This is a genomic window from Micromonospora sp. CB01531 (assembly GCF_001905095.1).
In the GTDB taxonomy this organism is placed as follows: Bacteria; Actinomycetota; Actinomycetes; order Mycobacteriales; family Micromonosporaceae; genus Micromonospora.
Genome location: NZ_LWLS01000024.1, coordinates 110,540 through 168,210, shown reverse-complemented (window position 1 = coordinate 168,210; position 57,671 = coordinate 110,540). Strand labels below are relative to the sequence as shown.

37 protein-coding genes, 2 pseudogenes and 1 riboswitch (1 of these 40 cut by a window edge) are annotated in these 57,671 nt (G+C 71.4%); of the genes and pseudogenes, 23 read left to right on the top strand and 16 right to left on the bottom strand.

Features of this window, described 5'->3' with window-relative positions; genetic code table 11:
• Window positions 1-517: 517 nt before the first annotated feature.
• From A6A27_RS47100 to A6A27_RS42910, 9 genes and pseudogenes are all read right to left on the bottom strand, one after another.
• Window positions 518-771 (bottom strand): annotated as a pseudogene (locus A6A27_RS47100) (hypothetical protein).
• A 151-nt stretch (window positions 772-922) separates the two neighbouring features.
• A complete protein-coding gene (locus A6A27_RS05980; RefSeq protein ID WP_073833582.1) occupies window positions 923-1,177 on the bottom strand; it encodes a hypothetical protein in 255 nt (84 codons plus the stop codon).
• Window positions 1,178-1,329: 152 nt separating this feature from the next.
• Window positions 1,330-5,388 (bottom strand): ThuA domain-containing protein, encoded by a 4,059-nt coding sequence (locus tag A6A27_RS05975; RefSeq protein WP_083672457.1) that lies wholly within the window; start codon window positions 5,386-5,388, stop codon window positions 1,330-1,332.
• Between the two features lie 194 nt (window positions 5,389-5,582).
• Window positions 5,583-6,824 carry a multicopper oxidase domain-containing protein gene (locus A6A27_RS05970; RefSeq protein WP_073833528.1) on the bottom strand — a complete coding sequence of 414 codons (1,242 nt, stop codon included), beginning with the start codon at window positions 6,822-6,824 and terminating at the stop codon, window positions 5,583-5,585.
• Window positions 6,821-7,786: a sugar phosphate isomerase/epimerase family protein gene (locus A6A27_RS05965; protein WP_073833580.1), complete on the bottom strand. Its 966-nt coding sequence runs from the start codon at window positions 7,784-7,786 to the stop codon at window positions 6,821-6,823. The genes A6A27_RS05970 and A6A27_RS05965 overlap by 4 nt, the downstream gene beginning before the upstream one ends.
• A gap of 20 nt (window positions 7,787-7,806) precedes the next feature.
• Complete coding sequence (locus A6A27_RS44855) at window positions 7,807-12,075, bottom strand: OmpL47-type beta-barrel domain-containing protein (protein WP_443189948.1); 4,269 nt, start codon at window positions 12,073-12,075, stop codon at window positions 7,807-7,809.
• Between the two features lie 1,034 nt (window positions 12,076-13,109).
• Entirely contained in the window at window positions 13,110-13,571 is a 462-nt protein-coding gene (locus A6A27_RS05955) for a YbaB/EbfC family nucleoid-associated protein (RefSeq protein ID WP_073833526.1), read from the bottom strand.
• A 173-nt stretch (window positions 13,572-13,744) separates the two neighbouring features.
• Entirely contained in the window at window positions 13,745-14,398 is a 654-nt protein-coding gene (locus tag A6A27_RS05950) for a LysM peptidoglycan-binding domain-containing protein (RefSeq protein ID WP_073833525.1), read from the bottom strand.
• Window positions 14,397-14,571, bottom strand: a riboswitch (cyclic di-AMP (ydaO/yuaA leader). It overlaps the preceding gene by 2 nt.
• 143 nt (window positions 14,572-14,714) lie before the next feature.
• Window positions 14,715-15,062, bottom strand: coding sequence for a glycoside hydrolase family 3 C-terminal domain-containing protein (locus A6A27_RS42910; protein ID WP_158073950.1), 348 nt, complete (start codon window positions 15,060-15,062; stop codon window positions 14,715-14,717).
• A gap of 33 nt (window positions 15,063-15,095) precedes the next feature.
• On the opposite strand from A6A27_RS42910, the gene A6A27_RS05940 reads away from it, so the two are divergent.
• The 3 genes from A6A27_RS05940 (at window position 15,096) to A6A27_RS05930 (ending at window position 18,194) form a co-directional block, all read left to right on the top strand.
• Window positions 15,096-16,664, top strand: a complete 1,569-nt coding sequence (locus tag A6A27_RS05940) for an LLM class flavin-dependent oxidoreductase (RefSeq protein WP_073833524.1) — start codon at window positions 15,096-15,098, stop codon at window positions 16,662-16,664.
• Between the two features lie 110 nt (window positions 16,665-16,774).
• Window positions 16,775-17,794, top strand: coding sequence for a hypothetical protein (locus A6A27_RS05935; RefSeq protein WP_073833523.1), 1,020 nt, complete (start codon window positions 16,775-16,777; stop codon window positions 17,792-17,794).
• 40 nt (window positions 17,795-17,834) lie between these two features.
• Window positions 17,835-18,194 (top strand): hypothetical protein, encoded by a 360-nt coding sequence (locus A6A27_RS05930; RefSeq protein WP_073833522.1) that lies wholly within the window; start codon window positions 17,835-17,837, stop codon window positions 18,192-18,194.
• Between the two features lie 48 nt (window positions 18,195-18,242).
• Here A6A27_RS05930 and htpG read toward each other — a convergent pair whose 3' ends face one another.
• A complete protein-coding gene (htpG, locus tag A6A27_RS05925; RefSeq protein WP_073833521.1) occupies window positions 18,243-20,135 on the bottom strand; it encodes a molecular chaperone HtpG in 1,893 nt (630 codons plus the stop codon).
• A gap of 92 nt (window positions 20,136-20,227) precedes the next feature.
• Window positions 20,228-21,448 carry a DUF6236 family protein gene (locus tag A6A27_RS05920; RefSeq protein WP_143193902.1) on the bottom strand — a complete coding sequence of 407 codons (1,221 nt, stop codon included), beginning with the start codon at window positions 21,446-21,448 and terminating at the stop codon, window positions 20,228-20,230.
• 91 nt (window positions 21,449-21,539) lie between these two features.
• On the opposite strand from A6A27_RS05920, the gene A6A27_RS05915 reads away from it, so the two are divergent.
• The 3 genes from A6A27_RS05915 to A6A27_RS05905 are packed head-to-tail and all read left to right on the top strand — an operon-like array spanning window position 21,540 to window position 23,730.
• A complete protein-coding gene (locus A6A27_RS05915; RefSeq protein ID WP_073833519.1) occupies window positions 21,540-22,265 on the top strand; it encodes a FadR/GntR family transcriptional regulator in 726 nt (241 codons plus the stop codon).
• Window positions 22,262-23,089: a sterol desaturase family protein gene (locus A6A27_RS05910; protein WP_073833518.1), complete on the top strand. Its 828-nt coding sequence runs from the start codon at window positions 22,262-22,264 to the stop codon at window positions 23,087-23,089. The genes A6A27_RS05915 and A6A27_RS05910 overlap by 4 nt, the downstream gene beginning before the upstream one ends.
• Window positions 23,090-23,100: 11 nt before the next feature.
• On the top strand, window positions 23,101-23,730 hold the full coding sequence (locus A6A27_RS05905) for a lysoplasmalogenase (protein WP_241825093.1): 630 nt from the start codon (window positions 23,101-23,103) through the stop codon (window positions 23,728-23,730).
• Window positions 23,731-23,834: 104 nt separating this feature from the next.
• Here the strand turns inward: A6A27_RS05905 and A6A27_RS05900 are convergent, their stop codons facing one another.
• Entirely contained in the window at window positions 23,835-24,638 is an 804-nt protein-coding gene (locus A6A27_RS05900; protein ID WP_073833516.1) for a DUF4253 domain-containing protein, read from the bottom strand.
• A gap of 97 nt (window positions 24,639-24,735) precedes the next feature.
• Window positions 24,736-25,338, bottom strand: a complete 603-nt coding sequence (locus tag A6A27_RS05895; RefSeq protein ID WP_073833515.1) for a TetR/AcrR family transcriptional regulator — start codon at window positions 25,336-25,338, stop codon at window positions 24,736-24,738.
• A 66-nt stretch (window positions 25,339-25,404) separates the two neighbouring features.
• On the opposite strand from A6A27_RS05895, the gene A6A27_RS05890 reads away from it, so the two are divergent.
• Entirely contained in the window at window positions 25,405-25,938 is a 534-nt protein-coding gene (locus A6A27_RS05890) for a 2TM domain-containing protein (RefSeq protein ID WP_073833514.1), read from the top strand.
• 149 nt (window positions 25,939-26,087) lie between these two features.
• On the opposite strand, the gene A6A27_RS05885 is transcribed toward A6A27_RS05890, so the two are convergent.
• Complete coding sequence (locus tag A6A27_RS05885) at window positions 26,088-26,735, bottom strand: response regulator (RefSeq protein ID WP_073833513.1); 648 nt, start codon at window positions 26,733-26,735, stop codon at window positions 26,088-26,090.
• Entirely contained in the window at window positions 26,723-28,702 is a 1,980-nt protein-coding gene (locus A6A27_RS05880) for a sensor histidine kinase (protein WP_073833512.1), read from the bottom strand. The genes A6A27_RS05885 and A6A27_RS05880 overlap by 13 nt, the downstream gene beginning before the upstream one ends.
• Before the next feature lie 161 nt (window positions 28,703-28,863).
• Between A6A27_RS05880 and A6A27_RS05875 the strand changes: the two genes are divergently transcribed.
• The 4 genes from A6A27_RS05875 (at window position 28,864) to A6A27_RS05860 (ending at window position 31,086) form a co-directional block, all read left to right on the top strand.
• A complete protein-coding gene (locus A6A27_RS05875) occupies window positions 28,864-29,232 on the top strand; it encodes a hypothetical protein (protein WP_073833511.1) in 369 nt (122 codons plus the stop codon).
• Complete coding sequence (locus tag A6A27_RS05870) at window positions 29,229-29,906, top strand: hypothetical protein (protein ID WP_073833510.1); 678 nt, start codon at window positions 29,229-29,231, stop codon at window positions 29,904-29,906. The genes A6A27_RS05875 and A6A27_RS05870 overlap by 4 nt, the downstream gene beginning before the upstream one ends.
• Before the next feature lie 114 nt (window positions 29,907-30,020).
• Window positions 30,021-30,506 (top strand): SsrA-binding protein SmpB, encoded by a 486-nt coding sequence (smpB, locus tag A6A27_RS05865; protein ID WP_073833509.1) that lies wholly within the window; start codon window positions 30,021-30,023, stop codon window positions 30,504-30,506.
• A gap of 61 nt (window positions 30,507-30,567) precedes the next feature.
• Window positions 30,568-31,086, top strand: coding sequence for a hypothetical protein (locus A6A27_RS05860; protein ID WP_073833508.1), 519 nt, complete (start codon window positions 30,568-30,570; stop codon window positions 31,084-31,086).
• Between the two features lie 170 nt (window positions 31,087-31,256).
• Here the strand turns inward: A6A27_RS05860 and A6A27_RS05855 are convergent, their stop codons facing one another.
• The gene (locus A6A27_RS05855; protein WP_073833507.1) at window positions 31,257-40,922 is read right to left on the bottom strand and encodes a calcium-binding protein; all 9,666 of its coding nucleotides are present in this window, start codon (window positions 40,920-40,922) and stop codon (window positions 31,257-31,259) included.
• A gap of 223 nt (window positions 40,923-41,145) precedes the next feature.
• On the opposite strand from A6A27_RS05855, the pseudogene A6A27_RS47095 reads away from it, so the two are divergent.
• From A6A27_RS47095 to A6A27_RS05790, 12 genes and pseudogenes are all read left to right on the top strand, one after another.
• A pseudogene (locus A6A27_RS47095) lies at window positions 41,146-43,106 on the top strand (M14 family metallopeptidase).
• Between the two features lie 421 nt (window positions 43,107-43,527).
• Entirely contained in the window at window positions 43,528-44,760 is a 1,233-nt protein-coding gene (locus A6A27_RS05840) for a glycoside hydrolase family 16 protein (RefSeq protein WP_073833504.1), read from the top strand.
• 182 nt (window positions 44,761-44,942) lie between these two features.
• Window positions 44,943-46,175 carry an SLC13 family permease gene (locus tag A6A27_RS05835; RefSeq protein WP_073833503.1) on the top strand — a complete coding sequence of 411 codons (1,233 nt, stop codon included), beginning with the start codon at window positions 44,943-44,945 and terminating at the stop codon, window positions 46,173-46,175.
• Window positions 46,176-46,491: 316 nt separating this feature from the next.
• The gene (locus A6A27_RS05830) at window positions 46,492-47,796 is read left to right on the top strand and encodes a M14 family zinc carboxypeptidase (protein ID WP_073833502.1); all 1,305 of its coding nucleotides are present in this window, start codon (window positions 46,492-46,494) and stop codon (window positions 47,794-47,796) included.
• 811 nt (window positions 47,797-48,607) lie between these two features.
• Window positions 48,608-49,540, top strand: coding sequence for a glycosyltransferase family 2 protein (locus tag A6A27_RS05825; protein WP_073833501.1), 933 nt, complete (start codon window positions 48,608-48,610; stop codon window positions 49,538-49,540).
• Complete coding sequence (locus tag A6A27_RS44130; protein ID WP_158073949.1) at window positions 49,537-50,856, top strand: hypothetical protein; 1,320 nt, start codon at window positions 49,537-49,539, stop codon at window positions 50,854-50,856. The genes A6A27_RS05825 and A6A27_RS44130 overlap by 4 nt, the downstream gene beginning before the upstream one ends.
• Window positions 50,853-51,968 (top strand): lipid II:glycine glycyltransferase FemX, encoded by a 1,116-nt coding sequence (locus tag A6A27_RS05815; protein WP_073833500.1) that lies wholly within the window; start codon window positions 50,853-50,855, stop codon window positions 51,966-51,968. The genes A6A27_RS44130 and A6A27_RS05815 overlap by 4 nt, the downstream gene beginning before the upstream one ends.
• Window positions 51,965-53,287, top strand: coding sequence for a nucleotidyltransferase family protein (locus A6A27_RS05810; protein ID WP_083672453.1), 1,323 nt, complete (start codon window positions 51,965-51,967; stop codon window positions 53,285-53,287). Before A6A27_RS05815 ends, A6A27_RS05810 begins: the two co-directional genes overlap by 4 nt.
• Complete coding sequence (locus A6A27_RS05805; RefSeq protein ID WP_073833498.1) at window positions 53,284-54,327, top strand: phosphotransferase family protein; 1,044 nt, start codon at window positions 53,284-53,286, stop codon at window positions 54,325-54,327. Before A6A27_RS05810 ends, A6A27_RS05805 begins: the two co-directional genes overlap by 4 nt.
• The gene (locus tag A6A27_RS05800) at window positions 54,272-56,635 is read left to right on the top strand and encodes a glycosyltransferase (protein ID WP_083672451.1); all 2,364 of its coding nucleotides are present in this window, start codon (window positions 54,272-54,274) and stop codon (window positions 56,633-56,635) included. Before A6A27_RS05805 ends, A6A27_RS05800 begins: the two co-directional genes overlap by 56 nt.
• Window positions 56,632-57,447, top strand: coding sequence for a polysaccharide deacetylase family protein (locus A6A27_RS05795; protein ID WP_073833496.1), 816 nt, complete (start codon window positions 56,632-56,634; stop codon window positions 57,445-57,447). Before A6A27_RS05800 ends, A6A27_RS05795 begins: the two co-directional genes overlap by 4 nt.
• Window positions 57,448-57,488: 41 nt before the next feature.
• Window positions 57,489-57,671 carry the 5' end (the start) of a lipopolysaccharide biosynthesis protein gene (locus A6A27_RS05790; protein ID WP_083672449.1) on the top strand. Its footprint extends 1,161 nt past the window's final position, so only the first 183 of its 1,344 coding nucleotides appear in the window; the start codon lies at window positions 57,489-57,491; the stop codon falls past the right edge of the window.

Below are 57,671 nucleotides of genomic sequence, written 5' to 3'. Positions count from 1 at the left end.
GTCGCAGCCGAGTTTCGGAAGAAAAGCCGCGCAGAACGTGCCGACCAGACATGCCGAACGGTCAGTCAAGCCGCCCGCACAGACCTCGGCCGGATGACGCCGACGGCGCCCGCAGCTACGCCTCGAACACACTCACCCACGCCATCGGCAAGCCGCCGACCGGAAAGCCCGGCTCGGCAAGACAGGTGTCGATGTCGCCTCGGGCGCCTCTGCCGGCCTGCTCACCGGCCGACCACGCCTTGTCACCTGGGTAGACGTCGTCACCAGTGGTTGTCCTTGGTCGCTGATGATCGGCCTCCGACAGGGGCCTGGTGACGGCCTGGACCTGGTCCTTTTCGACCTGCCCCGTAGCCGGCGCGCCCCGGCCCTCTGACCCCTCGCTTGCAAGCTCTGCGCGCTTCGTCCGGCGGTCTCCGTCCGGGTCGCTGGCCTTGAGCGATCGTCCGTAAACCCCGGCCGTCGGTGCCGACCGGTGTTGTCCACTGCGTCTGGCACGGATCGGGCACGAGCTCGGCCTTCAGGCCATCGACAGTCGATCACGTATCTCACGCAGAACGGCCTCTAGCGCCCCAGGGTCGGTACGACCTCCGAAACGGGATCAAGCGACGACAGCTGCAGTCGTTCAAGGGCAGCCCCGCCACCGCGCTCGCAGATCTCCCGGATCAACTCGTCACAGGCCGTGCCAAAGACCTCGATGTGGTGAACCGTGATGTCCGTAACCGGGTGATCGCTCGGCCTTCCGTTTGGCATGACACCAATCGTGCCAGCCACCCGATGCGGTCGAGGAGGACCCGCCGCGGCGGCCGATGCCTGCCGACGGTCGCCTGCAGGCCGGCGCGTACGGGCTTACCACTTCATCCCGAACGAACTGCCCCTGCTGACCGACTGAACGGGCTCGCGTCGGGCGCCGTGAGGTGCGGGCCTACTGTTGCCGCCGGGTTGTGAGGTCGCGACGCAACAGCTCGAGGAAGTAGGTGCAAGCCTCGCCCTCTGTCCGGAAGACTCGGAGGCTGCCCTTCATCCCGCGTTCGGAGTAGTAGACCTCCAAGCCCGCTGGGCCGAGGTCGAGCACATAGCATTCGTTGGCTCCGATGCCGCCGTGCAGCCGGTAGCTGTCGGGCGCGAAGCCCTCACGTGGAAGGACGTTCTCCAAATCTGCTCGCGTCAGGTCGTCCACGAACTCATCATGCCCAATGGCCGACGGCTCTTGGCCCGCTGGCTGCCGTACAGCGCCCAGAAGCAGCAAGGCCACCTCCCGTTTCCGGGAAGTGGCCTGTGTCCTGCGAGGGCGCCGGGCACGGGTGGAACCCGTGCCCGGCGCCGATCGGATTACAGCGAGCGGACTCGCACGTCGCGGAACTCGATCAGGTCGTTCGTACCGTGGTTCTGCAACCCGACGAACCCGCTGAGGAACTGCCGCAGGTCGGTCGGCGGGTCACCGGCACGGGACGACGCCTTGCCGGGTGTGTTGTCGAACTCGTTGATCACGACGCCGTTCCGGATGATCGTGTAGTGCTGCCCGACCACCCGGACCTCGTAGTCGTTCCACTGGCCCTTCGGGGTCGCCCCGGCCATGTCCAGACCCTGCGGGTCGAAGTTGTAGATCGACCCGGTCTTCTGCACCTCGCCGGTGGGCCCGTCGTAGATCTGGATCTCATGGCCGCAGTAGATCGCCACCCAGGCCTGCGAGCTCCGGGCCGAGCCGACCGTGCCGCAACTGCCGGCCGGCCGCTGGTCCAGCGGGATCCGCGGGTCCGGGAACCGGGTGAAGACCCCGCTGTTGGCGTACGTGCTGCCGGCGGAGACGTCCCGGAACTTCAGCCGGAAGGAGAAGTCGGCGAACTCGTCCTTGGCGTACCAGAGCATGCCGAGCCCACCCGAGCTGCGGATGGTCCCGTCTTGCTGGAGGGTGAACGACCCGCTGGGCGCCTGCCGCCAGTCGGCGAGCGACGCCGCGGTGCCGTCGAAGAGCGTCTGGTACCCGGCGACCTTGCCGATCTTCGACTGGGCCGCGGAGGTTTGCAGCTTCTGCGCCTCCTTGTTGTCCACGATGCCACTGGCCCGCAGGTCGTTGACCACGTCGGCGACGTGGCTGACGAACTGGCCGTGGTTCGTCCAGTTCCGCTCGTCGTCGATCAGGTCGTTGATCGTGCAGCCGCCGCCGGCCACGTGGTTGGCCACGCCGGTGTCGGTGTCCAGCAGCTGTACCGTCTTGCGGTTATCCGGCGCGGGGCAGCCCGTGGTGACGGTGATCTTCGCGGTGGACACCTGGCCGTCGGCGTACGTCACCTTGAGGGTGGCCTCGTAGGTGCCGTATCCCGCGTAGGTGTGGGTCGGGTTGGCCTCCCGCGACGGCGCGCTGCCGTCACCGAAGTTCCACTCCCACGCCACGCCGCCGGCCCGAGCCGACGAGAACGCGATCGTCTTCGGCTGGCTCGGCGTGACCGCCCGCCAGGTGGCGTCGCTCGGCCGCGGCGTCGCCTCGCCACCGGCGTACGCGACCCGGATCAGCTTCTGGTTGGAGTGGAGGCTGAAGAAGCCACCGGCGTAGTCGAGCATGTACAGCGCCCCGTCCGGGCCGAACTTGGCGTCCATCCAGGACTGGAGCTGAGTGCCGCCGCTGCCGGAGCGGATGATCTGGCGCAGGTCCTCGGCGAACGCCGGCGGGCCGGCGCTGGCGACCTTGGCCGGGTCGACCGTGACGGCGATCCGGTTGTTGGCATTGGACTCGTCACCGATGAACCACTTGTTGTCCCAGTACGCCGGCCAGGCAACGCCGCTGTTGGTGTCGACCTTCGACCGGTGGTAGGTCGGTCCGTCCATGATGGCCTGACCGCCGCCCTTGAGGTACGGCTGGGTGAAGGTCTCCTCGCCCACCACGTACGAGGGCAGCCCGCTGCCGTCAGTCCGCTTCGGGTAGACCGGGCCACCGCCCTGCGGCGAGTACCAGATCATGTTGTCCCGGGCGGGCGGGATGTTGACCAGGCCGGTGTTGCGCGGCGACTCGTTCTTCAGGTTGTCGCAGTCGTACCAGCCGGCCAGCACATTGGCGTCGGTGTTGCTGCGGTCCCGGTAGGGCTGCCGGTTACCCATGCAGTACGGCCAGCCCTGGTTGCCCGCCGAGGTGATGATCGTGGCGGTCTCGTACTTCGCCGGGCCGAGGTCCGGGCTCGGGCCGCCGGCGTCCGGGCCGACCCAGGCCGCGGTCAGCCAGTGGTTGACCGGGTCCCAGGCGATCCGGGCGATGTTGCGCACGCCCATCACGTAGATCTCCGGGCGGGTCTTGCCGCCGCCCTCCTCCTTGCCGGTGAACAGGTTCCCGGCCGGAATGGTGTAGGTGCCGTCCGACTCCGGGTGGATCCGGATGATCTTGCCGTTGAGGTCGTTGGTGTTGCCCGAGGTACGCCGGGCGTCCTGGAACGAGGTGCCCTTGTAGTCCTGGGTCCAGTTGTTGCCGGAGTAGCCGCTGGAGCCGCCGGAGGAGTTGCTGTCACCGGAGCCGATGTAGAGGTTGCCGCTCTCGTCGAACGTCATCCCGCCACCGGCGTGGCAGCAGCTGTGGATCTGGGTGTCCCAGCTGAGCAGGTCCTTGCGGGTGCTCTGGTCGAGCGTCTGCTTCGCCGCGTCGTAGGTGAACCGGGAGACGGTCCGCTTGCCGATCCGCTTGTCCCGGTCGATGGACTCGTGCGGCATCCAGTAGACGTAGACCCAGCCGTTCTCGGCGAACTTCGGGTCCAGGGTGATGCCGACCAGCCCCTCCTCGTTCTTCACCAGCTCGCTGCCGCTACCCCGGTTGCCCATCACGGCGAGGGTGGTCAGCAGCTTGACCTGCTTGGTCTTCGGGTCCCACTGGTGAATGGTGCCGCAGCCCAGGCCGACCTTGGGGTCGTCCCAGTTCACGATCGGCCCGCTCGGGCAGGCGGCCTTGCCGATGTAGAAGACCTTGCCGTCGGGGGCGACGGTGAGGCCGTGCGGCTCACCGATCTGGTCGAGCTGCCCCGACTGGTTGGTGGTGGTGAGCCGCTCGATCCGGTAATTCGAGGCGATGGTGGCCTGGCAGTCGCCGCGGACCAGGCCCGCCGACCACTTGATGGCCCCGGCCAGGTGGCCCTGGAACTGCTTGTCGCTGGTCCAGCTCGCCTCGGTCCGGCCCATGCCGGTGTAGAACGACCGGCCACCCTCGAAGTCCTGACACCAGGAGATCGGGTGGAAGGCGCCGTTACCGCTCAGGCCCGGGTTGTAGGTGCCCTCCTCGACCTGGGCGATGGTGTGGACCTTGCCGATCGGGCTGGGGTCCCAGTTGATCCACTGGTCGGAGCGGGTCCAGGTCAGCGGCAGGTCCTTGTTGGCTGGGTGCTGCCGGTCGGTGAGGTCGATGGTGGCCTTCTGCACCGTGCTGTCCGGCGCGGGCCCGGCGTCCGGCCCGATCAGCCACAGCTCGGCCAGCTGCACCAGCGGCTCGCCGCTGTTCGCCGTGACGTTCAGCCGGTAGTGCTGGTAGGCCGTCGTGTTGGTGAAGCTGTACTGCTTGGTCTGGAACCGCTGCGGGAAGGTCTCGTTGCTGCGGCTGTCCAGATCGGTCCAGGAGCTGCCGTCGTTCGAGCCCTGCAGGGTCCAGTTCTTCGGGTCGCGGCCGGGGAAGTCGTTGGCCGAGGTGAGCGCGTACCGGCTCACCACCACCGGCTTGGCCAGCTTCGCGGCCAGCCAGCCGGTTGGGTTGAACGTCAGCCACTTGGTGCCGGTCGACCCGTCGATGGCCTTCGCGGCGGTCTCGTTCGGCGGGTTCTCCGCGCTCGCGGTGGCCGAGACCGGCTTCTCGGCGTTCGGCAGGCTGGCGGCCGGGCGGGTGCCGATCAGGCCGGTGAACCAGGAGGACTCCGGCTGGGCGCGCGCCGCGTCGTGGACGCCGACGAAACCGCCGCCACCCTTCACGTACGCCTGGAACGCGGCCTCCTGGGCCTCGTTGAGGGTGACGCCGTTGGCGGAGAGGAAGACCACCGCGCGGTAGCGGGCCAGGTTGCCGAAGGTGAACACCGCCGGGTCGGCGGAGTCGTCGACGCTGAAGCCCTGCTGCTCGCCCAGCTCACGGATGGTGGCGGTGGCCCGGGCGACCGGGTCGTCCTGCTTGTCCACCGGGCCATGGAAGACCAGCACCTTGACCGCCGCGGCGGCCTCGGCGGCGGCCGCCGCGGGGGTGACCGCCTGGGCGGGCAGGGCCAGCACCCCGAGCGCCAGGGCGGCGCTCGACGCCAGGGCGCCGATCCGGCGCCCGCGGGTGCGACGCACCGCGGCCGGGGTGAACGGTGTGGGTGTGGTGGTGGATCCCGTCGAGTCGGCGCGGGAGCGTCCGACCCATCGGGAGAACCGGAAATGGCGTATGTCGGCCATCTCGACTCCTCCTGGTTTGAGGGACAGGTTCTTCCGGGTCGTCCATCTGCCGGTGAGGTGAGGCGCTCACCGGAGCGTTGGGTGCGCGACCGCCGGCGCCACCCGGATCGGGCGGCCGGTGCGGCGGGTCGCTGGTGGTGGTGCCGGTCCGGGGGCTGCTGGCCAACCGACGGCGGTCAGCAGCCCCGGACCCGTCACTTGTGCTGGTGCTGGCCGCCCTCGGCGGGCGCCGCGGCGGTGCCGGCAGCGCCAGTGGCGCCGGTGGCGCCGGTGGCGCCGGCCGCGCCGTGCTGGTGGCCCATGCCGGGCGGCATGTTCCCGTTCTCGTCGAGGACGTGCAGCATCGTCGACATGCCGGCGTCGGAGTGGAACTGCATGTGGCAGTGCAGCATCCAGTGCCCAGGTCCGACCGAGTCGCCGGCCACCACCTGGACGCCGAAGGAGTCACCGGGGCCGAGCGTCTTGTTGTCGATGATCGGTATGGAGTCGACGAACGGCTGCCCGTTGTTGCTGATCACCCCGGTGCGGGTGTCCGCCCAGGAGTGCCCGTGCAGGTGGAAGGTGTGCATGTCGTTGCCGATGCCGACCACGACGAACTCCACCCGCTCGCCCTTGCGGGCGACCAGGCAGCTCGGGCCCGGCTGCGGGTTCACCTCGGTGCAGGTGTCCGTGGCAGCGCCGCGGCGTAGGTTGATGCTCTGCCGGTCACCGAAGACCACCGTGTAGGTCCGGTCCGGCTTCGGGTCGCCGGGACGCCGGACGACCAGGCCGCCGAAGAGACCGGACGAGAGCCCCTGGGTGCCGTGCGGGCCGCCCACCACGTGGTCGTGGTACCACCAGTAGCCGGCCGTGCCCTGCGCCCCGGTCCGGTTGTTGCGCGGCTGGGCGTACCAGGTGTAGGTGCGCGATTCACCCGGCGGGACGTACGACGCGCTCTGCACCGTGCCGTCGGACTGCTGGGTGTACTTGACCCCGTGCACGTGCAGCGAGACGCCCAGCGGGTGGGCCGGGTCGGTGCGCAACGCCGCCAGGGTCTCGGCAGACACCTGGTTGTGCAGGGTGATGGCAAGGCACTCCCCCTCCATCATCTCCATGAGGGGGCCCGGGTAGGAGGCCGTCTGCGGGGTGAGGCCGTAGCCGAGCCGGATCTGCGTGCCGTCCTTGGGCAGCTCCACTGCGTACAGCTGGATGCTGCGGTCGGGCTTGCCGCAGCCCTCCGGCTTCTCGGCGAACATCCCGGTGCCGGCCGCGGCCAGCCCGCCGGCGCCGACGAGGGTGAGCAGCACGACGGCCGCGACCACCAGCATCCGCCGGGCCCCGCTACGCGGGCGCTCGGTCCGGCCGCCCAGCGGCCCGGTGGCCTCGCTCGTCGGATCGACGGCCGGCTCCGGCTCGGGTGCCGGGTTGCCGTCCTCGACCAGCCGCCAGGCGCTCATCGGACACCCCGCAGCTCGACCAGGCGCTGGTAGCTACGCTCGGCGGCGCCCAGCGACCCCGGGGGGTTCGGCTGCGCGCTCGGCGCGGTGTCCTGCTCCCACAGGAACTCGAAGCGGCCCCGGCCCTTGAGCTCGCCGAAGAACTCGTGGAACGGGATGACTCCGGCCCCGAACTCCACGTCCAGGTAGGAGTTGCCCTGCTGCGGGTTGGGCAGCGGCACGCCGTCCTTGACGTGGAACAGCGGGAAGCGGTGCGGGTGGGCGTTGACGTAGTCGACCGGGCGGAAGCCCGGGTACTTTCGTGCCCCGCCGTACGCCCACAGGATGTCCATCTCTAGGAACACGTACCGGGGGTCGGTCAGGTCCAGGAAGAGGTCGTACAGCCGCACGTCGGGTCGGTCTGTCGCGAAGCTGAACTCGATGGTGTGGTTGTGCTGGTAGAGCTTGATGCCGCGGGCCGCGGCGGCCTCGCCCCAGGCGTTGAACTCGGCGGCGGCGGCCTGGTAGCCGGCGATGGTCCGGTTGCCGGTAGGCGCCTCCGCCGTGCCGATCGCCGGCATGCCGAGGATCTCGGCGACGTCCAGCTCCCACTCCAGGTTGGTGCGGAAGTCTCGCAGCCCACGGTGGCTGCCAGCCGCCTTCAGCCCGTTGTCGTCGAGCAGCTGCCGGATCTGCTCCGGAGTGACGGCGCCCACCGAGCCCTGGGTGTAGCCGGCGAACTCCACCTCCCGGTAGCCGATGCGGGACAGCTCCTCGAAGACGGCGGCGAAGCCGACCTGGGCGATCTTGTCGCGGACGCTGTAGAGCTGGATGCCCAGGTGCCCTTGCGGGATGAGCTTGCCCTGGCCCCCCTGGTCGGCCCCGGCCGGCAGGGCGCCGGCGAGGCTGGCCGCGCTGACCGCGACCGTGGAGCCGGCAAGACCCCGCAGCAGGGTACGTCTGTCAATTCTGTTCCTTGCCATGGTGGTTTCCTTCCGTTCGCTCAGCAGCAGGAGTTCGGGCCGCCCGCCGGGCCGCCCGGGCAGCACGGGGTCAGTGGGGCGATCCGGACGTTGCGGAAGCTGATGACGTCGTTCGTCCCGTGGTTCTGCAGCCCGACGTAGCCGCTGGCGTGCTGCCGGCCGGCGCCGCCCGGGTCGTCCGCTCGGGGCGGGCTGAACACGGCGTCGGGGACGTTGACGAACTCGTTGATCAACTTTCCGTTGCGGAACACGGAGTAGTGCTGGCCGACCACCCGGATCTCGTAGTCGTTCCAGGTGCCCTTGGGGGTGACCCCCGCGCCGGCCAGATCGACCCGGTCGAAGCCGTACACCGAGCCGCTCTTGTACTGGTCACCGTCGGTCCGGTCGAGGATCTGCAGCTCGTGGCCGTACTTGATGGCGACCCACTCGGGCCGGGACTCCGCCGGGTGGCGGCGCACGTCCGGGAAGCGGACGAAGACACCACTGTTGGCCCGGCCGTCGCCCGGAGCGTCATCGCGCCACTGGAACTTCAGCGAGAAGTCGCCGTACTGGGCGACCGGGTACCAGAGCACGCCGAGCCCGGGCACCGGCTTGCTGGTGATGGACCCGTCGGCGTTGCGGGTGAAGCCACCCGCACCGACCTGCTGCCACTTGCCGAAGGACGCGGCGTTGTCGTCGAGGATCGGCTGGTAGCCGTTCTTCGTGTCCGGCTTGCCGACGCCGGAGCGGCCAGCGGCGCTGGCCAGTTTGCCGTGCTCCTGGTGGCTGATGACGCCGAGGTGGTGCAGGTGCTCGGCGACCGAGTTCACGTAGGAGACGAACTGGCCGTGGTTCGGCCAGGAGCGCTCGTCCTCGATGACGTTGTTGATGGTGCAGTCGCCCGCGACCACCCGGTTGGGCACGCCGCTGTCGACGGTGCCGAGCCAGACGGTGGGTCGGGTGTCCTTCACGCACTCCGGCTGCGGCCCGCTGGCGACCACCGTGAAGGTGACCGAGGCGGTGCCGGAGGTGTTGCCGGCCTTGTCGGTGGCCCGGTAGCTGACCGTGTGCTGGCCCGCCTGGTTGACCGTCACCGGCGCGGAGTACCTGGCGTACGCGCCGCCATCGAGGGAGTACTCGACCCGGTCCACGCCCGAACCGCTGTCGCTCGCGGAGATGATCACCGTGGCGCTGCCCACGTACGCCCCGTTGTCGTCGAGCTGCCCGGAGACGGCGGCGGTGACGGTCGGCGGGGTGGTGTCCGGGGCCGGCGGGTCGACCACCGTGAACGACACCGACTGCGGCGTGGAGGTGTTGCCGGCCTTGTCGGTGGCCCGGTAGCTCACCGTGTGCTGCCCCACCTGGTTGACCGTGACCGGGGCGGAGTAGCCGGCGTAGGGCTGCCCGTCGAGGGAGAACTCGACCCGGTCCACGCCCGACTGGGTGTCGGTGGCGGAGAGGGTCACCGTGGCGCCGCCGATGTACGCGCCGTTGGCGTCCCGCTGGCCGGTCACCGCGGACGTCACGGTGGGCGGCGTGGTGTCGGCCGGAGGCGTCTCGACCACCGTGAACGCCACGGACTGCGGCGACGACGTGTTGCCCGCCTTGTCAGTGGCCCGGTAGCTCACCGTGTGCTGACCCGGCCGGTTCACCGTCACCGGCGCCGAGTACGCGGTGTAGGCGCCCCCGTCGAGGGAGTACTCGACCCGGTCGACACCCGACTGGGTGTCGGTGGCGGAGAGCGTCACCGTGGCACTGCCCACGTACGCGCCGTTGGCGTCCCGCTGGCCGGTCACCGCGGCCGTCACCGTGGGCGGCGTGGTGTCCGTGGGCGCCGGCTCGACCACCCGGAACGACACCGACTGCGGCGACGACGTGTTGCCGGCCTTGTCGGTGGCCCGGTAGCTCACTGTGTGCTGACCCGGCTGGTTGACCGTGACCGGGGCGGAGTAGCCGGCGTAGGGCTGCCCGTCGAGGGAGAACTCGACCCGGTCCACGCCCGACTGGGTGTCGGTGGCGGAGAGGGTCACCGTGGCGCTGCCGATGTACGCGCCGTTGGGGTCCTTCTCCCCCGTCACCGCCGCCGTCACCGTCGGCGGGGTGGTGTCCGCCGGAGGCGTCTCGACCACCGTGAACGCCACCGACTGCGGCGACGAGGTGTTACCCGCCTTGTCGGTGGCCCGATAGGTCACCGTGTGCTGACCCGGCTGGTTGACCGTGACCGGCGCGGAGTACCTGGCGTAGGCGCCGCCGTCGAGGGAGTACTCGACCCGGTCCACGCCCGATTCGGTGTCCGTGGCCGACAGGGTCACCGTCGCGCTGCCCACGTAGGCGCCGTTGGCGTCCCGCTGGCCGGTCACCGCGGCCGTCACCGTGGGTGGGGTGGTGTCCGTCGGCGGCGGTTCGACGACCCGGAACGACACCGACTGCGGCGTCGAGGTGTTACCCGCCTTGTCAGTGGCCCGGTAACTCACCGTGTGCTGACCCGGCTGGTTCACCGCCACCGGCGCCGAGTAGATGGCGTACGGCTGCCCGTCGAGGGAGAACTCAACCCGATCCACGCCCGACTGGCTGTCGGTGGCAGACAGCGTCACAGTCGCGCTGCCCACGTATGCCCCGTTGGGGTCCTTTTCCCCCGTCACCGCCGCCGTCACCGTCGGCGGCGTGGTGTCCGCCGGAGGCGTCTCGACCACCGTGAACGCCACCGACTGCGGCGACGACGTGTTGCCCGCCTTGTCAGTGGCCCGGTAGCTCACCGTGTGCTGACCCGGCTGAGTCACCGTCACCGGCGCCGAGTACGCGGTGTAGGCGCCCCCGTCGAGGGAGTACTCGACCCGGTCGACACCCGACTGGGTGTCCGTGGCGGAGAGCGTCACCGTGGCACTGCCCACGTACGCGCCGTTGGCGTCCCGCTGGCCGGTCACCGCCGCCGTCACCGTGGGTGGCGTGGTGTCCGCTGGCGGCGTTTCCACCACCCGGAACGACACCGACTGCGGCGTCGAGGTGTTGCCGGCCTTGTCGGTGGCCCGGTAACTCACCGTGTGCTGACCCGGCTGGTTCACCGCCACCGGCGCCGAGTAGATGGCGTACGGCTGCCCGTCGAGGGAGAACTCAACCCGATCCACACCGGACTGGGTGTCGGTGGCGGACAGCGTCACCGTGGCGCCGCCGATGTACGCGCCGCTGGGGTCCTTCTCCCCCGTCACCGCCGCCGTCACCGTCGGCGGAGTGGTGTCCGCCGGAGGCGTCTCCACGACCGTGAACGCCACCGACTGCGGCGACGACGTGTTACCCGCCTTGTCAGTGGCCCGGTAGGTCACCGTGTGCTGACCCGGCTGGTTCACCGTCACCGGCGCGGAGTACCTGGCGTAGGCACCGCCGTCGAGGGAGTACTCGACCCGGTCCACGCCCGACTCGGTGTCCGTGGCCGACAGGGTCACCGTGGCACTGCCGACGTACGCGCCGTTGCCGTCCCGCTGACCGGTCACCGCCGCCGTCACGATGGGCGGCGTGGTGTCCGTCGGCGGCGGCTCGACGACCCGGAACGACACCGACTGCGGCGCCGAGGTGTTACCCGCCTTGTCAGTGGCCCGGTAACTCACCGTGTGCTGGCCCAGCTGGTTCACCGTCACCGGCGCCGAGTAGGTGCCGTACGCCCCGCCGTCCAGGGAGTACTCGACCCGGTCCACGCCGGAGCCGCTGTCGGTCGCCGACAGGGTGACCGTCGCGCTGCCCACGTACGCCCCGGTGGGATCCTTCTCCCCGGAAACCGTGGCGCTGACCGTGGGCGGCGTGGTGTCCGATCCGCCGCCGGTGACCACCAGCAGGCCGGTCATTCCGCCGTGGCCTGGGATGGCGCAGAAGTACCGGTAGGTGCCGGGCGAGAGCACCACGTCAACAGTCCACCGGCCCCCCTTGCTGTCCGTCGGATCCGCCAGGATGTTGACGTCGACGTCGCTGTTGTACCTCGGGTCGCCCGTTTCGAACGTGAGGGTGTGCTGCATTCCGGTGGTATTGCCGGTAGCCCGGCTGTTTTCGAAGACCAGGGTGGCCGGCCCGGCCGTGGCGGTGGTCGGCGCCGACAGGTACGACAGGAAGTTGTCGCCGGCGGTCCAGGTCAGGACCTGGGCCTGCAGTTGCGACGAGGATTGAGGCCCGGCCGTCGCCGACCGCTCGGTGTCGGTCGGACGCGCGTTCGCCGGGGAGCCGGTCAGGGCGGCGGTCAGCAGCAACAACATCGCCGCGATGACCGCCACCGATCTCCGGAGCCGGCTCGCAGAGAGCCGATCCCGCGGTGCGGATGGGTTCATTGATGCCTCTTTCACGGTCCGGGAACAACCGGGCGGAACGTGCGTCGGCCCGTCGGTATCAGGTGTCGTCAGAGGTGCTTCTTCGGGTGCTCGCAGCCCGTCGGCCCCTCCCTGGCCGCGCGGGGTCCCCGGCCGTGGCCGGCGGCCACGGTCGTCCTATATGGATGGTTGGTTGATCCCGGTGTCAGCGGCGAGCCGGTTCGCACGCGGCGCCGGGCAGGGTCGCGCGTCGGAGCTGATCTGGTCGTGTCGGGTACGGACGGACGTCGGTCGATCCTGGGCGCATGCCTGCGCCAGGTCGCCGTGGTGCGGCGTTGACCCGGGGTGGCCGTCGCTGGCCGGTCATGACCCTCCGACGGGTTGCGCCGTCTGAAGGCCACGGTCGAGAACTACTGTGCCGGTAGTTCATCTCGACGAAACATATTGATGGTGCCCGACAGTACTAACTTCCTCTCAGGCTGTCCATAGCTTTCGTCGGCTCACGGACTACTTTTCTTCACGGCAGACGAAAGTGGTCGGTAGATTCCTACCGCAACCCTCCCGGGTCTCACCGCACGGCGACAGAGGCGCTGACGGTGCACCGGTGGGCCGGGTTCCGGCGGGGCTCGATCGCCAGGTCGACCGACGGGTGAACGTGCGCCATCCGCATGGAGCGGCAATCCCCGCCAGTCGGGCGGGCCCGCCCACTCCGGAGGGTGTTCGCCCTGATCAGGGGCCATAGAAGCGCATGGCTTCCCGATTTCCGCAGCCGGCGCGGTGATCGACCGACCCGGTTGCCGCGGTCACCCATTGATCTGCGCCCACGGCCGTGTGATTGTGCTCCAGCGAGTCGCCGCCCCCGGCGGCTCGGACGGTCGATCCGTCGAACCGGGGCCACGCCGGCAGCTCCGGGATCGACCGTCGTCCCGCCTCATCGCTACCCCGCGCCGCGTGTCCCCACCGGGCTCCATGCTGCGCGCCTCGGAACAGGAGCTAACCCTAAAGCTCTCAACCCGCCTCGCCGCGCTCTCCGGCGCGGCCGCGGCCGGCCTGCCTCAGCTCGGGCGGCCCGCCCGCGTCCCCGCGTCAGGGACGCGGCTGAGGCGGGCCATCACGTCGTCCACCGCCCGGCTGAACAGCTCCATCTGCCGTACCGACTGCTCCTCGATGCCGCCGAGCCGCGCGGCCAGGGCGTCAACGTCGGCCCGAGCCGAGGCGCTGACCTGGGCGTCGAGGGCGGCGAGGGCGGCGTTGACGGCCAGCACGACGTGCCCGCAGACCGCCTCCATCCCGTCACCGGCCAGCTCCGGGTCCACCGTCACCGACTCCAGCCGGCCACCCTGAACCACCACGGCCCGGACCCGACCGCCGGCCGCCGCGCCCTCGGCGCGGAGCAGCTCGCCCGGGTCGCCGTCGGGGTGCTCGGCCGCCCGCGAGCGCATGGCCGACAGCGCCTGCTGCGTCCTGGTGAGCAGCTCGTCGAGGCTTGCGGCCGCGGAGAACGAGTCGTTGGTCATATCCGCGCCTTCTTCACGTCTTTCCGGAGCACCGCGACGATAGCAACCGCCCCCGACCGGGACACCGCGAGCACCCGGGGCCCCGATCACGAAAAAGTGGCCTTCCCGGGCGGGGAGGGCCACTCTTTCCGTGTATCAGCGCGCAGTGTGGGGCGCCCCACCTGCCAGGAGTGTCAGCGCAGGCGAAGGTGCTGGCCTGGGAAGATCAGGCCCGGGTTGTCGCCGACCACGCGCTTGTTGCGCTCGTAGAGCGCCTGCCAGCCGCCGGCGAGGTGGTTCGCCTCCGCGATCAGCGACAGCGAGTCACCCGACCGGACCGTGTAGGTCGCGCCGCCCGACGCCGGCGCGGTACGCCGGTGGCTGCGGGTCGCCGGCTGGTCGCCGCGGGACGACCGGTCCTTGGTCACCTTCTTGTGCGACTTCGTGGCGCCCGAGTCCTTGGTGGAGTAGTGCTTGGTCGAGCCGCCCTTCTTGCCGCAGACCGGCCAGGCGCCGATGCCCTGCCCGTCGAGGACCTTCTCGGCGACGGCGATCTGCTCGCTGCGGCTGGCCAGGTCGGCGCGGCTGGCGTACTTCTGGCCGCCGTAGCCGTTCCAGGTGCTCTTCGAGAACTGGAGGCCACCGTAGTAGCCGTTGCCGGTGTTGATGTGCCAGTTTCCGCCGGACTCGCACTGGGCGATGGCGTCCCAGTTCACGCTGGATGCGCTGGCCGGGGCGGCCGGCCCGAGGATGGCGGCGGCGCCGGTGGCGGCGCCGACGACGAGCGCCCCGACGGCGAAGCGACGCTGCGTGGTGCGTCGGTGACGTGCGACGTGTTCAGTTGACATGTGGGTTCCTCCACGCCGACGAGGTGAGCTGTCGGGTTCGGGCCGAGGAGCCCGGCCGCCGGATGGGCGGCTTCACCCCGAGGTGTCGAGCACCGAGGAACATGTGGGTCCCCCGCTCCCGCCTGAGGTCCAGGTACCGACGGGCCGGCGGCGGGATTAGGCGTTACCGGCCCGTGGTGTCCGCGATCGCGAACGCAGTCGACATTAGGGACGGTTTCGGATGATCGCCCACTTCTTGTGAAGTTCTTCACCCGGCCGAGCGAAGGCCACACCGTTCGAGTTGCGCGGCGTCCACAGGTGCCTTACAAGCGGCCATTCAGTACGTCAGGCCGAATGCCTGCGGAAAGAGCGGAACCTGCCCGTCGCCGGCGTTGATGGGCTGCTGGCCGACGGAGTTCATCCAGGTCATCGGCAGTTTGCCGGTCGGCGCGTACCCGCCGAAGAGGACGTCGGCGGCGCCGGCCAGCGCTGCCGTCGATCTGGTCGATGCCGTTCCAGCCGGACACGACGAAACCGGAGAAGCCGAACTCCCTTGAGGACAGTGACAGGCCAGCAAGATATTGATCAGCACCACTACAATCGCCGCCCTGTGCGAAGAATCCTTGCGGTTGCGGGAGCGGACGCGCGCCGATCCGGCACCGACTACGGTGGCGAGGTCCGGCACGGTCGCCGGGCCCGGGTGCGCAGGCGGAGGAACATGACTGACTACAGACACGAGCTGGCCTTCGGCGGCTTCCTCACCCCCACCGCCGGCCAGTTCGAGCAGGTGGTGGCGCTCGCCAAGCTCTGCGAGCAGGTCAACCTGGACCTGGTCACCTTCCAGGACCACCCGTACCAGCCGGGTTTCCTGGACACCTGGACGCTGATGTCGTATCTCGCGGCCGCGACCAGTCGGATCCGGCTGGCCGGCAACGTGCTCAACCTGCCGCTGCGCCAACCGGTGGTGCTGGCACGCAGTGTGGCCAGCCTGGACCTGCTCACCGGCGGCCGGGTCGAGCTGGGCCTCGGCGCGGGCGCGTTCTGGGAGGCGATCGAGGCGGTCGGCGGTCGGCGGCTGTCCCCCGGGCAGGCGGTCGACGCGCTCGACGAGGCGATCCGGGTGATCCGCGAGGTGTGGGACGTCGAGCGGCGCGGCATGGTCCGGGTCGAGGGCACGTACCACCGGGTGGTCGGGGCGAAGCGGGGGCCGGCGCCGGCCCACCCGGTGGAGATCTGGGTCGGCGCGTACAAGCCCCGGATGCTGCGGCTGGTGGGGCGCGCGGCGGACGGCTGGCTGCCGTCGCTGGCGTACCTGTCGAAGGGGCCGGACGAGCTGCCGGGGATGAACGCGCTGATCGACGAGGAGGCCGAGGCCGCCGGGCGGGATCCCCGGTCGGTGCGGCGGCTGTTGAACGTCAGCGGCCAGTTCACCCGGTCGTCCGCCGGCTTCCTCAGCGGGCCGCCGGAGCAGTGGGTGGAGGAGCTGGCCGGGCTGGTGCTGGACCACGGCATCGCCACCTTCATCCTCGGCGCCGACGACCCCACCGCCATCCAACTCTTCGCGCGGGAGGTCGCGCCCGCGGTGCGGGAGCTGGTCGCCGCCGAGCGTGCCGAGCCGGGCACCCGGCCCAGGGCCGGCGAGGAAGCGCGCGAGGCGGTCGAGGCCGGGGGCGCCACCGCGCTCACGGTCGCCCCCACCCCCGATCCGGGCGTACGCCTGACCGACCACCAGCTCTGGGACGAGTCCACCCGCCCGGTCGCCCCGCCGGCGCCGGCCGGGCACGTCTACACCCCGCACGCGCAGGCCGTCGGCGCGCACCTCGTCGACGTGCACGACCACCTGCGTCAGGAGCTGGCGCAGGTGCGCGACCTGCTCGAACAGGTCAAACGAGGGGTGGTCTCCGCCGGCGCCGCCCGGGCCGTGCTCAACCAGATGACCATGCGGCAGAACAACTGGACGCTGGGGGCGTACTGCGCCGCGTACTGCACGGTGGTCACCCAGCACCACGGGCTGGAGGACAATTCGATCTTCCCGCACCTGCGGCGTGCCGATCCGGGGCTGACCCCGGTGCTCGACCGGTTGGAAGCGGAGCACGTGGTGATCCACGACGTGGTGGAGGGCGTGGACCGGGCCCTGGTCGACCTGATCCGCAATCCGGGCGACTTCACCGAGGTCCAGAAGGCCGTGGACATCCTCACCGACACCCTGCTGTCGCACCTGTCATACGAGGAGCAGAACATCGTCGAGCCGCTCGCCCGGCACGGCTTCTACGCCGGCCAGGTCTGACCGTCGGCGGCCGCTCCGCCAGCCACCGAACGCCCCCATTTCACCGACTAATCTTCGCATTCGCGCAGGTCAAGTGGGTCGAGCTACGGTGGGCCGCAGAGGTGATGGCAATGGCTGTGATCTATGCCGACCTGTCTTACCACGACTGGGACCGCGTCAAGGGCGAGTTCGACTGGGCGGCGGTTCGCCGGGCCACCTCACCCGTCCTGTGCCTGCGCGCCAGCTACGGCGACCCGCAGGGCTTCCACCCGCCCAGCCCGCACGTCGCCGAGATGGCGCGTGGTGCGGCCGGCGCCGGCTTCGACGTGATCGGTGGCTACCACAACCTGATCAGAGGCGATCAGGCCAGCACCAACCGGCAGGTCGACTATCTGCGGAGCACCCTCGACGGGATCGGGGCGGTGTGGGCGATGCTCGACGTCGAGCGTTACCCGGAGCTGGTCGCCAACGGACTGTGGCCGCGCTTCGACGACGTACGCCGGTTCGTGGACCGCTGGCACGCCGTCGATCAGCGCGTGCTGGCGATCTACCTGCCGAGGTGGAACTGGGACGGGAATCTCGGCCGGCCCGACCTCCGGCCGCTCAACGCACCACTGGTCGCCAGCGACTACGGCAGCAACCCCACCGGCGCGCCCGCTGCCGTCTACGCGCAAGGCGGTGGGGACGGCGGCCCGGGCTGGGCCGCGTACGGCGGGGTGACCCCGTCGATCTGGCAGTACGGGTCGACCGTCGCCTGCCCCGGCGCGTCCGGACAGACCGACTGCAACGCATACCGTGGCACGCTCGCCCAGCTGCGGGCCCTGTTGACGAAGGACGACACCATGACCCCCGCCGAATTCTCCGCGATCCTGTCCGACCCGGCCGTCGCCGCGAAGATGCGCGCACTGCCCTGGCAGTACATCGGTGGCGGCATCCCCGCCGGCATGTCGACGCTCAACGTGCTCAACGACCTCTACCAGACCACCCATGCCGCACCGACCGCCGCCGCGATCGCGGCGGCGACCGTTCAGGCACTCGGCGGGCAGTCCCCGGCCGACGCCGCCGCCGCGATCGTGGCCGCGATCGGCAAGGACCGCGCGGCAGCCCTCGCCGCGGCCCTCACCGCGGCCACCCAGACGCCGACACCGTAAGGGCGCCGACGACCCGGGCGCCCTGGGGCACAATGGCGTCATGCGGCAGGGGTTCGCCCATCAGGCCGTCCTCGACATGGCGCCGGACGACGACTCGCGCGCGCCCGGGGCGGCGATCACCACCGTTCTGTGCGGTCGCTGGGACCACGAGCCGCCCTGCCCAGTCGCGCCGCATCACACGAGCGAGGAGCGGTCCGGCGACGAGGTACGCCTGCGCATCCTCTTCGCCACCGAACCGCATCTCGAGGAGCGGGTGCGGCAGGACATCGACCGCGCGCTGGCGCGCGGCGAACTGGTCGGCCCGGACGGGAGGACGTCCCGCTGGCGGCTGCTCGGGAGCCGACCGGTTGAGCCGTCGGCGCAGGAGTCGGAGCACCTGGCTCGGCTCACCCGGGCGTAACCGCCGTCGGCCGCGGCGTGGCTGCCGCGGCCGACGGAGGCGGCGGTCCTAAAGGGTGCGGGCCAGCCGGTCGGCGAGGATCCGGGTGAACCGGGCCGGGTCGGCCAGCTCTCCGCCCTCGGCGAGCAGCGCCATCCCGTAGAGCAGCTCGGCGGTGTCGGTCAGGGCGCTCTGGTCGCCGCCCTGCTCGTGGGCCTTGCGCAGCCCGGTGACCAGCGGGTGGGTCGGGTTGAGTTCCAGGATCCGCTTGACCCGGGGCACCTCCTGCCCCATCGCCCGGTACATCTTCTCCAGCGTCGGCGTCATGTCGTGGGCGTCGCCGACGACGCAGGCGGGCGAGGTGGTCAGCCGCGAGGAGAGCCGGACCTCCTTGACGCTGTCGGCCAGCGCGCCGCTCATCCAGGTGAGCAGGTCGGCGTACTCCTGCCGCTCGGCCTCGGCCTTCTCCTTCTCCTCGTCGGTCTCCAGGTCGACCTGGCCCTTGGCGACCGAGCGCAGGGTCTTCCCGTCGTACTGGCCGACCCGCTCGACCCACACCTCGTCCACCGGGTCGGTGAGGATCAGCACCTCGAAGCCCTTGGCGCGGAACGCCTCCAGGTGCGGCGAGTTCTCGATGGTGACCCGAGACTCGCCGGTGGCATAGTAGATCTCGGTCTGGCCGTCCTTCATCCGCTCGACGTAGTCGCGCAGCGTGGTCAGTTCGGCCGGATCGTTGGTGCTGGCGGCCCGGACCAGGTCGAGGAGCGCCTCGGTGTTGTCCGGGTCCTCGAGCAGCCCCTCCTTGACCACCGCGCCGAACTCGGTCCAGAAGGTGCGGTAGGACTCGGCGGAAAGGTCCTTGAGGGTGGCGAGGACCTTCTTGACCAGGCGGCGGCGGACGGCCCGGATCTGCCGGTCCTGCTGGAGAATCTCCCGGGAGATGTTGAGCGACAGGTCGTGCGCGTCCACCACGCCCTTGACGAAGCGCAGGTAGTTGGGCATCAGCGCGTCGCAGTCGTCCATGATGAAGACACGCTTGACGTAGAGCTGCACGCCGCGGCGGCCCTGCGGGGAGAACAGGTCGAGCGGGGCGTGCGAGGGCAGGAAGAGCAGCGCCTCGTACTCGAAGGTGCCCTCGCCGCGCATGTGGATGGTTTCGAGGGGGTCGGCCCAGTCGTGGGCGACGTGCCGGTAGAACTCCTTGTACTCGGCCTCGTCCACCTCGTCCCGGGAGCGGGCCCAGAGCGCCTTCATCGAGTTGAGGGTCTGCTCCTCGCGGGTGGTCGCGCCGTCCTCACCCGACCGCTCGACGGTCATCCGGATCGGCCAGGCGATGAAGTCCGAGTATCGCTTGACGATCTCCCGGATGGTCCACTCGGCGGTGTAGTCGTGCAGGTTGTCCTCGGCGTCGGCGGGCTTGAGGTGCAGCGTGACCGAGGTGCCCTGCGGCGCGTCGTCGACCGACTCGACCGAGTAGCTGCCCTCGCCAGTCGACTCCCAGCGGGTGCCCCCGCTCTGCCCGGCCCGCCGGGTCAGCAGGGTGACCTTGTCGGCCACCATGAAGGTGGCGTAGAAGCCGACCCCGAACTGGCCGATCAGCTCCTGGGAGGCGGCGGCGTCCTGGGACTCGCGCAGCTTGCGCAGCAGCTCGGCGGTGCCGGACTTGGCGATGGTGCCGATCAGCCCGATCACCTCGTCGCGGGACATGCCGACGCCGTTGTCCCGCACGGTCAGCGTGCGAGCTTCCCGGTCGACCTCGAGCTCGATGTGCAGGTCGGCGGTGTCGACCGCCAGGTCCTTGTCGACCAGCGACTCCAGCCGCAGCTTGTCCAGCGCGTCAGAGGCGTTCGAGATAAGTTCGCGCAGGAAGACGTCCTTGTTCGAGTAGATCGAGTGCACCATCAGCTGGAGCAGCTGACGGGCCTCGGCCTGGAACTCCAACGTCTCGACCCGGTCGCTCACACCGACTCCCTTCCATGTCGCGGGCCTTCCGGCGGACAGGATACGAGGTGTGACGGCCGCGGCACCGTCGGGTCGCCTCGACGCACCGACCGTCACCCGCGGCGGCCCGTCCCCGCCGCCCGGCGGTACGCGGCCCGCACCGCGGCCACCGCGTGGCTGGCCCCGAGCTCCCGGCGCAGCCCCAGCAGGTAGCCGGTCGGGTGGGCCTCCCGGAGCTGCTCCCGCCCGCCCATCATGGTGGCCGTCGCACTGACGACCGTGGCCGCGACCGCCCCCGATCCGGTCACCACGGGCGGCAGGTCCAACGCGCTGCCGAGTGCGGCGAGGGCCGCCGGCGGGACCAGCGCCTGCGTGGTGAGCAGCGCGCGGACCGGTTCCAGGCCGAGCTTCGACAGCTGCCGGGCGGTGGCGTCGATCCGGCCGCCGATCTCCCGTTCGACCATCACCTCGAGGTGGGCGGCCCGGACGGCCGGGTCCGGCACCGCGCTCAGCTCGGCGAGGGCGGGTGCCAGCGAGTCGAGGTAGGCGCGGTAGGCGAGCAGCTGCGGCTGAAGTTTCCGGCGGGCCTTGATGATTCGCCGGATCGGCACGTCTCGCAGGTCTTTCGGCACGGCGACCGCCAGCGCGAGGACGGCGAAGGCCTGGGCGGGCTCGGGGCGGGCGAACGCGGCCGGTTCCACATCGTCCAGCAGGACGGCGGCCATCGAGTCGGTGGTCCACCCGCCGCTCGTCGCCAGGGTCACCGGCAGGTCGGTCACCATCGCCATCCGGTTCTCCGAGGCCACGGCGTCGGCGAGCACCGCGAGATAGAGCGTCGCGAGGTCACGGTGCAGGCACAGGTGGCGCAGCGACTCGCGCCGGCCGTCCGCGCGCACGTCCTCGAGCCGGACCAGTAGGCCGCTGTCGGCCAACCGGTCCGCCAGGGACCACAGCATCTTGCCGGGCATCACCGGCGCCAGGCGGGGATCGCGCGGCGCCAGGCGCCCGGTGTCGGCTCGGTCCCGGACGATCGGATCGATCCCGAGGCGTCGGACGCCATATCGGGGAAGCAGTTCCTCCTCGTGCAGATCGAGGAACCGGAAGAAGAGTTGTTCGGCCCGCTCGAGCGGTCCGCCGTAGTCGCGCTGCCGAAGACGTACGTCGACGATGCAGTCAAGCTCGTCCCGGAGCTGTCGCACCAGGTCAGAGTCGGACCAGTTCCAAATGGTGTCGGGGAGCATCCGGGCGATCTTCGGCCAGTAGAGGACCGCGCCCTTCAGCCACGCCTCGTCGCGGAAGTCAACGTACGGGTGGTAGAGGGCGATGTCGCTCACCGCTCCATTGTCGAACAACGATGCCCGTATGGCGAAGACCATCTGGTCCAACCAGTTGACGGGTTGAGGTGTCGGGGACCACACTGCCGCCATGGCCTTCGCCCCCGTACCCCGCGCCTCGGTCTCCGACCACGTCTTCGGCCAGCTCCGCGACGCCATCGTCAGCGGCCGTTACCAGCCCGGGGAGACCCTGCCGGGCGAGCGCGAGCTGGCCGCCGCGTTCGAGGTCAACCGACACGCCGTCCGGGAGGCGCTGCGCCGGCTCCAGCAGCTCGGCCTGCTCCGGGTCAGCCAGGGCGGCGCGACCCGGGTGCTCGACTGGCGGGTGCACGCCGGGCTGGACCTGGCGCTCTCGCTGGCCCGGTCGGGCGACGTACTCCCGGTCGAGACGCTGGTCCGCGACATGCTGGAGATGCGGGCCTGCGTCGGGATCGACGCGGCCCGGCTCTGCGCCGAGCGCGGCGATCCGGCGGTCACCGCCGCGGTGGTCCGGGCCGCCGAGGAGTACGCGGCACTCGCCCCCGACCTGCCCCGGATGCACGACGCCGACATCGCTATGTGGCGGCTGATCGTCACCGGCTCCGGCAACACCGCCTACCTGCTGGCCTTCAACAGCCTGGTGGCGGGCGCGCTTGCCGTGGACGACGTGCCGCTGGACGGCCGGGCCGCCGAACTGCTCGACGTCGCCGGCCACCGCCGGCTCGCCGCTGCCATCGCGGCCTGCCAGGGCGCGGCCGCCGCGCGGCATGCCCGGGCCCTGCTGACCGCCCCGGTCACCACCCCCACCACCCCGTCCGGAAGGGAAGCCCGAGCATGATCCCCGCCGTGCTCTACGCCGTCCCGGCGTTCCTGCTGCTGATCATCATCGAAGCGGTCTCCTACCGGTTCCTGCCCGACGACGACGAACGCGGCTACGAGCTGCGCGACACAACCACCAGCCTGTCGATGGGTCTGGGCAGCGTGCTGATCGGCGTGCCGTGGAAGCTGGTCACCGCCGGCGTCTACGCGGCGCTGTGGCTGGTCTCGCCGATCCACCTCTCCCCCGCCAGCTGGTGGACCTGGGTGCTGCTGTTCTTCGCCGACGACCTGGCCTACTACTCGTTTCATCGGCTGCACCACGAGGTACGCGTGTTCTGGGCCAGCCACGTGGTCCACCACTCCAGCGTCCACTTCAACCTCTCCACCGCGCTGCGGCAGAGCTGGACGCCGATGACGTCGCTGCCGTTCTGGCTGCCCCTGGCGCTGCTCGGCATCCCGCCGTGGATGATCTTCCTGCAGCAGTCGATCAGTCTGCTCTACCAGTTCTTCCTGCACACCGAGCGGATCAACGTGCTGCCCCGGCCGATCGAGCTGGTCTTCAACACCCCGTCACACCACCGGGTCCACCACGGTGCCAACGCCGAGTACCTGGACCGCAACTACGCCGGCATCCTGATCGTCTGGGACCGACTCTTCGGCACCTTCGAGCCGGAACAGGCCGCCGTCCGGTACGGGCTCACCAAGAACATCAACACGTACAACCCGCTGCGGGTGGCCACGCACGAGTTCGCCGCGATCTGGGCCGACGCCCGGGCCGCCCGTACCTGGCGGGACCGTCTCGGCTACGTCTTCGGCCGGCCCGGCTGGCAGCCGGCCCGGTGAGGCGCCCCTGCTTGCCCCTGTTCGGGGCCGTCGCCGCGGTCGAGCTGGTCGGCGTCGCGCTCGACTCCACCGCGACCCAGTGGCTGGCCAAACCGCTGCTGGCCCCGCTGCTGCTGGCGTACCTCTGGTCTGTCCGGCGGCGGATCGACGGCGTCGCCGTTGGCCTGGTCTTTGCCACCGCCGGGGACGTGGCCCTGCTGCTGGAGGGACAGCCCGCGTTCCTGGCGGGCATGGGCTGCTTCCTGGTCACCCAGCTCGCGTTCCTCACCTCGTTCGTCCGGCACCGCCGGCCGCCGGCCCCGGCGGTCCTGGGGTACGTGGCGGTCTGGGCGGTCGCCAACGCCCTGCTCTGGGGTGCGCTGGGGCCGTTACGGCTGCCGGTGCTCGGTTACAGCTTGGCGCTGTCCCTGATGGCCGCCGCCGCGACCGGGGTGTCCCGGCGGGTGGCGGTCGGCGGGGCGCTCTTCCTCGGCTCGGACCTGCTGATCGGGCTGGAGGCGGCCGGCGTCCACCTGGCCGGGCACGGTCTCCTGGTGATGGCGTCCTACATCGCCGCGCTGCTGCTCATCACCACCGCCTGGGCGGCGGCTCTGACCACCGGCGACCGCCACCCGTCACCGGTCGCGCCAGCCCTGACTTGATCCACTCCAGGTCGTGGAGGTGACGGTATCCGCGCCGACCCGATACCGCCAGCTTCCGGACCTGGCGTCGGTCTCGGATGAAACAGCAGCCACCGCCGGGAGGGTCAGTCCCACCAGAACGACCAGTGGTCGGCTGGTGCCTGCTGGCGGGCGACGTCGTACACGTCTCCGAGAATCTGCTCCAGGTCGTCGCAGTAGGACAACTGCTCGACGGCGCAGGTCGCGACGGTGAGCGGGTCGCGCGGCGGGCGGGTGACGGCCAGCTCCAGGTTGTCGAAGCCGGGGTGGTATAGCTCGGCGCCCCACGCCTTCTCCCAGTGCCGGAGCACATACACGTGGTCGGCGTAATGCAGGTCGGGGTGCGAGGGGCCCCCGTTCCAGTTGTTCATGATCGCCATGAGTCCCGGCACCAGGGCGAGCACCTCGTGGCCGGCCGCCGCCGGCACCAGCAGCACCTCCGTGGGCGGGTACGAACCCGTCTGTCGCCGAATCCCGGGCGGGGTGTCCGTCAGCGGAGCGATCGCTTCGGCGACCCGCACCGGGTCGAACTCGGCCCGGGTTTCCTCCTGCCATGCCACCATCTGCGAGTCAGTGGAATCCTCGTCGCCAAGCCGCCACTCCCGCTTGGACCGGATGAGCAGCGCCATCCGCTCCGCCGGGTCGACCTCGCAGAGGGCGTCCAGCCAGGCGGGCCCCTGGTGCCGCCGGCACCAGCTGTACGTCCCTTCGGCCGCGGTGCTGGCCGTCCAGCCCAGCACCGGCCAGAGACCCGTCCGGGGATGCTCGGCCCGCAACGCCCGCCAGACCCGGTCGTGTTCGCCCTCCGGAAAGGTCCCGCTGACCAGCGGCACACCGGCCGCCGTCTCGGCGAACTCGATCCCGTCCAACGAGCGGAGTAGCGTCTTCACACGCAGGAGAGTACGGAGCTTGCCACCCTGGGCCGAGCGAGTATCACTGCTCCAACCTCAGTACACGATCGCGCAGGGGCGTCATCGGCTCGCCGGCCTATTCGGTGCGTTCGACGCCCGTGAGGTCGGCGAGGTACGCGTCGAGCTGCGTGACCATCTCCTCGGCGGTGAGGTGACCGGCGAGGGCGTGCACGGTTAGCCCGTCGACGACCGCGTGCATGCGGCGGGCCAGCGTCTCGGCGTCCTGCCCGGTCTGCGCCAGCGCGTCGCGCTCGGCGAGGTCCTGGACGAGCCGCAGGCACAGCTCGTACATGCCGGTGAAATGGCGGCGTTGCACCCGGGCGAGCTCGGGGTCGCCGAGGCCGAGGGCGAGAAAGGCGAAGGCGATCGAGCTCTCGGTGCGGCGCGTCTCGTCGACCGGCATGGTCTCCAACAGGATGGCGCGGACCGTCTTGACCGGGTCGCCGGTGTGCCGCAGTCCCTGGATCCGCTCGGTCACCTGATCGATGACCTGCTCGCAGGCGAAGGCGAGCAGGTCGGCGCGGGTGGAGAAGTAGTGACGCAGCGCGCCGGAGGACCACCCCGAGGCGGCAGCGACCGATCGGATGGAGATTCCCTCCACACCGTCGCGGGCGATGACCTGCCAGACGGCGGCGGCCAGCTCGCGGCGGCGCTGGTCGTGGTTGACGATCTTCGGCACTTGCTGATTCTCGCACGACCGTGTAAAAAACGAAATGACACGACCGTGCGATAAAACGGGGGTTCCATGCTGGCGTTGATCATCGCCTGCGAGATCGCGTTCTGGATCCTGCTCCTGCTCGGCCTCGCGGCTCGCTATCTGCTGCGCGCCCGGCAGCTCAGCACCGTTCTGCTGATCTGCGTACCCCTCGTTGACGTGCTGCTGCTGGCCGCCTCCGTCCTCGACCTGCGCGGCGGCGCGGAAGCCGACACCGCACACGGCCTCGCCGCGATCTACCTCGGAGTCTCGGTCGCCTTCGGCGGCCAGATGCTCCGCTGGGCCGACGAGCGGTTCGCGCACCGGTTCGCCGGCGGACCCAACCCGAAGCGGCCGCGGAAGACCGGACTCGAGCACGCCGCCCATGAGCGGCGGCAGTGGCTGCGCCATCTCCTGGCGTACGCGATCGCCGCAGCCATCATGGGGCTCTTCACCCTGCTCGTCGGGGACGGCACGCGGGTAGCGGCGATGTGGGGGCCGATGGGCGGGTGGGGCATCGTACTGATCATCGATTTCCTGATCTCCTTCAGCTACACGCTTGCGCCCCGCAAGGCGAAATCCTGACCTTGATCGGGCTGGCTGGCCGCGACCGAGAGCGACGCGGCAAGGCGCCGTGACCGGCGGACCGGGAAATGACTCCACCGCGCACGCCCTCCTGGATGCCGCGCTGCGCGTCGGCGCGGCCCCGAGCAGGCGACGCGAATAACGAACGGTCAGCCTGTGGCCCGGCGGAGGTGGACCAGCACAGCCAGGACGCGTCGGTGGTCCTCGTCGGACGCGGCCAGGTCGAGCTTGGCCATGATTGAGCTGACGTGCGCCTCCACCGTCCGCTCGGTGAGCCACAGCCGGCGGGCGATCCCGACGTTCGTACGCCCCTCAGCCATCAACGCGAGGACCTCCCGCTCCCTGGCGGTCAGGGTGCTGAGCGGATCGTCGGGCGGGCGGCGACCGATGAGCCGGGTGACCACCTCCGGATCGAGCGCCGACCCGCCCGCGGCCACCCGCCGCAGGGCGTCGAGGAAGTCGTCGACGTCGAGCACCCGGTCCTTGAGCAGGTAGCCGAATCGCCCGCCGGTGACCAGGTCCACCGAGTGCCGGGTCTCCACGTGCTGGGAGAGCAGCACGATGCCGAGCTGCGGGTGGCGGGTGCGGATCTGGCGTGCCGCGCGCGCGCCGTCGTCGGTGTGGTCGGGCGGCATTCGTACGTCGATGACGGCCAGGTCCGGCGCGGCTTCCTCGACGGCGACGAGCAGGCTCGGCGCGTCGACCGCCTTGCCGACCACCTCGTGGCCGGCGTCGGCGAGCAACCGGGCCAGCCCCTCCCGGAACAGCGCGGAGTCCTCACCGATCACGATCCGCATGGCAGCACCGCCTCGACGAGCGTCCCGTCGCCGGGTCGGCCGGCCACGGTGAGTGCGCCCCCCGCGGCGGCCACCCGGTCGGTGATGCCCGCCAGCCCACCGCCCGGCCGCACGCACGCCCCGCCGACGCCGTCGTCCCGGATGGTCACCCTCAGCTGGTCGTCGCTTCGGGACACCCGAAGGTGCACGCTGGTGGCGGCGGAGTGCTTGACCACGTTCGCCAGCGCCTCGCTGGCCACGTAGTAGGCGGTGGTGGCCAGTTCCTCGGGCACCGGCTCGGCGCCGATGTCGAGCGTGACCGGCAGCGGCACGCCGCGGGCCAGCATCGTCAGCGCGTTGGCCAACCCTTCGTCCAGGCTGGACGGGCGCAGCCCGTGCGCGATCTGCCGCAGCTCGGCGACCGCGGTGCCCAGCTCGGCGACCGCCTGGTCGAGCAGGCCGGCGATGTCGGTCTCGGGCAGGTGCCGCTGGGCGAGCCGCAGCGCCATGCCGAGCGATACGAGGCGCTGCTGGGCACCGTCGTGCAGGTCGCGTTCCAGCCGCACCCGCTCGGCGTACCCGGCGCGCAGCAGCCGTGCCCTGCTGGCCTCCACGTCGCCCAGCGCCCGGCGCAGCTGCAACCGCAGCCGGACCACCTCGACCAGCAGCGCGCAGGCGTCGGCCAGCTCGCGCATCAGCTCGCGGGTGGTCTCGCCGCGCACGAGCACGCCGATCTGTTGTCCGCCCAGCCGGATCGGGGTCGGCTCGCCGGCCGCCTCGAACCGCGCCCCGGTCGCGCTGACCACCTCGTCCGTGCCGGGCATCCGGTACCCGATGCGCAGCTTCGGATCACGCAGCGCCTGCCGCAGGGTTTCCTCGAGTCGCTCCGGTGCCGCCTCGCCGGCGTGCATCCGGTCCCGGAGGTCCTCGATGGCCGCGAGTGCCGCCTGGCGGGCGGGATAGAGCCGGCGGTCCACGCGATGCTGCAACCGGACCCGCAACGGGGACAGCACCAGCGCGCAGACCGCGGTGGCACCGGCCGCCGCCGCCGGCGACGAGCGCCCCGCCACGACGCCGACGACGAAGGCGGCGACCGTGTAGAACGCCAGCAGCGCGGCGGTGACCAGGCCGTAGGTGACGGTGGCGCTCAGCGCCTTGTCCACGTCGTACAGGTCGTGGCGGAGGATGCCGACCGCGGTGGCCGCCGGGATCGCGATCAACGTGGCGGCGAGCCCGGCCACGGCGAGGTCCGGCCCGTCGAGCAGCAGATAGCTCAGCCAGCACAGCAGCAGCGTCGCAGGCAGGAACAACGCGCCGAGCGCGAACCACTTCAGCTGCGCGCGGCGGATCGGGTCGGCGGCCCGCCGGTACCGCACCACCATCGCCGTGGCGGACGCGACGAGCAGGGCGAGCAGCCCGGGCAGCAGCACGAGCGCGATCGGTTCCAGCACCCGCGCCAGCGCCGGCGGCGGGGTGCCGAACGCATGGTCCACACCCGCGAACGGCTCCGGGAACGGGGCGGGGTCGAGACCGGTGAGCACGATGAACGCTGCCGGCACCACCAGGAGGCCGACCGCCGTCACCTGCCAGCGCCGCCCGGGCAGCAGCCGCCCGTCCGGGAAGAGCAGCATGAGCAGCGCCGCCGGCACGTAGTTGAGCATCCAGGCGCCCTGGCTCACGGTGGCCAGCAGCGACGACACCGGCAGCGCTCCCGGCCGGTGCGCGACGACGTACGCGTAGACGTCGGTCCAGGCGACCCAGATCGCGAGCAGTCCGAAGAACGTGAGCAGCGCACCGATCACGTTGGTCGGGCGCTTCGTCGCGATCAGCACGCCCAGGCCTACCGAGGCGGTGGCGAGGAGGCAGGCGGTCGCGAAGTAGGCGACCTGACCGGGATCGGCGGCAATCGACAGCAGCCAGCCACCCGCGCCGACGAGCGCGGCGGCGAACGCCGCCAAGCCGTACGAAACCAGCCGCGGCAGGGTCATGGCCCCCACGGTAAGCCCTCCGGCAACCAGTGCGGATGCGTGCCAGCACGGAGATCGCTTCCGTACCTCCCCGCACCCCGATTCCCGAGTCCGCCCCGATGCCCGGCGGCGGGGCCCGGGCCAAGACTGCTGGCCAGGACATCCGCTCAAGGAGGGCAATCGTGAGACACACCCGTACCTTCACCGTCGGTCTCGTACTCGCCGGACTGCTCGGCCTCGGCGACCTGGCCACCGGGTTCTTCGGCGTGGGCGGGGAGGGCCAACCGCCGCTCGCCGCGGCGGTGGTCATCACGCTGCTCGGCGCGATCACCCTCGCCGGCGCCTGGTTCGCCTGGCGCGGACGGCGCGGCGGCCTCGTCACGGTGATCGTCACCCGGATCCTGTCCGGGCTCGCCGTGCTGCCGGCGTTCGGCGACGACAGCATCTCCGCCGCCAACCAGGTTCTCCTCGGCGTCGGTATCGCCGTCACGGTGGCCGCCCTGGCACTGATCTGGCCGGGCCTGCGCCGGCCGGCGGTGGCCGCGTCATGACCGCCACCCTCGACCGCGAGGTCGCGGTCGCCCCGACCGACGCGCTGCGCCGCGTCGGCACCGCCGCCGCCATGCTTCTCGCCCCGTGGGGGTTCGTGGTCGCCAACGCCGCCTACGCCTGGGCCACCCGCGACGGCGGCAGCGACGAGACCAGCGCGGACGCCCTCGCGCTCGCCGCCGCGCATCCGACGCCACTGCGGGTGAGCACCATCGCGGCCCTGCTCGGCTGCCTGCTCATCATCCCGGCCGCGCTCGGCGCCATCGGGTTCACCCGGCACCGGGCGAACCGGCTCGGCCTCATCGGCGGGTCACTCATGATCGCCGGGTACGTGGCGTACTTCGGCGCCGTGATGAGAGGCTTCGTCGACCTGGCCGTGGCCGAGCGGGGCGGCCCCACCGGCGACTACGCCGCCGTGCTGGACGCCGCCGGCGAAGCTGCGATCCCGTGGCTCCTGCTCTTCGTGGCCGGGAACATCCTCGGCACGCTGCTGCTCGGTATCGCCCTGCTGCGTGCCCGGACCGCACCGGCCTGGGCCGCCGCCGCGATCTGCTGCTGGCCGGTGCTGCACGTGACCGGCCTGATCGCCGGCACCGAGTGGTTCGAGGTCGCCGGCGCGACGCTCCAGGCCGTCGGCTTCGCCGCCCTCGCCGTACGGCTGGCACGGCGCAGGTGATCGGTCTCCCGCGCCTGGGCGGAGCCCCGGGCGCGGGAGTTTCCGGCCGGCTGCGCCGCCCGGCCCTTCGCCGGCGGGTATCCTGCTCCGGGTCGACAGCACGGGGGGTGGGGCGTGGCCAGGGAGAACGGGCGGAAGCTCATCGCCTCCAACAAGAAGGCGCGGCACGACTACACCATCCTCAAGACGTACGAGGCCGGGATCGTGCTGGCCGGCACCGAGGTGAAGTCGTTGCGCGAGGGGCGGGCGTCGCTGGTCGACGCGTTCGCCCAGGAGCGTGACGGCGAGATCATGCTGTACGGCCTGCACATCGCCGAGTACGGCTATGGCACCTGGACGAACCACCAGCCGCGGCGCACCCGCAAGCTGCTGCTGCACCGGATCGAGGTCGGCCGGATCCTGGAGAAGCTGCGCGAGGGCGGGATCACCCTGGTGCCCCTGTCGATGTACTTCTCCAACGGCTGGGCCAAGGTCGAGCTGGGCCTGGCCCGCGGAAAGAAGTCGTACGACAAGCGGCAGGCCATCGCCGAACGGGACGCCAACCGGGAGATCGCCCGGGAGTTGGGCCGCCGCCTCAAGGGCGCCCGCGCGACCCGCTGACCCTGAAGCGGTTTCCGGGGCGGGCCTGGACCTGGTGGCGAGCGGCAGCGATGATCGGGCCATGAATCCGGCCAACGTCCGTGCCAACACCCGTAGCCTGCTCGGGCTCGCGGCGGTGTCGGCGGCCATCGCGGCCGTCGTCACTTCCCACCGGCCCTCGCCCGCGGCGGAGCCGGAGCCGGTCTGGCAGCCGCCGGCCGGGTACGTCGTCACCGACACGGTGTCGCTCGCGAGCGCCCACACCCTGCGCCTCTGGACGGGGACGTCCGGGTGGTACGTCGAGAGCCTCCGGTCCGGACGGCACGAGGGGGCGGTCGGAGCCAGCAGTGGCAGCAGCGACGAGTACAGCGCCAGCGAGATCCTCGACGGGCTCGTCGGCACTGTGCCGGTCACTGGCGCGCGGGCGGTCTCGGTCGGGCCGCCCGGCGCCGCTCTGCGCGCGGACCTTCATGCCGGGGTGTTCCTGCTTCCGGCCTCCGCCGTTCCCGCGACAGACGAGTCTGTCCTCGTGACCCCGCTCGACGACGCCGGGCGCCCCCTCGCCGCGGAAACCGCCGTCCCGATCGCCGGCCGAGGCTGACCCCGGAACCCCCGCGCGCCGGCCGACCCGCGCGCACCCCCGAACAGCTTCGGGGACGTGCGGCCGCCCGCGACACTCGGGGCAGCACGTTCAGGGAGGCGGATCGTGGCCGCTGAGCCGGGCATGCCGGGGCCCGGCTCCCCTGTGCGGAAGCCGGGCCCGGCCGTCGGTCAGTCGGTGCAGGAGGGCTGGTCGAAGTGCCCCGGGGTGCCCGGGAACGCCGCCCCGGCTCCCTGTTCCTTGTTGTCCCTCGGGTAGACGTAGGACAGCTCCAGGAAGGCCGAGGTGCCGGCCGTGGTGACGTCGGAGGCGCTGCGACCCGCGCCGGTGGCCCAGGCCAGCCGGGTGAGGAAGTCCTGCATCGCCGGGCTGTGCTGGCGGATGTCGTTGAACCCGCCGTACGCCGAGTTGCAGTGGGTGTACAGGTTGTAGGCGCCGTTCCAGTCGAACAGCCGGTCGCCGTTGTTCGGGCCGTTGGCGGTGACGTCGCCCTGGAGCACGTCTCGGTCCCAGCCGCCGTAGAGCCAGTCGGTGCCGTGGTGGTGCTGGTTGTCGGCCACGTCGTCGTTGTCCAGGTTCGTCATCTCGAACCAGCGACACGGGTCGACTGTCCCCGAGGTGAGGTCGACCGGCCAGGCCCCGGCCGCGCAGTTGTCCGGGTAGGAGCCGCGCGGGCGGAAGTCCAGCAGGTCGGAGCTGAGCACGGCGGTCACCGCCGGGCCGCTGGTCGCCCCGGCACCGCCGAACAGGTGGTCCACGTACTGGTCGTGGTCGCCCCGGGCGGCGGCGCTGAACACGCCGTTGACCAGGCACTGCGGGTTGGTCGCGTCGAGCACCGGGTCGCAGCCCTTGCCACCCCAGAGCACGTCCGAGCCCTCCCCGCCGAACACCTCGTCGCCGCCGCTGTCGCCGTTGGCGACGTCGTCGCCGAAGCCGCCGTGGATGTTGTCCGCGCCGGCCCCGCCGCGGATGACGTCACCCGCGCCGGCGGTCAGCCCGGCGTGCGGCATCGGCGCCGAGGTGGAACTGCCGATCCAGGCGTCGCCGTCGGTGTCGTGCAGCAGGTCCACCCGCCGGTCGTAGTCCCCGGCCCGGAACCCGGTGAACGTCTCCTGCGGAACCGACGACAGGGTGACGGTGAAGCCCAGCGCCGCCACGTCGTCGGCGTTGAGGTACTGGTTCACCACGCCGCCCCGGTCGCCGAGGATGGCGTCCCGGCCGTCGTCGCCGTACAGGGTGTCGGCGCCGAGCTCACCGAAGAGGTCGTCGTCTCCGGCGCCACCCCGGATCAGGTCGTCGCCGTCCTGGCCCCAGATCCCGTCGTTGCCGGCGTCGCCGTAGAGCTGGTCGTTGCCGAAGGCACCGGCCGGCTCGCAGGTGGCCTGGGCGGTGGTGCAGAACCGGGTGGACGGGCCCGGCAACGCCGGGTCGTGGGTACGGGCCACCGTGGCGTCGGTCGGCACGGCGCCGGTCGGGTACCGCTCGGTGTAGACCCGCTCGGTCTGCTTCCCGTTGACCGTGGTCACGGTCCGCAGCAGCGAGCCGTTGTCGCCGAGGATGACGTCGTCGGCGCCGTTGCCCTCGACCACGTCCCCGGTGTCCCGGAAGCCCGCCGTCGAGCTGCCGCCGATCAGGTCGTCCTGCCCGGCCGGGGCGCCGGCGCCGACCAGCTCGGCCGGCGGCGACGGTTCGCCCGGCCAGCCCGGGTCGGCCAGCGGGGTGACCGCCTGGCGGCCCGCCCCGCCGAGGGCGCTGTCACCGCGGAGGTTGTCCGCGCCGCCGTTGCCCTCCAGGTAGTCGCCGTCGCCGTCACCGGTCAGCGCGTCGTCGCCGTCCTGGCCCCAGAGGGCGTCCACGCCGTCGCCGCCGCTGAGCCGGTCGTCACCGTACCGGTTGGCGGTGGCCGCCGCCCGGTCCAGAAGCACCACGATCCGCGGCCCGAACGGGTTGCCGTCGGCGCCGAGCCGCACGGTAACCGAGGTCGGCTGCTCACCCGGGAGCGGGCGCAGCACCGCGCCGTTGTCGCCGATGATCGCGTCGGAACCGGGTCCGCCGAAGACGGCGTCCGCGGTGTCCGGCTGGCCCGTGGTGGCCGCCCCGGATCCGTCGTACGCGGTGCTGGAGCCACCGACTAGGTCGTCGTCGCCGGCGTTGCCCTCGACCCAGTCGGAGCCGGGGCCGCCCTCGGCGTAGTCGTTCCCGGCGTCGGCGTGCACCCGGTCCGGTCCGCCCTGGCCGAAGATCACGTCGTCGGCGTCCCCACCGGAGATCAGGTCGCCGCCGCTGGTGCCGGCCGCCGGGCTGAACCCGAGGTCGAGCAGGGTGACCTTGCGGGCCGGGCCGGGCCGGCCCTGGGTGACCCGGGTGGCGTCGGCGCCGGCCGGCGTGAACCGGGCGTTGTCCCCGGCGATCAGGTCGGCGTCCGCGTCGCCGTACAGCTCGTCGCCGCTGTCCGGCCGGCCGGTGCCGGCGGCTGGCTCCTGCGAGGAGCCACCGATGATCTCGTCCCGGCCGAGGTCACCGTGGATCAGGTCGGCGCCGTTGTTGCCTTCGAGCTGGTCGTTCCCGGCGTCGCCGTTGATCCGGTCGCCGCCGAGCCCGCCGTACGCCACGTCGTCGTCCCCGCCGCCGGAGATCACGTCCCCGGCGCCGGCCCCGGCCACGTCACCGGCCAGGTCCAGCGGGTACGGTCCGACGTCCCCGATCCGCGGGGTGCCGTTGTCGCCGACGATCCGGTCGGCGCCCTCCTCGCCGTAGAGGAAGTCCCGGCCGTCGCCTGCGCCGGCGACGCGAGAGCCGCCGTAGAGGACGTCGGCGTCCGGGCCACCGAAGACCTGGTCGCCGCCCTCGTTGCCCTCGGCGGTGTCCTGCCCGGCATCGCCGTAGAGGCCGTCGTCGCCGGTGTTACCGAAGAGCAGGTCGTCACCGTCGCCGCCGTGCAGCTGGTCGACGCCGGCGCCGCCCCAGGCCCGGTCGTTGCCGCCGCCCAGGTGCAGGGTGTCGTCGCCGAGCTGGCCGCAGGCGCGGTCGTCGCCACCGCCGAGGTCGGCCCGGTCGTCGCCGCTGCCGGCGGAGACCACCTCCACCCCGGCGCCGCCGAGGATCAGGTCGGCCGCGCCCTGGTCGGCGGGGGCCGGCTGCGCGTCGGCGAGGGAGGCGTCGACGCATGTCTCGGCGGGCAGGTGCCGGTCACCGAAGATCGTCGCCCCGCCGTCGCCGCCGATCAGGTGGTCGCTGCCGAGACCGCCGACGAGCAGCTTGTTCTGCGACTGGGTGCCGGCCGGTAGCGGCTGGTGGGTGACCTGGCGGAACGGGCCGTACCCGTCGGTGGCGCCCGGCTCACCCACCTGCGACGGCTCGGCGATCAGGTAGTCCTGGCCGGGGCCGCCGTACAGCTCGTCGGTGCCGTAGCCGCCGACCAGGACGTCGTCGCCGCCGTAGCCGTAGACGCGGCCGGTCTGGCCGTTGGCGGAGTGGGAGACGACCAGGTCGACGCCGGCGCTGCCGTACACGGTGTCCTGGCCGGCTCCGGTGTCCACCTGGTTGGTCAGGTCGATGTCGCCGCTGCCGGCCTGGTCGACGTCGGCGGGAATCGTGGTGTCGTACGTGTGGATGGTGTCGTCGCCCCGGCCACCGTTGATCGTGTCGCCGCCCGGGCCGCCGACCAGGGTGTTCTTCCCGTTGGGCCGGTCGTCGACCACCACGCCGAGCACGTCGTCGCCGCCGTTGCCGTAGACCCGGCTGGCGCCGTGCCCGACGGTGACGTGGTCGTCGTCGCCGCCGCTCGCGGCGGTGGGGTCGGTCAGGGTCGTCCAGTCGATCAGCCCGGTGAGGGTCTTGTCGCCGACGGAGGTGTGCACCGTGGTGGCGGCCCGGTCGGTGCCGCCGAGGCCGCTGTCGCCGGCCACCACGTTGTTGCCGTCGCCGGTGGTGATGGAGTCCTTTCCGGGCCCGCCGGCGACCCGGCTGACCGCGCCGGGCGCCTCGGCGGTGACGATCACGTCGTCGCCGCCGCGCCCGTCCACGTACGCCGGTACGGTGCCGGTGCGGATCTGGTCCTTTCCGTCGGAGCCGAGCACCACGGCGGTCTTGTCGAAGGACGAGGTCTTCGTGCCGTCGCCGCTGGTGTCGCCGTCGCCGAGCAGCAGCACCGACAGCGAGACCTTGTCGGCGTCGGCGACCTGGTAGCCGCGCCCGTCGACCACCACCCGGGTCAGGGACGGGTCGAGGAACTCCTGCTTGCGGCCGAGGGCCTCGACCGCGAAGCCGTCGAAGTCGTCGCTGGCGCCCTCGGTGCCGGCGTCGGCGTAGTGCAGCGCGTACACCTTGACCACGTCACCGGCGTAGGTGCCGGCGCTGTTGTCCCAGGCCTTGTCGCCGCGCTGTTCCTGCTTGCCGAACTTGCCGGCGAAGACCACCAGGGTGTCTCCGACGGTGCCGCCGAGTTCCGGTGGTGGCGGGGTGCAGTCAGGTTGCGCCCGGAAGTCGAGCAGGGTCGCGTCGACCAGGGTGAAGTCGAAGGTCTTGGAGAACAGGAACAGGTCGATGGTGATGTAGACCTTGAGGAAGACGGAGAGCTGTCCGCTGGTGGTGAACAGACAGATCGGGTTCACCCGCAGCCTCTCGAGAAACTCGCTGGTGCGGAACTTGCCGTCGTTGTTCGGGTCGTTCCAGCTGAACCCGACGGTCAGCCGGATGCCACCCTGGATGCCGGCCTTGACGATCAGCACACTGACCTCGGCCCCGGCACCGATCTCGCCGCGCAGGGTGACCACCGGGACGGGCTTGCCGGTGCTGTCGGCGGTCTTGAAGTACAGCCCGTCGAGCAGGCTGACGGCGTCGAGCTTGCTGCCGTCGGTGGCCGCCTCGACAGCGTGCCGGATGCCCGCGGTGTCCAGCCCGGCGATGAACCGGGCGGTGACCGAGGCGCTGCCGGAGAGGGTGACCAGCACCGGCGGCGGGGCGTAGACGGGGCCGAAGGACTGCCGCCAGCTGAAGCCCAGCGCCAGCGGACCGGAGTCGAAGCTGACCAGCTCGACGTCCTGGCCGAGCAGCAGCCCGAACAGCGAGCCCGGGTTGTCGAAGATCGGGAAGCTGAAGCCGGTCTTCTCCGCGTTGGACTTCTCCCCGGGGTTCTTCGGGGTGAACAACTTCTCCCCGTCGTCGCCGGCGGCGTCGTCGATCTTCGTCTTCACCTCGGCGGCGGACTTCGCCTGGGTGAACGGGTCGTCCCGCTTGATCAGGCTCTCCGCGGAGGCGGGTGACACCTCGGTGGTGAGCGCCTTCGCCGGGTCGACCAGGAACTGGCCGAGCGGGATGGAGCAGCCGGAGTCGCAGTCCGGTATCCGGTTCACGAAGGTGATCACCGCCCGCACGGTGTCCACGAAGTCCAGCTTCGGGCCGCCGTTGAGGGTGCTGAACGTCTTGGCGAGCCAGACCAGGGTGATGTCCGGTCCGCCGGTGGCCTTCGACAGGTCCGACAGCACCGGGATGGGTGCGTAGAGGGTGTCGATGACCGGCTGGAGCGGTCCGGTGACCGCCTTGAGCTTCGCCACGACCGGCTTGAGGATCTTGTCGAAGAAGGCACCCGCGTCCAGCGCGATGTCGGTGAAGGTGACCTTCAGCGGCGTGGTGACGCCGTCGCCGGTGGCGGTGAGGGCGCCCTGCTTGTGCTCCAGGCCCCACTTCAGCCCGAAGCGGGCGCTGATGCCGGGCAGGGCGGAGCCGACCTCGTCGCCGGTGTTCACCACCGCCGCCAGCTTCCAGTCGATGTCGACCTTGGCGGTGAGGTCGGTGGCGAGCAGCGAGCCCAGGTCGCCGAACTCGGCGAGGGTGAGCTTGGCGTCCGGGTCGGCCGTGCAGTCCGCGGTGACCGTCGGGTCGAAGCAGCTCTTCTCCCCTGGCGAGCCCTTGAGGTCGATGCCGAAGTACGCCCGCACCAGCGGGTCGGTGCTCTGCTTGGTGGCGTTGACCTGGATGAACGCGAGTTGCGCGGCCAGGTCGCCGGTGGTGTCGAAGCTGCCCCCGATCTGCACCTCGGGCGTGGTGTCCCCGTCGTGGGTGGGGATGTAGAAGCCCTCGTCCCGGTCGAGGACCAGGTCCAGGTGCAGCTTCCAGCCGAGCTTGGCCTTGATGCCGTCGGCGGCGCCCTTCTTCGCCTTCAACGACAGGCCGGGGATACCGAGGTCGAGCGGCACGTTGGCCTCGGCACAGCCGATCTGGCAGCCGCCGCTCGCGGACGGGTCACCCTTGGCCGAGGTGAGCTTGATCCGGACGGCCTGGAAGTCCTCCGGCTGGCAGGGGGTGGCCACCCCGGTGCGGCAGCTGACCTCGGCGGTGACGTTCTCGTCGACCGGCTTGAGCGCCTCCTTGAGCGCGGCGTTCAGGCCGGCGCTGTCCAGCGTGGCGTCGGCCAGCACCGGGCCGATCGCCGCCTTGATCTGCTCGCGGAGCTGCGCCACGAACCGCTGGCCCTGTTGCAGGTCGTCGCCGACCAGGGGCAGCTTGCCGTCGAAGCTGGCCAGCCGGAGCGCCTCCTCCACCTTCGCCAGGTAGCCGTCGATGCCGACGTTGAAGTCGGTGAGCTTCATGGTCAGGTTGGCGAAGCAGGAGTCCAGGTTCGGGGTGTTCGCCGTGGGCGTGAGGTCCAGGCCCATGGTGAAGGTGAGCAGGTTGGTGGCGTCGGCCGGCTCGCAGTTGTTGACGAAGAGCGGCGCGCGGGCGCAGATCGGCACGTTGGCGCCGCCGACCCCACCGCCGCAGTCGACGCCCGCGGTGCTGAACTGCGGGGTCAGCCCGAGCAGGCCGCTGATCGGGCCGTCCTCGGTCAACCCGCCGAGCCCGAGGCTGAGGTTGGCCTTGACGGTGGCGAAGTCGGGGTCCTTGCCCAGGTCGAGGGCGAGCGGGCCGACCCGGGCGGCGATCGCGCCCTTGGTGATCCCGCCGGAGACGGTGACGCTGGCCGAGGACGTGTGGTCGAGGATCGGCGCGGCGTCCAGGCGCAGCGGCAGCAGCAGCCCGAGCTTGGCGTTCGCGGAGACGTCGAGCGCGAAGGTGCCGGAGCTGTCCAGGCTGATCAGGTCCTTGCCGCCGCCCCAGCCGAAGGCGAGCGGTCCACCGGTGTGGAAGTTCCGCTTCCAGTCCAGCCCGATCCGCAGGAACGGGCCGCCCTCGCGCTGATCCACGGTGAAGCTGACCCCGCTGCCCGCGCCGATGGCGTTGTTGAGCACGTCGAGGGCGTCCTGGAGGTTGTCCGGGGGCGCGGCGAGGAGCCGGTCCAGCGCGTCGGCGAGTTCTGGCCGCAGCGCGTACGCGGTGCCGTCCGCCGGCTTCGGGGTGCCCGCCGCGTCGATCCGCAGCGTCTGCCCGTCCACCTGCTTCAGTACCCGGTACGCCTTGCTGCCGATCACCACGGTCCGGCCCTCAAGCCGGGCGTCGAAACCGGCGTCGTCCTTGCGGCTGTCGTCCTTGAGCAGGAAGTTCGTCCCGTCGGCGGCGAAGGTGACGTCCTTGCCGACGCCGCTCTCGTCGGCGCCGAGCAGTTGCCGGGGGGAGCGGCCGAGCAGCGGGATCTTCTTGTCCAGCGGTCCGCTGCCGGTGTCCGCCTGGGAGAGCGCGGCGTTGACCAGCCGGAGCGCCTCGACGACGACCGCGAACAGCGCCTTGGGGTCGTTCGGGTCGAAGTCCACAGCGAAGAGCCCGGTCAGCCCGGAGGTGTTCACCACCGGCTCCTCCCCGGCCTTCCAGCTCACGTCCACCCCGATGCCCTGCCCGAGGGCACCGGTGTCGCCCGGAACGCTGACCTTGACCCGGCCGGTGGTCTTCACCGACGCGGACGCGGCGAGCAGAGTGGTCGGCTCGGACTGCAGCCGGTGGAAGAACGTGCCCAGGCTGATGTCCTGGGCCTGCTTGAACTTCACCTCCAGCATCCGCTGGCCGGCGGCGGCCGGTCCGACCGAGAGGTCGCCGCCGAGCTTGACCTTGAGGAAGCCGGCGGTGGCGTAGAAGTCGACGCCGGTGGTGATCGGGAAGTCCGCGCTGAACAACGGCACCGCCGGGTCGGTACGCAGCAGCACCCGGTCCGCGTTGGCCGTCGGGCTGCCCAGTTCGTCGCGCAGGTCGAGGACGAGGGTGAGGGCGGCGCTGTAGCGCGGCTTCACCTTGGCGAAGCTGGCCTGCGCGTTCGCCGCCCGAAGGCCGACCTTCTTGTCGTCGTCGACCGGGTCGGTGAGGGTGCCGGCCAGCTCGACCGCGCCGATGTTCGGGCTGGACCCGCTGATCACCCAGACGCTGTCGTTGGCCGGCTGGCCGCCGATCCAGTCCTGCACCAGGGTGACGGAGTTGGCGGTGTTGGCCGCGACGGTGCCGGCGGAGGTGCCGGCCACCACCCGCTGCCCGACGAGGTCACCAGGGGTGAACCGGTTGCCGCTGACGCTGAAGCCGTTGGCGGTGAACGTGGCACCGCGGCCGGAGAGCGAGGCCGCGCCCGGGTCCAGCGGCACCTCCACGGTGGACTCCCGTTCCAGCTTCACCCGGAACACCAGCTTGTCGCCGGCGAAGGAGAGGTTGTCCACGGGCAAGCCCTCGGCGGCGAGCAGCGCGAGCAGCTCCTGGATGGAGCTGAACCTGGGCTGCCCGGCCAGGGCCGGGTCGTCCTTGGTGGGATCGAACTGCGGGTCGTCCGGCCGCGGGTGGACGTACTTCTTGAGGAAGTCGGTGAGCTTCTCGTTGACCTTGACCGCGTCGGCGAAGGTGCCACGCAGGAACGGCAGGTTCAGGTTGCCCGCCGGGCCGCTCTGCTGCACGCCGCTGAGCAGGGTGGCGAGTTGGGCGAGCCCGGAGGCGAGGTCGAGCGGGCTCATGTTGCGGAACTTGGCGATCGTCTCGTCCAGCCCGGTGGTGGTCACCGTCGGGCTGCCGACCGAGATGTCGTTCCAGTCCACGTTCACCGTTGCCGCCACCGCGGGCAGGGCGAAGGGCGCCCCGGCGGTGGCCGCGCCGAGCTTGATCACGCCGTGCACGGAGCCCGGGCCGGGCTCGGTCTCGGTGTCGGAGATCCGGCCGCCCCCGGAGCCGTCCAGCGCCACCTGCGCGAGGCCGGCCAGGGAGCCGGCCGCGCCGAGTTCACCCGTGCCGGGCCCGGCGGGCGTGTCGAAGGCCAGCCGGCCGTCGCCGTTGGGATCGGTGACGGTGACCTTGAGGTGGGTGCGGGCGGTGAGGGTGCTGCCGGCGGTGAGCGTGACGCCGAGGATGCCGACCGAGGCGGTGGCCTTGTCGAGGTCGGCGCGCAGCCGCGCCGCCGCGTCGATGTCGATCCGCGGGGTGTCGCCGTCGCGCACCAGGTAGGTCTCCCCGGCGGCGGTGTGCCGGGCCCGCAAATGCAGGGTGGCCCAGCCGGTGACGCTGACCGCCTTGGCGAGGGTGACCCCGTTGGCGGTCAGTTCCTTGTCGGCCACCTCGCGCTTCGTGGTCAGCAGCACGTCGAGCAGGTGGTCACCGCCGCTGGTGGTCACCGAGCTGGTAAGCCGGGTCCCGCCGCCCAGGTCCACGTCGTCCTTGGTCAGGCCGCTGGCCAGCGCGTCGGACGCCGTCTTGGCGAGCTTGTCCGCGTCGACCAGCGCGCCGGGGCTGACCCCGAGCAGGGGCAGCGGCTGGCCGAGCAGCCCGACCTGGGAGAGTCCACCGTCGGCCCAGGTGGCGGTGCGGGACATCAAGGACTTGAGCGCCGTCTCCCACGCCTCGTCGGCGTGGGCCGGCGCAGCCGTCCACACCAGTGCCAGCGCGGCCGTCAGCACCGCCGCGATCGCCGCGGCCAGCAGCCGCCGTAGTGCCACCATGAGCCACCTCGTCCTGGTCGATGGCCGTCACCGACGGCGCTGGTCGGCGACAGCACATCGATCGCGGAAGTTGCTCACAACGGCTGTGTCGGGATGGTGACACAGCGTCAAGCCATTCGGTCGAGACCGTCGATACGGCCGGCCCGAAGAGACTGTGCTCGCGGATCGGATCGTGCCCGCCGCACCGCGCCAACCCCCGCCCACCAGCCCGTCGGGAGGCCCCGTGCCGCTACGGACCAGTGCCCTGCGCACCACCCTGCTCGCCGGCGTCGCGCTACTGGCCACGGCGGCGCCCGCCGCCGGAGCACCCGTGGGGCCGGGCGTGGGTGCCGGTGTTCACGCCGAGCAGGACCGCGCCGCGCCGTACCGGGTCACCCACCTCAAGTCGAAGGCCGACGTGGACGCGGTCGCCCGCACCGGCGCCGCGATCGAGCACATCGAGCACGGCGAACTGACCGTCACGGCCACCCCCGCCGAGGTACGCGCCATTCAGCGCCTCGGCCTGCGTACGGTGGCGGTGTCCACGTCGGGCGCCTCGGCGATGGCCTTCCCCGCCCCGGACGCCGCGTACCACGACCACGCGGAGACGCTGGCCGCGGTGGACGCGATCGTGGCCGCCCACCCGACGATCGCCAGCCGGCGGGTGATCGGGAAGTCCTATGAGGCCGGGACATCGTGGCGCTCAAGATCTCCGACAATGTCGGCGCCGACGAGGCCGAGCCGGAGGTGCTCTTCACCGCCAACCAGCACGCTCGCGAACACCTAACCGTCGAGCAGGCGCTCTACCTCGCCGAGCAGCTCACCGGCCAGTACGGCACCGACCCACGGATCACCCGCCTGGTCGACGGCCGGGTGTTCTGGATCGTGCCGATGGTCAACCCGGACGGCGCCGAGTACGACATCGCCACCGGCGTGTACCGGGACTGGCGCAAGAACCGGCAGCCCAACACCGGCAGCAGCGCCATCGGCACCGACCTGAACCGCAACTGGGGCTACAAGTGGGGCTGCTGCGGCGGCTCCTCGACGTCGCCGTCCTCGCCCACCTACCGCGGCAAGTCGGCCTTCTCCGCCCCCGAGACCGCTGCCGTCCGCGACTTCGTGGTGAGCCGGCGCGATCCGGGCACCGGGAAGCAGCGGATCAAAGCCGCGATCGACTTCCACTCGTACGGTGAGCTTGTGCTGTGGCCCTTCGGCTACACCAAGTCCACCGTGGTGAGCGGGATGAGCGCCGACGAGTACGCGACGTACCAGGCCATTGGCCAGCAGATGGCGGCTACGAACGGATACACGCCGGAGCAGGCGAGCGACCTGTACATCACCGACGGGTCGGTCGACGACTGGTTGTGGGGCCAGGAGCGGATCTTCACGTACACCTTCGAGCTGTACCCGGTCGACCCGGACCCCGGTTTCTACCCGCCCGCCTCGGACATCGCGGCCGCGACCGCGCGCAACCGCGAGGCGGTACTGATGTTCGGCGAGTACGCCGACTGCCCGTACCGGGCGATCGGCAAGGCAGCGACCTACTGCGCGGCGGCCGACGACTTCGCCATGAGCACCAGCCCGGCCAGCGGCACGGTGAGCTCGGGCGGCTCGGTCACCACCACGGTCACCACCACGACCACGGCCGGCAACCCGCAGCAGGTCACGTTGAGCGCCAGCGGCCTGCCGGCGGGGACGAGCGCGGTCTTCCTCCCGCCCACGGTGACCTCCGGCGGTTCGGCGACCATGACCGTCACCGTGCCGACCGGCGCCCTGCCGGCGAGCTACGCGGTGACCGTCACCGGCACCGGCACCGGCGTCACCCGGTCGACCTCCTACGGTCTCGGGGTCGACGGGCGGGCCGGCTGCACGGGCAGCAACGACACGGACGTGGCGATCCCCGACCTGACCCCAGTGCAGAGCCCGATCACGATCGGCACCTGCCCCGGCAACGCCGGCGCGGCCAGCAGCGTCGAGGTGCACGTGACCCACCCGTACGTCGGTGACCTGACGCTGACCCTGATCGCGCCGGACGGCAGCGAGTACGTGCTCCGGGACCGGGTGGGCGGCAGCGCGGACAACATCGACCAGACCTTCCCGGTCGATCTGTCCGGCGAGGTCGCCAACGGCACCTGGCAGCTGAAGGTGTACGACGCCGCGGTCGGCGACACCGGCACCCTCACCGGTTGGCGGCTCTCGCTCTGACCCGGGCGAGCCAGCTTCATCGGTGACGACGGCGGGCGGTCCGACTGGGACGTAGGCGGGCGCGGCCGTCGGGTGGGCGCACCCGGGCCAGTCGGCCGCCGCCTGCGCCACCCGTACCGGCGAGCGGTCCGCGGCGACCGGTGCCAGCCGGTCCCGCGCCCGGTCGGTGCGCGGCCCCGGGCCGACCGAGGCCGGTGGTCGGCATCACCGGCGCTGACGCCGTGCGTGTCCCGGAGCGGGTTCCTTCCAAATCGCTTCGTCTGGCGTCAATATGTCGGACAGGTTCCGGAACCGCCCTGAGGGGAGCGCTCTCTTGACAGCCTCCCACTTCATTCATATGTTTAAAGATGTCTATTTGTAGGTTTGTTAACTGTACGGCCGGCCGACCCGGCCACAGCTGACCGACCGAGGGGAGGCATCCGTGCGCAGCATCCGCACCATCGCCGCCGGCGCCCTCGCCGTCGTGGGCCTCACGGTCGCCCTCACGGCGACCACGAGCGCACCCGCCGCAGCGGCACCCGGCGCGATCACCTGGTCCGACGAGTTCAACGGGGCGGCCGGCGCGCCGCCGGACGCCAGCAAGTGGCGCTACGACATCGGCGGCGGCGGCTGGGGCAACAACGAGCATCAGTACTACACCTCAAGCACCCGCAACGCCGCCCTCGACGGCAACGGGAACCTGGTGATCACCGCCCGCCGGGAGAATCCGGCCGGCTACTCGTGCTGGTACGGCAGCTGCCAGTACACCTCCGCCCGGCTACTCACGGCCGCCACGTTCACCCAGACGTACGGCCGGTTCGAGGCACGGATCAAGATCCCCCGGGGGCAGGGGATCTGGCCCGCGTTCTGGATGCTGGGCAACGACATCGCCACCAACCCGTGGCCCAACAACGGCGAGATCGACATCATGGAGAACATCGGGCGCGAGCCGTCCACCGTGCACGGCAGCCTGCACGGACCGGGCTACTCCGGCGGAAACGCGCTGACCGGCCAGACCTCGCTGCCCGGCGGCCAGGCCCTCGCCGACGCCTTCCACACCTACACCGTCGACTGGGCGCCCGACTCCATCACCTGGTACCTCGACGGCGTGGCGTACTCCCGGAAGACCCCGGCGGACGCGGGCGGCAACCGGTGGGTCTTCGACCACCCGTTCTTCATGATCATGAACGTGGCGGTCGGCGGCAACTGGCCCGGCTACCCGGACGGCAGCACGGTCTTCCCGCAGACGATGGTCGTCGACTACGTCCGGGTCCAGGCCTGGGACAGCGGCGGCGGCACCGGCGGCCCGATCATCGGCTACGGCAATAAGTGCGTGGACGTCGCCGGCGCGAACCCCGCCAACGGCACCACCGTCCAGCTCTGGACCTGCAACGGCACCGCCGCCCAGCGCTGGAGCTGGAACGCCGATGGCTCGGTACGCGCCCTGGGCAAGTGCCTCGACGTCGCCGGCGGGTCGACCGCCAACGGCGCCCGGGTGCAGCTCTACGACTGCAACGGCACCGGCGCGCAGCGGTGGGTGTTCAGCTCCGCCGGGGACATCGTCAACCCCCAGTCGAACAAGTGCCTGGACGCCACCGGGGTCAGCTCCGCCGACGGCACTCCGCTGCAGATCTGGGCCTGCACGGGTGGGGCCAACCAGCAGTGGCGACGCTGACCGGAGCCGGACCGGGCGTGGCCCGGTGACCTCCTGAGACAGCGCCGGCCGGGCCGACTCGGCCGGCGCTGTCTCAGGACGGCGCGTCCACCGAGAGCCGCCGCACCTGCGTGAGGTACGGGTCCAGCTTCCCCACGTTCGACCAGCCGGTGCCGGCGACGACTGTGCGAGGATCAACGGTCGTGGAAACCGTCGGCGACCCGCCGTCCGCCGCACCGGACCGATCCCGCTGGGGCCGGCTGCACGTACTGGACTGGATCGCGATCGGGCTCGCTGCCGGCGGCGTCCTCTGCGTCCTCACCGGGCTGCTCCCCCGCGCGGAGGCCGAGGCCACCGTCCGCCGCATCCTCCCCATCCTGATCTTCCTCGGCACCGTGGTGGTGCTGGCCGAGCTGACCGCGGTGGCCGGGGTCTTCGACGCGCTCGCCGCCCGGGTGGCGATCACCGCACGGGGCAGCTACCGGGCCCTGTTCTGGCTCTGCGTCGGCTTCGCCTCGGTCACCACCATCGCGCTCAACCTGGACACCACCGCCGTCCTGCTCACCCCGGTGATGATCGCCCTGGCCCGCAAGCTCGGCGTATCGCCGACGCCGCTGGCGATGACCACGGTCTGGCTGGCGAACACGGCGAGCCTGCTGCTGCCGGTGTCCAATCTGACCAACATCCTGGCCAGCGACCGGATCGGGCTGGCACCGGTGCCGTGGGCTGCCCGGATGTGGTGGCCGCAGCTGGTCGCCATCGCGATCACGATGTTGCTGCTCTGGTGGTGGTACTGGCGGCCGGCGCGGGCGGGTGCCGATCCGTTCACCCCACCGCCGCCGCACGTGCCGCCCGACCCGGTGCTGTACGGCACCGCGCTGGGCGCGTGTCTGCTGTTCGTCGCCGGGATCCTCGCCGGGGTCGAGATCGGACTCGCGTCCGGCGTGGCCGCGGCGATCCTGGTCGCCGGCTTCGCCGTGCGCGCCCGGCGCAGCCTGACGTTCCACCTCGTCCCCTGGCGGCTGCTGGTCTTCGTCACCGGGCTGTTCCTGGTGGTGCAGACCATCGGCCGGCACGGCCTGGACACCGTCATGGGGACGCTGATCGGTGGCGACCCGGGCACCGAGGGCGCGTTGCGGGCCGGCGGCGTCGGCGCGCTCTTCGCCAACGTGGTCAACAACCTGCCCGCCTACGTGGCCGGCGAGGCGGTCATCGCCGCCGACCACCACACCCAGCTGCTGGCCCTGCTGATGGGCACCAACGTCGGCCCGCTGGCCACCCCGTGGGCCTCGCTGGCCACCCTGATCTGGTACGAGCGCTGCCGGGCCGCCGGGGTCGCCGTCCCGCTGGGTCGGTTCGTGGCCACCAGCGCCGCGCTCGCCGCGCTGGCCACCACCGCCACCGTCGCCGCCCTGCTGATCGCCCCGCCCGGCTGACCGACGGTCACGTCAGCGCGACCCGGGCCAGGTCGGTCCGGGTGCCGGCCAGGGCGAGCCGGAACCGGAGCCGCCGGCCCGGGGCGGCACGTCGCCATCCGCACACCCTTGACCAGCCGTTACGGGTATCGATACGGTCGCTTGGATCTTGCCCTGTGGCGGGAATCCGGGCCGCAGCACCGAGCACGGCCACCGAGAGGATGGAGGTGAGTCGCCGCTCTCGCTCGCCCGCTCCTGTCCATACAACGACAGCAAAGGGATGAATCGAATGTGGATCAGCAGACATAGCCGCCTCCCCTGGCGCGCAGGACTGGCGGTGGCAGCCGCTGCCTGCCTCGCCATCACCGGCCTCGCGGCACCCGCGGCCGCCGCCACGGTTGACTCGGCGCTGCCGAGCGGCAACACCACCTACCGGTCGTTGGCCGACTACGAGCGCGACATGGAGACGCTGGCGCGTGAGCACACCGATCTGGTCAAGCCGCTGACGCTTCCGTACCCGACGTCGTCGGGCCGGCTGGTCCGCGGCATCGAGATCACCCGGAACGTGCAGGCCAACGACGGCAAGCCCGTCTTCGTCACGGTCGGGATGCACCACGGCAACGAGTGGCCCAGCGGGGAACTCGTCATGGAGTACGCGGTCGACCTGGTGAACGCCGCGTCCGCCGGCGATCCCTACGTGTCCGCCCTGCTGGACCGCGCCCGGCTCGTGGTCGTGCCGGTCGTCAACGTGGACGGGTTCGTGCGCAACCGCCGGCAGACCGACACGAACGTCGACATGAACCGCAACTACGGGTTCGGCTGGCTGCCGATCTCGACGGGCGGCGCGGCGCCGTGGTCCGAGCCGGAGGCGAGGAACATCGAGTGGCTGCTGTCCACCCGGCAGGCCACCACCTTCGTCACCCAGCACACGTGCATCCAGGTCGTCCTCTACCCGCCCCTGCAGCTGGCGGTCGGGCCGACCCAGGACGTGGCGCGGTACGAGGATCTGGCGACCAGGATGGCCAAGCGCTACGGCGCGAACTACATCCCGCGCGACTCCGCGCACGACTATGAGACCACCGGTGAGGCGATCGACTGGGCCTACTTCGCGACGCGGGGGCTGGCGTTCACGGCCGAGACCTGCCCCGACCGGGGCCTCCCGCGGACCTTCGAGACCCAGGTCGTGGACACCTACCCGGCCCACCGGCTCGCCATGTTCGAGGCGTTGGAGAACACCGCCGACCCGGCCCAGCACTCGGTCATCGAAGGTAAGGCACCCAAGGACGCGGTGCTGCGGATCAGCAAGTCGTTCGACATGTACACCCAGCCCTACCCGCAGCCGGACGGTACGACGCGACCGAGCGGGTTCCCCACGACGCTGACCTCCGACCTGGACATCACCCAGCCGAACGGAAAGTTCCGCTGGTCGGTCAACCCGTCGTACCGGCCGGTGCCGCCGTATCAGGCCGACGGCGTGCACCCGAACCAGACCGGATTCCACGCCGAGCCGTGGATCCTGACGTGCGAGCGACCGGACGGCACGGTCCTGCAGCGGACGCCCGTGAACGTCGACCTGGGCCAGACGGTCACGGTCGACCTGCAGCAGTGCACCCGCAACTTCCACAAGAAGGACCTGAAGTAACACCCGCTGAACGCGGTGCCGGCCGGCTCCGACCTCCGTCGTAGCCGGCCGGCCGGCACAGCTGAACATGAACGGCAGCGGGTCGCCGACCCTCGGCGAGATCCCGCAGCCCCACCCGGTCCCGCCGCTCGGCACGCTGCCAAGAAGGGCTGCCACAGCCGCAAGCCCCTTACCGCGCCGCCCAGCGAATACGGTTTTACCAGGCAATATTGAATGCCATTGAATGCTGGCCGCGAGTGTTCGAATCGAAGGACACCTTCAGCGTGGCTGGGCAGCAAATTGTAAAACCGCAGGTCAGAGCGGCAGCGTTCAGGACAGTTCAAGCTGGCGGTGGGCGCCGACTGCCCACTCAGCACCTCATCGACCAGCAGCCGCCCGCCCGATAGCCGGCTCAGCGCCGCCGGCACCTTCAGGGGCATGGCATCCCACGGCGTTCCCGTTGGCAGCCTCGTGTGCACGACCGCGGCTCGTGCCGGCAACAACATGAGCGGACATCAGCCGACCGTCCGAACGGGTCGGCCAGGCGGACAGCCCTCCTGACGCCTTGTGCAGAATCGACCTGATCCATCACATAGTTCCGGCGTGTTCCCCTTTGCGCCGTGTTAGCTTTTCCTCCAATTCACCTCGGCCCAAACTAGGCCGGATACGGACAATTCGGACATTAGGCGCACAAGGGCAGATTGTGCCCGTAAATGACGGGGGAAGAGGAGCCGATGAGGGGTGTATGGACTGCCGCCGCCGGCGGCAGCGCGGGAGAGACGGGCTCGGCACCGCGGACCGGCCGCACGGCGTCCGTCAGGGAGGGGATCCAGTGACCTTGAACCGGGACATCGACACGCACGTCCCCAGCCAGCTGACCGAGGAGCCGCCGCTCGCCGCACCATCCGGGCAGGGTGACCGGGCACTGAGCATCCTGCGGATGCGGGAACGGCCCGACGACGAGACCGCGGTGGTCGGCGCTGGTCCCAAGCGGCAGACCGTGAGCGTGGTCATCCCGACGCTCAACGAGGAGAAGAACATCGCGTGGGTGCTCGAGCGCATGCCACCGATCGTCGACGAGGTGGTCCTCGTCGACGGGCACTCGTCAGACCGTACGGTCGAGGTCGCCCGCGCCATCCGGCCGGACATCGTGGTGCTGACGCAGAACTGCCGCGGCAAGGGTGACGCGGCGCGGGTGGCGTTCGCCGCGGCCACCGGCGACCTGATCGTGATGATCGACGCCGACGGCAGCATGGATCCCCGCGAGATCCACCACTATGTCACCCCGCTCATGAACGGCTACGACTTCGTCAAGGGCTCGCGGTTCCTGACCGGCGGCGGATCGACCGACCTGACCGCGCTGCGCCGCAGCGGCAACCAGGTGCTGGTGAGGTTGACGAACAGCTTCTTCCTCGTCCACTTCACCGACCTGTGCTACGGCTTCGTGTCATTCCGCCGCGTCTGCCTGCCGGCGCTCGCCCTGACCGCGCACGGCTTCGAGATCGAGACCGAGCTCGTGGTCCACGCGCTGAAGGCGAACCTGCGCATCGCCGAGGTGCCGAGCAACGAACTCCCCCGCCGCTGCGGCATCTCCAACCTGCGCACCTTCCGGGACGGTCAGCGGGTGCTCCGGACCCTGCTCCGGGAGCGGTTCGTACGGCGCCCTCGACCGGTGGTGGACCCGATCGACCACCGCGTGCTGCAACGGTGGCAGCCCCCGGCCGCCGAGTCGACCAGCCCGGCGCTGAGCGAGGTGCCCCGATGAGGACTCATTCCCTGCGGCGTGCCCGGGTGGCGCGCGGCGTCCACGCGCTCGCCCTGCTGCTGGGCGTGCTGCTCGGCGCCGCGCCCCTGCCCGGCGGGCTCGCCGCACCGGCCAGCGCGGCCGCCGGCGACATCGGCTACGTCGGTCCGTCCACCTCGGGCGACGGTTCGGCGGCGACCGGTGAGAAGCCGGAGAGCAAGCTGTGGTGGAACGACGGCACCTGGTGGGCGGTGCTCTTCCACACCGGCAGCCAGACCCACCACATCTTTCGGCTGAACCGCCCGACGCAGCAGTGGGTCGACACCGGGACCGTGGTCGACAACCGGCCGAAAACCCGCTCCGACGCGCTGTGGGACGGCACCCGGCTCTACATCTCCTCGCACGTCCGGGCCAGTTCGTCCGCGGACGCGAACTCCGGCAGCCCGGCCCGGCTCTACCGCTTCAGCTACAACGCCGCGACGAAGACCTACACCAGCGACACCGGCTTTCCGGCACAGATCAGCAACTACTCCAGCGAGACCCTGACCATCGACAAGGACTCGACGGGCGTGCTCTGGGCGAGCTGGACGCAGGGCTCGAAGGTCTACGTGAACAACACGACGGGCGGGGACGCGGTCTGGGGCACCCCGTTCGTGCTCCCGGGCGCCGCCGCCAGCAACCTGGACAGCGACGACATCTCGTCGTTGGTGAGCTTCGGGGGCTCCCGGATCGGCGTGATGTGGAGCAACCAGGTGAAGTCCGCGATCTACTTCGCCGAGCACGTCGACGGGGCGTCGCGCTCCACCTGGGACGTCACGCGTACGGCGGTCCAGGGTCCGAACAGCGCCGACGACCACATCAACCTCAAGGCGCTCGAGGCCGACGCCGCCGGACGGGTCTTCGCGGTCATCAAGACCAGCCTCGACGACGCCGGCGCCACGAGCTCGGCGCCCTTGATCATGCTCCTCGCCCTGGACCCGTCGACCCACGACTGGTCCAGCTACAAGGTCGGGCGGATCAAGGACTGCCACACCCGGCCGGTCCTGCTGCTCGACTCCGAACATCAGATGCTGTACGTCTTCATGACCGCGCCGGACAGCGGCTGCCCGTACACGGGCTACCCGGGAACGATCTTCATGAAGAGCTCCCCGATGGACAGCATCGCCTTTCCCGACGGCCGCGGTACGCCGGTCATCAGGGACGCCCTCTCGCCCAACATGAACAATGTGACGAGCACCAAGCAGAGCGTCACCAGCGCCACCGGCATGGTGATCCTGGCCAGCAACGACGTCACCCAGCGCTACTGGCACGCCGACCTCCCGCTGGGCTCGTCGTGAGCGCCGGGGCCACCCTCGATCCCCGCCTCGGGCCGGCACCTGGCGACCCGCGGCCGCTGCGCGTGACCAGTCCGGCCCCGGCCGACGTGTGGGAGCAGGTGCTCGCCTCCGCGCCGAACGCCCTGCCCAGCCAGACGCCGACCTGGCTCCGCTGCGTGTGCAGAGTCAAAGGCTACGAGGACGTGTCGCGGCTCTACGAGACCGTCGACGGCAGGCGCCTCGTCCTTCCGCTGGTCCGACGCCCGGGGCTCGGTCCGATCCTCGCGGCGGACTTCGGACTTCCCGTCGGCTGGGGACCGGGCGGGCTGGTCTGCGAGGACGGCGATCTCCGCCCGGAGGACGTCCGTATGGTGGTCGCCGACCTGGCACGGCGGCATGTGCTGAGCACCCTGGTCCGCCCCGACCCGGCGGCGGCCGGGACGTGGGAGGCCGTGGTGCCGGCGAGCGTGCTGCGCGAGAAGCGGATGACGCAGACGGTCTTCCTCGACGGCGGCTTCGACGAGGTCTGGCGCAAGCGGTTCCGCAGCGACACCCGCAACCGGATCCGCCGCGCGGAGCGGGCCGGCGTCGTCGTCGAGTGCGACGACACGGGCCGCCTGGTCCCGGTCTTCCATCAGCTCTACGGCGAGTCCGTCGACCGCTGGGCGCGGCGGGACCGGCTGCCGCTCCCGCTCGCCCGGCGGCTGGCCGCCCGACGGGAGCCGCACCGGAAACTGCGCACCGTCGCGGAGATGCTCGGGTCCCGGTGCCGGATATACGCCGCCTACCATGAGGGACGACCGGTCGCTGCGATCGTCGTGCTGTTCGCCGCGAGGACGGCGATGTACTGGCGCGGCGCGATGCTGGAGCAGTTCGCTGGCCCCGTCTATGCCAACTATCTGCTGCACAAGACGGCGATCGCGGACGCGGTCGAGGCCGGATGCACGGTCTACAACATGGGCGACTCGGCGCGGGTGTCCTCGTTGGAGCTGTTCAAGAGCCGCTTCGGCGCGGTCAGCCAGGACTACGCCTGCTACCGGATTGAGCGGGTGCCGATCACTCCGCTGGTCGAGCGCGCTCGGGGCGGCGTACGGCGGATCCTGGCGCTCCGGCCGGTACGGAGTAGTGCATGATCCGTACTCCGCCTGGCTTGCCGGGCCCGCCGACGACGGCGGTGGCGGGGCATCCGGAACCGCAACGGCAGGTGGAAGCGGCGACGGCCGCGCCCGGGCTCGCCCGGTCGGTGCTGGCCGGCCTCGACGAGGCCGGCGTGCGCTGGTGCCTGCTCCGCGGCGGTCTGGAGGCGCTCGTCGCCCCCGGGGACCTGGACCTCCTGGTCGCACCGGCCGATCTCGCGCGGGCCGTGGCCGTCATCACGGCCCATGGGCTGATCCGCCTGACCAGTCACGGCCGGGCCAGTCACCGGTTCTTCCTCGGGCTCGACGCGGCTAACGGCTCGTGGGTCGAACTCGACCTTGTGACGGAGCTCGCCTACGGCCGGCACTTCGAGCTGCGCACCCGGGCCACCGACCAGTGCCTGGGCCGCCGGGTACGCCAGGACGACGTGTGGGTACTCGCGCCCGGAGACGAGTTCTGGGCGCTGCTGCTGCACTGCGTGCTCGACAAGGGCAGGTTCGCCGACCACCACCTACGTCGTCTTCGACAACTGGCGGACCACGCCACGCTCGACGGTCCACTCGCCCGGGCGCTGCCGGACCGGGCGGCCCGGATGCTGCTGGCCTACTGGCGGGTCGATTGCCCGGCGGCGCTGCCGGCCGTCCGTCGGCGACTGCTCAGCACCTGGTGGCGGGCCCATCCGGCCAGCGCAGCCCGCCGCCTCGTCGGCTCGACAGCCCTGCGCTCCATCGAGCGGCCGTTGCAGGCGTGGAGCCGTCGGGGTGCCGGCGTCGCCCTGATCGGGCCCGACGGATCGGGGAAGTCCACCCTGGCCCAGGCGATCGAGTCGACGTTCTACTTTCCGGTGCGCCGCGTCTACATGGGGCTCTGGCCGTCGAACGAGGCGCCGCGCAGCACCGCTGAACAGGGCATACGCATTCTGCTGCGCCCGTTCACGGTGTGGCGTCGCTACCTGGCGGCGGTGCGCCACCGGGCGCTGGGCCGGCTGGTGGTCTTCGACCGCTACGTCTACGACGCCCTGCTGCCGCCGCGCGGGCCGCTGGTCTGGCTCAAGCGACCGTACTTCCAGTTGCTGAGCCGACTCTGCCCGGCACCCGATGTGGTGCTGCTGCTGGACGTCCCGGGGCCGGTCATGCACCGCCGCTCCGGGGAGTACGACCCCGAGCACCTCGAGCGGGAACGCGAGCAGTACCGGCGGCTGCGCCGGCGAGTTCCGCACCTGGAGCGGGTCGACGCCGACCGGGCGCCGGAGCTGGTGCTCGCCGACGCGCTCGGCCGGATCTGGCGGCACTACGTCGAGCGGACGGCCCGGTGAGGGGCGCCGTACAGTGGGCGCAGCCGGTCCTGCGGGACCGGCTCGCCTGCTGGCTGCACCGGCCCGAACGGAGCTGGACCGCCACCGTCGCACCCCGCCTGGTCGCCCGGGCGACCACCACCGACGACACGCGGTGGCGGACCGAGTCCGTCGCCTTCACCAGCACGTCCGTCGCCGTGGCCGCGGTACGCAGCCGCGGGGCCGACGAACGCTACATGGTCAAGGTGCCCTGGACGCACCAGGCCGCCGAGGGGCTGCGGAGCCAGGCCGAGGTGCTCGACCTGTTGTGGACGAACCCGCGCCTGCCCGGCCTGCGCTCGCTCCTGCCGTACTGTGTGGCGCGGGGCGAGGTCGAGGGGCGCTACTACTGCGTGGAAGGCGCGCTGCCGGGCGCCCCGGCGAGCGGGATGATGCTGCGGCGTAGCCGGCGGGCCGCGGTGCTCGCCTCCGCCCGCCGGGTCATCCGCGACCTCCACCAGCGCACCCAGGAACGGACCCTGCTCGACCGGGCCGCCCTCGAGGAGTGGGTGGACGTCCCACTCCGGCGGCTGGGCGAGTTCGCCACCACCCACCCGCGACGTGGCCGGTTCCTGGACACGGTCTGGCGACTCCGGGAGGAACTCGTCGTCGCCCTCGTCGGCCGCACCGTGCACACCTCCTGGATCCACGGCGACTTCTGGCCCGGCAACCTGCTTGCCACCTCACCGGACGGACAGGTGACCGGGATCGTCGACTGGGACCGGGCTGCGGCTCGCCAACTCCCCCTGCACGACCTGCTGCACCTGCACGTCCTCGCCCGCCGGCTGGCCAGCGGTGACGAACTCGGCGAGATCGTCGTCCAGGCGCTGCGGCACGGGATCGACCGGGCGCTCGACGTCCCCGCCGACGAGGCGGCCGCCTGGCTGGACGGCATCCCGCCCCGCCCGGCCCTGCTCCTCTACTGGCTACGCCACATCCTGCTGTTCATCGACTCGGAAGGTGACCATGACGATCCACGCTGGATCCGCGGAAACGTCGAACGCGTCCTCGCCAACGTCTGAGCCGGTCGCCGTTCTCGATCCGGCGGCGCCGGCCGGGCTCGGCTCGGCCCCGACCGTGACCGTGGTCGTCTGCGTCTACACCGAGCGGCGGTGGCCACAGATCGTCCGGGCGGTCCACTCGGTGCGGGCGCAGGACGTACCGGCGGCGCAGGTCGTCGTGGTCGTCGACCACAACCCGACGTTGCTGGAGCGGGTGCGCGCCACGTTCCCCGAGCTGACCGTCGTGCCGAACGCCGGCCCGCGCGGCCTGTCGGCGGCCCGCAACACCGGGGTGGCCCGGGCGACCGGCGAGATCGTCGCCTTCCTCGACGACGACGCGGAGGCGGAGCCCGACTGGCTGGCCCGGCTGCTGCCACACTACCGGGACCAGCAGGTGCTCGCGGTCGGCGGCCACGCCGTACCGGCGTGGGAGGAGGAACGGCCGCGCTGGCTGCCCCCCGAGTTCGACTGGGTGGTCGGGTGCAGCTTCACCGGCCAGCCCACCGAGGTCACCTCCGTGCGAAACGTCATCGGCTGCAACATGTCCTTCCGCCGATCGGTGCTGAACCGCACCGCCGGCTTCGACCCCGCGCTCGGCCGCGTCGGCCGAACACCGGTCGGCTGCGAGGAGACGGAGCTCTGCATCCGGATCCGGCAGCTCGAGCCGGACGGCGTGGTGCTCTACGAGCCCGCGGCCCGGGTCCGGCACCGGGTGACCGTCGATCGGACGACGTGGCGCTACTTCCGCCAGCGCTGCTTCTCCGAGGGACGGTCCAAAGCGGTCGTCGCCCGGCTGGTCGGTAGCGACGCCGGGCTCGCCACCGAGCGCACGTACACCCGCCGCACCCTGCCCGCCGGGGTGCGCCGCGGGCTGCGCCAGGTCCGTGCCGGCGACCGCGCCGGCCTGCTGCGATCCGGCGCGATCGTCGCCGGCCTACTGGTGACCGCCGCAGGCTACGTCTCGGCCCAGGCCATGCGCGCCTCGCAGGCGGTCGGCAAGCCGGGCCCCCGGCGAGCGGGCCCGGCGCCGGTACGGGTACTCGCCGTCGAACTCTCCGAGGGGGTGCCCGACGTCCCCGACACGGGCGGCCCGGACGGCACCCGGTACGGCGCGGCGCAGGTCCTGGTCCGGCTGCACGGGGAGCCGCTCGGGCTGGTGGACGTCGCGCTGCCGGCCGGCGGGCTGACCGCGCCGGCGCTCACCGCCACGATCCGGGACCGCCTCGCCACGGCAATCGACGCGCACCTGCGCCACGACGGCCTGCCCACGCTCGACCAGCTCGACGCCCGCCCGGTCGGGGAAACCGGCGGCGCCGGGTCGTGTCCGTCCCGACGAGCGGCGGCGGCGCACGCCCCGTTCGTCAGCGTCGTCGTGCCCACGTGTGGACGCACGCCGCTCTTCGAGTCCACCCTGGACTCGCTCGCTGCGCTCGACTACCCCCACTTCGAGATCGTCGTGGTGGACAACGCGCCGCAGGTCAGCGACACGGCGCGGACCATCGCCAGCCGCTCCGCCGCCGATCCGCGATTCCGCTACACGAGTGAACCGCGACCCGGCGTCGCTCCCGCCCGTAACCGGGGGCTGACCGAGGCGCGGGGCGAGATCGTGGCCTTCGCCGACGATGACCTCGTCATCGACCGGGGGTGGCTGCGCAGCCTCGTCGACGGCTTCACCGACGACGACGTGGTCGGGGTGACCGGTCACATCCTCGCCCGGGAACTCGACACGCCGGCACAGATCTGGCTGGAGCAGTACGGCGGTTACGGCAAGGGCTGCCAGCGGCGGAGGTTCGACCGGTCCGGGGTCGCCACCCTCGATGCGGGGGGCGCACGCCGCGTCGAGCTGCCACCGCGCTCGCTCCACCCGTACCTGCCCGGATCGTACGGCTCCGGCGCCAACATGGCGTTCCGCACCGATGCGCTGCGCCGGTTGGGCGCCTTCGATCCGCGGCTGCGCAGCGGGGAGGACATCGACCTGCTGCTGCGTACGGTGCTCGCCGGACACGCGCTGACCTACGAGCCGGGCGCAATCACCTGGCACACGCACCGACGTGAGCTGCGGGCGCTGCGCCGGACCATGTACCAGTACGGCGTCGGCCTCGGCACCGTGCTGACGAAATGCCTGACGAGCGACCCCACCGCCCGACGAGAGCTGCTGCGGCGGCTGCCCCGCGGCATCGCCTACGCCCTGCGGCCGGGGTCGGCGAAAAACAACGGGAAGCAGGAGGGCTATCCCGCCTCGCTGACCGTTCTCGAGCTCTGCGGACTGGCGCTCGGGCCGGTCTACTACGCCGCCGCCGCGGCCCGATCAGGAAGGAGCCGCAGGTGAACCGTCAACCGAAGACGGTCGTCCCCGTCCTCTGCTACCACAGCATCGGCGACGTACCACGAGACGGCACGCTGCGCTGGTCGGTGTCACCGGGCGATTTCGACGAGCAGATGGCGCTGATCCGGGACCGAGGGCGTACGCCGATGACGGTGAGCGGCTACGCGGCCGTGCTGCGCGGGCTGGCCCCGGTGCCGCCGCGACCAGTGCTGATCACCTTCGACGACGGCTTCCCCGACCTCGCCGACACCGCGCTGCCGGTGCTGCGCCGGCACCGGCTCACCGCCACCGCGTACGTCATCGCCGCGCGGGTGGGCACGGCGCCGGCACCGGACCGGGATCCGTCACTCGACTGGGACCAGCTCCGCGAACTGCACGCGCACGGGGTGGAGATCGGATCGCACAGCCGGAGCCACCCTGCGCTCGACTGTCTACGCCCCGGCGAGCTGCACCAGGAGATCGCGGGGAGCCGGCAGGTGCTGGAGGACGGTACGGGGACGCCGGTCCGATCGTTCGCCTATCCGTACGGCTACCACAGCAATGCCGTCCGGACCGCGGTGCGCGCCGCCGGCTACTCCTCCGCCTGCGGAGTCAAGAACGCCCTGAGCCACCCGGACGACGACATCTTCGCCATCGCCCGGGTGCTGATCGAACGGGACACCGGGGTCGCCGGAATCGGAGCCCTGCTCCACGGCACCGGCTGGCCGCTGGCCTGGCGCGGCGAGCGGCTGCGCACCCGGGGTTGGCGCGCGTACCGACGGGCGAGCCACCTGGTGCACACCGCGCGTCCGCGACTGCACCAGCCGACCTCGTGACGGCAGCGGAGAGCACCAGGGACGGGAGGAGGGATGGCATTGTGAGCGCCCAACGTGCCGGGACCGCGGACGCGCCGGTCGGCCGCGCGGCTCCCGGTGCCAGCATGGTCGCCGCGCCGATCGCGTTACGCCTGCGGCAGCACCTGCGCGACCCGCTGAACGGCAACGTCTACGCGCTGATGCTCAACACGGTGGTGAGCTCGCTGCTCGGCATCGCGTACTGG

Excerpts from the sequence above, each read along its gene's own strand:
- A6A27_RS05975 (WP_083672457.1), bottom strand. The coding sequence starts at position 5,388 with ATGGCCGACATACGCCATTTCCGGTTCTCCCGATGGGTCGGACGCTCC.
- A6A27_RS05970 (WP_073833528.1), bottom strand. The coding sequence starts at position 6,824 with ATGAGCGCCTGGCGGCTGGTCGAGGACGGCAACCCGGCACCCGAGCCG.
- A6A27_RS05965 (WP_073833580.1), bottom strand. The coding sequence starts at position 7,786 with ATGGCAAGGAACAGAATTGACAGACGTACCCTGCTGCGGGGTCTTGCC.
- A6A27_RS44855 (WP_443189948.1), bottom strand. The coding sequence starts at position 12,075 with ATGAACCCATCCGCACCGCGGGATCGGCTCTCTGCGAGCCGGCTCCGG.
- A6A27_RS05955 (WP_073833526.1), bottom strand. The coding sequence starts at position 13,571 with ATGACCAACGACTCGTTCTCCGCGGCCGCAAGCCTCGACGAGCTGCTC.
- A6A27_RS05950 (WP_073833525.1), bottom strand. The coding sequence starts at position 14,398 with ATGTCAACTGAACACGTCGCACGTCACCGACGCACCACGCAGCGTCGC.
- A6A27_RS05940 (WP_073833524.1), top strand. The coding sequence starts at position 15,096 with ATGACTGACTACAGACACGAGCTGGCCTTCGGCGGCTTCCTCACCCCC.
- A6A27_RS05935 (WP_073833523.1), top strand. The coding sequence starts at position 16,775 with ATGGCTGTGATCTATGCCGACCTGTCTTACCACGACTGGGACCGCGTC.
- A6A27_RS05930 (WP_073833522.1), top strand. The coding sequence starts at position 17,835 with ATGCGGCAGGGGTTCGCCCATCAGGCCGTCCTCGACATGGCGCCGGAC.
- A6A27_RS05915 (WP_073833519.1), top strand. The coding sequence starts at position 21,540 with ATGGCCTTCGCCCCCGTACCCCGCGCCTCGGTCTCCGACCACGTCTTC.
- A6A27_RS05910 (WP_073833518.1), top strand. The coding sequence starts at position 22,262 with ATGATCCCCGCCGTGCTCTACGCCGTCCCGGCGTTCCTGCTGCTGATC.
- A6A27_RS05890 (WP_073833514.1), top strand. The coding sequence starts at position 25,405 with ATGCTGGCGTTGATCATCGCCTGCGAGATCGCGTTCTGGATCCTGCTC.
- A6A27_RS05885 (WP_073833513.1), bottom strand. The coding sequence starts at position 26,735 with ATGCGGATCGTGATCGGTGAGGACTCCGCGCTGTTCCGGGAGGGGCTG.
- A6A27_RS05880 (WP_073833512.1), bottom strand. The coding sequence starts at position 28,702 with ATGACCCTGCCGCGGCTGGTTTCGTACGGCTTGGCGGCGTTCGCCGCC.
- A6A27_RS05870 (WP_073833510.1), top strand. The coding sequence starts at position 29,229 with ATGACCGCCACCCTCGACCGCGAGGTCGCGGTCGCCCCGACCGACGCG.
- A6A27_RS05860 (WP_073833508.1), top strand. The coding sequence starts at position 30,568 with ATGAATCCGGCCAACGTCCGTGCCAACACCCGTAGCCTGCTCGGGCTC.
- A6A27_RS05855 (WP_073833507.1), bottom strand. The coding sequence starts at position 40,922 with ATGGTGGCACTACGGCGGCTGCTGGCCGCGGCGATCGCGGCGGTGCTG.
- A6A27_RS44130 (WP_158073949.1), top strand. The coding sequence starts at position 49,537 with ATGAGGACTCATTCCCTGCGGCGTGCCCGGGTGGCGCGCGGCGTCCAC.
- A6A27_RS05810 (WP_083672453.1), top strand. The coding sequence starts at position 51,965 with ATGATCCGTACTCCGCCTGGCTTGCCGGGCCCGCCGACGACGGCGGTG.
- A6A27_RS05800 (WP_083672451.1), top strand. The coding sequence starts at position 54,272 with ATGACGATCCACGCTGGATCCGCGGAAACGTCGAACGCGTCCTCGCCA.